Here is a 57,671-nt window from a genome sequence, read left to right on the forward strand (position 1 = left end):
TACTAACGAACATACATTTGATTTCCCCAAAATACGTCAATATAGTTACACACAGAAAATCATTTAGGATTGCTATAAGACACTTACGTATATATAAATTAAATCACCAAGTTAACCAAAATATAAGTTTTTTATTCTAAAGAATGAGGTAATAAATGTTAAACATTAGCCAAAACTAGCCCATGTTCATTATTACATAAATGCACCGTTCAGGAAATTCTATCACTGCGGCATTCCTACAAAAAATAGGTCTTGACTTGGGAAACAATCTCCTGAAAGGCAACTATTGGAATCCCCAAGGTTACTTTGAAGACATTGATTTTGTCGAATTTCAGCGAACAGTTTTGCAAACTTGCTCTCGTTCCGACGAAACAGGTTTTCCCGATTGGGGTTGGACAGAAAGCGAACAGCTAGACCTGCAAAAACTTAACACCAATATAGAGCCTGCGAAGCAATTAGTCCAATCTCGCTCCAACCACTCAGAACTTTGGGGTTGGAAAGATCCGCGCACCAGTTTAATGTTAGATTTCTGGAATCAAATCATCCCGAATGCTGGCTATCTATTTGTTTACCGCTATCCTTGGGATGTCACTGATTCAATCTTGCGGTTGAACATCCCATTTTTCTCACAAAACCCAGAATCTTGCTTAAAGATATGGAAATTTTATAATCGCCACATCTTAGAATTCTATAAACGGCATGACAATCAATGCCTACTCGTAAATTTGAATACCTTGCTAACATCTCCCGGCAAAGTGTTAGAATTATTAAAATCCAAGCTCAATCTGCCTCTGAAATTTCCAGATAACCAAGAACCAGATATCAAAAATACTTTGATGTCAGTTTACAACCCTCAACTGCTGAGCAGCTTGCAGCTCAACCATCCCCTAATTCAAGTTCTCAATCTAACATCGGGCGGATGTTTTGAACTCCTCAATCAGCTAGATTTAGCAGCAGACTTGCCGAGCCCATTTTCCCGATTATCCTTGCCACGAAATGGCGGAACTCTAGAGCGTTTATCCCTGCGACTGCATCAGGAAACTATCAAAGTTCAGCTAAATGTAGACTCGCCTCAATTTCTGACTTGGCTGTCCGGTTGTATCGATCGCTATCATAGCACATCCCATGAATCTGCCTTAACAGATTTGCGTCAAGCCCGCCAGAAATTAGCCGAATTTTGGCTATCTGCACCACCATATAAACTCCAAAGCAGCTATTCTGGCCGTGCGGGAAAAGCCCAGAAAATGCTATTAGCAAGCGGCATGAGAGACGAGCCCCTGACTGATGCCGAACAGCGGGAAGCTGAGGAGTTATCTCTATACGTTGCTAAAGGATTTGAAGCCCCAGAAGCTATCCAATATTTGCTAGCAGCGATGCTGTACCGGCGGGCCGATCAGTTGCCCTTGCAGTATGGCAGAACTGCTGTTCCACAGTGGTTTTTTAACGATTTACTGGAGTTTATGCTGTACTTCCCCAGTTATTTTCCAGAAGTGGGAGAAGTCGAAAAATATGCCGACTATATGCAGCAATTAGTTGATTTAGTTCACAGTCGCGTTTTCAGCAATCCCGACTCCGAGATTTGGCAAAAGGTTGCTTTGCTCTTTGCAGATACCGTTAACTTTGTTCCTCTCTATTTTAGCACAAAAGAATTAAAAACTGTCTATACTAAGCGCTCGGATATCTTAGAATTTATCCTGAAAGCTAGGGGAAATCAGATTGACTTCAGCTTTGACAAACGCCCCGCTAACAGAGGCAAAATTCGCCTCGGCATCCTCAAAGGAAGTTTCGCCCCCATTTCAGAAACTTTTACCACTATCCCGGCTTCTGAGCATTTAGACCGAGAGAAATTTGAGATTATTTTATATGTCCTTAACGCGAGCGATCGCCCTTTGGATGTATACTGTCAAAGTCGCGCCGACCAACTCGTTAAGCTACCGAAGGAATTGCACAGTCAAGTCGAGATAATTCGGGCGGATGACCTGGATATTTTGTTTGTAGGGTCGATCGTCACCAATGCCGCCCAAAACATCATTTTACTAGCTTTGCACCGTCTAGCGCGGTTACAGACCACCTATTTTGCATCTCCCGTCACTACAGGCATCCGCAACATCGATTACTACATTTCCGGCACTTTGACGGAACCTTGGCAAGAAGCGCAAGCACAATATAGCGAACAGTTAGTAATGCTTGACGGCACAGGATTTTGCTTCAATTATAGCATCCAAAAAGAGGAAGCAAGGATTAATCCCGATCGCAAAAGCTTAGGCATTTCCGAGAAATCAGTTGTATTTATCTCCGGCGCCAACACCTTCAAGATTATTCCCGAACTCAGGGAAACTTGGGCCCAGATTATCGCAGCCGTGCCTAATTCAGTCCTGGTTTTATATCCCTTCGGCAATACCTGGTCTGGTGATTACGTCAAACAGCCGTTTATCAATAAAATGTCTGCTATATTTGATAAATACAGTATCGATCGCACTCGTTTAATTTTATTAAATACCCTGGCGAATCGCGAAGATGTGAAAGCAGTGTTACAACTGGCTGATGTCTATCTCGACTCCTATCCCTACGCGGGTGCAAATTCGACGGTTGATCCGTTAGAAGTGGGATTGCCGACTGTGGTGAGAGAGGGCAATAATTTGCGTTCCCGACAAGGGGCGGCAATCCTGCGAGACATCCAGTTGTTTGATTTAATTGCTGACAGCGAAGAGTCTTATATTAAGTTGAGCATTGAACTCGGAACTAATGCCGAATTTAGAAAGCAAAAGCGCTCGCAAATTAAGCAAAAAATGCAGCAGCAACCGAGGTTTCTGGATAGTCGCGCTTATTCGGCAGCTTTGGGTTCGGTATTTGAAAAAATGCTAATAGTGAATCGGCTTTAGAACTCAGCAATTTTTTGATAAAAACAAATAAAGTCCGATTCCCTACCCTACCCTTTGGGGTCTTTTGAAAGTAATCCTATTTTAATAGGATCGAAATGTTTTTTTTATCAGACTTCCTAGTTGGATCGCAGAATGTGGTAAAATTACTCTTGCTCTACTTTCCACATTACAATTAGTAGAATTTATGACGGACTTCAACTCTGACGCTTGTCCCCCCTTGATCAATGCAGTATGGCTCTCAATAATAATAATTTGACAATCGCTGAAGGCTGAAGGCGCCTGTTCAATATATCCGCAGGTAGATTCCTGCTCCTTCATTTTATTATATAAATTATAGATATAATAAAAATCCAAAATTATCATCATAATATTTATTCTAACAGCCCGATAGGGGGTATAAAAAATGAGTCCGAAAAAGAATCCCAAGAAATCTCAACCTAAAGCTGATAGGGATGCTGAAGGAAAGCAACATAACAATCCAAACGAGTTATTTCCAGTGGTCGGAATAGGAGCCTCTGCGGGTGGATTGGAAGCCTTTAAGCAATTACTCAGCCATTTGCCGATCGATACGGGCATGGCGTTTGTAATAATTCAGCATATGTTGCCGACTCAGGAAAGTGTGTTGAGTGAGATTCTGGCTCGATCGACCCAGATGCCCGTGCATGAGGTAACAGAGGGGATGCCCATAGGACCGAATCAGGTCTACGTCATCCCCCCCAATGTCAGCATGATCATCGATCGAGGGGTGCTGAAGCTAACGCCTCGCGGCAGAACAAAGGGGGTATTTATGTCCGTCGATACTTTTCTGGTTTCCCTCGCCGCAGAACGGGGGAACCAAGCCATCGGCGTCGTTTTGTCCGGGGGCGACGGCGATGGTGCCCAAGGATTAAAAGCGATTAAGGCTGCAGGCGGTATTACTTTTGCCCAATGTGAAGGATCGGCACAAGTCAGCAGTATGCCGAACACTGCGGTGGCTACGGGTCAGGTAGACTTTATATTTCCACCGGATAAAATTGCCGAGAAAATAGCAGACCTCAGCCGTCATCCCTACATTGCCGATCGGCCTGCGACAGAATCGACCACCAGCGAAGAAGATACGAGGGAAAATAAAGATGCGATCGCCACAATATACTCTTTGCTGCGCGCCGCTACAGGAGTTGATTTTACTCACTACAAACAAACCACCTTGAAGCGGCGGATGCAGCGGCGGATGTTGCTGTACAAGCTGGAACGGATCGAGGATTATGCCGCATATCTCCAAAACACCCCGACAGAAGTAACGGCGCTTTATCACGATATCTTCATTCATGTCACTAGCTTTTTCCGTGACCCCGAAAGTTTTGAGGGTTTAAGCAGCAAAATTTTTCCCGAAATCGTTAAAGATAAATCGTCGAAAATACCGATCCGAATTTGGGTGGCAGGCTGTTCAACCGGGGAAGAAGCTTACTCGATCGCCATCTGCTTGTTAGAGTTTTTAGCAGATCGAGGTACCGATCTGCCGATTCAGATTTATGCCACAGACATCAGCGAAAATGCGATCGCCCATGCGCGCCGAGGCCTTTATACGCAAGCCCAAGTCGCGGATATTTCACCCCAACGCCTGCATCGGTTCTTTGTGCAAGTCGAAGGCGGATACCAAATCGCTCAGTCGGTGCGCGAAGTCTGCGTCTTTGCTAAACAAAACCTGATCGGCGATCCGCCGTTTTCCCGGATGGATTTGATCACCTGTCGGAACGTGCTGATCTATCTGGGCCCGCCTTTGCAGAAAAAGCTGCTGCCAATTTTCCACTATGGGCTTCGGCCCACGGGCTTTTTGCTGTTAGGCACTTCGGAAACGGTTGGTGACTTTTCAGAATTGTTTACGCTATTAGACAAAAAGAACAAAATTTATACTAAAAAACCGCTGTCGCATTGGCTAAGCATGGATTTAACTGCTAGCAACTATCCTGCGACACTCCTCAACCCACCGCTGGCGACGGAAAGCTTAAACGAAATCGAAATCGAGAAACAGGCCGATCGCATTGTTTTAAATCACTATGCGCCTGTCGGCGTCGTAATTAACACAGCCAGGGAGATTCTGCAATTTCGAGGACAGACGAATGCCTACCTAGAACCGTCTCCCGGTAGGGCTAGCTTGAATTTGCTGAGAATGGCAAAAGAAGGATTGCGCGTCGAACTCCGCAGTGCAATTGAACAGGCCTCCCAGCAGCAGTTGCCGATCGCGCGCGAAGGCTTGCAAATTAGAGAAAAGGATCGCATCCGCCTCGTGAAAATTAATGTGATTCCATTCCCAACAGGCGCTGTACCAAAAAACTATTTTTTAGTTTTGTTTCAAGACGAGCCGCCGATTCCTGTAATGCCTGCCCCTGTAAACGCTCGTAGAGTCAACTCCGATGCTTTAGAGGGTGAAAGTTTGGAGATTGCGAGGCTGGTAGAAGAACTAAAAATTACAAAAGACCACCTGCAATCGATCGTCCAAGAACATCAAGCCGCTAACCAAGATTTGAGAGCCGCCAACGAGGAGATTTTGTCGAACAACGAAGAGTTGCAAAGTACAAATGAGGAACTCGAAACCGCAAAAGAAGAGATTCAGGCAACCAATGAAGAACTGAACACAATTAATGACGAATTGCAGCGGCGCAATGTTGAATCAACTCAGGTGAGTAACGATTTACAGAATCTGCTCAGCACCATCAATATTCCGATTCTGATGGTGGGAGGCGACCTGCAAATCCGCCGGTTTACTCCCGCAATCGAAAGCATCTTCAACTTGATTTCTAGCGATGTCGGACGCTGTTTGAGCGACATCACTCACAAGTTGATAGTGCCGGAGTTAGAGCAAATGATTGTAGAGGTGATCCGCACCCTCAATTTGAAAGTTCAGGAGGTTCAAGATCGAGAGGGTCATTGGTACGATCTGCATATTCGACCCTATCGGACGATCGACCACAAGATTGATGGGGCTGTAGTGATGTTGATGGATATCCACGAGCTTAAAGTCAGCGCCCAGCAGTTGACGGAAGCGAAAAACTACGCCGAAACAATCGTGGAAACCGTGCGGGAACCGTTGCTAGTGTTAGATCTCGATCTGCGGGCGATCACCGCCAACCGTTCTTTCTACGAGACGTTTCAGGTGCTGCCGATCCACACTGAGAACTACTCGCTCTTCGATCTCGGTAACAGACAGTGGAATATTCCCAAGTTGCGATCGCTCTTAGAAGAAATTCTGGAAGGAAAGCCCGAGTTTCAAGATTTTGAGGTCGAGCATGACTTTGAGCATATCGGGCATAAAATAATGCTGCTCAATGGCCGCAAAATGCCTCCCATCGGCGATACACAGATGATTCTGTTGGCGATCGAGGATATTACGGAGCAAAAACAGTTAGAGACAGAACGCAACCTTCGGATTCAAGAACAATCGGCTCGTGCGGCTGCTGAGGATGCCAACCGCATCAAAGATGAGTTTTTGTCCGTCCTCTCTCACGAACTGCGGACGCCGCTCAATGCGATGATTGGCTGGGCACAGTTGCTGCGCGTGAAAAAATTTGACCAGGCTAAAACTGAGGAGGCGCTAAAAACGATCGAGCGCGCTGCCAAAGCACAAAACCAGCTCATCGATGACATATTAGACGTTTCGCGAATTACCACAGGTCAGTTTCGGCTCAATGCTTCTGAAATTGAGCTGAATCCACTGGTTGAAAATGCGATCAAGGTGGTTCGTTTGGCAGCCGAAGCCAAAAATCTTCAAATGGAATCCAGGCTAACTCCTTTAAAACTAAACGTATTGGGCGATCCAAACCGTTTACAACAGGTAGTGTGGAATCTACTTTCAAACGCGATTAAATTCACCCCAGCCGGAGGAAGAATTGAAGTCGCATTAGACTACATTGATGGCATGGCTCAAATCCAAGTTAGCGATACTGGTAAGGGCATTCACCCTAATTTTCTCCCCTATGTGTTCGAGCGCTTCCGTCAGGCCGATAGTAGTTTCTCTCGCAGAGAGGCTGGATTGGGGCTAGGACTCTCGATCGTCCGTCATTTAGTAGAACTCCACGGCGGTACTGTTAGTGCAGAAAGTTCAGGTGAGGGACAAGGAGCAACGTTTACCGTGAGGTTGCCGGTACGAACAGATCTCCCATGATTGTTGAGGGTTGACTGTTGAGGTTTGATTGTGATATCAATTCCGGTAGCATCGGAATAGTAAAATCCAGTCAACAGCGAGGGCCTGAGCGAAGCCGAAGGGTCAACAATTCCCGATGGTACAACCGGAATTGATCTAATTCATCTGCGTTAATCTGTGTTTATCTACCTGTATCTGCGGTGAAAAAAAGAGAATGTATTAACCGCAGATGAGAAGGGATTGACGCTGATTCACGCGCTTGTCGAGAATAGAGATAGGAATAATTCCGATGCTAACAGATTCGATATGAGTCAAAAAAGTGAAAATTGCGCCCTATATTTGTTGGCAGCTTGATTCGACTTTATCAGGACGATGAAGATGGGATTTGATATCATTCCGGCGCAACCGCAATTGATATTATTTCTAATCTTATCTGCTGAGCGGATATCGTTTCCGCTTGCCTCACAATAATAAAATCGAGTCAACAGTCAACAATGATTCCACTGCAACCGGAATCGATATAACTATTTACCCACCTTAACCTGAGCGCCATCCTTAAGAAAACCAGCCCCAGTAACAACCACCCGATCGCCCGCCTTCAAACCCTTTTTAACCACCACCTTAGCAGCAGTCAAATCGCCCACAGCACCCCCGGAAATTTCCCCAAGTTCCACAGGTTGAGCCTGCACCTTGTCCTCGCCGACAAGTTTATAAACAATAGAACTGCCATCAGATTGCGGCACAATAGCTTTAGCAGGCACTTTCAAACCTTGAGCCGTTGCCGTCGAAATGGATGCGCGCAAAAACATTCCCGATCGCAACAACTCGCTTGTCGGCAAATCAATCTTCACCGTAGCTTGCCGATTTTGCGGGTCAACTACCGGCGAAATCTCTCGCACAGTTCCTGACAACTTAATCCGCTTGTCAGAGTCAGAAGTAATTTGCACTGCTGTTCCCGGCTGCACTTGCGAAACCTGAGTTTCCGGTACTTTCAATTGCAGTTCCAACTTGTTGCCGCGAATAATCGAAAAGAGTTTTTGATTTCCCGAAGAAACATCACCAACTCGACCAATTCTTTCAGCTACAATGCCACTATCCGGCGCTCGAACAATTGTTTGTTCTAGTTGAGTTTGTAACTGTTTGACTTGGGCATCATTGCTGCGGACAGTTGCTGCGTTATTTCCGACATTTGCTCTGGCACTGCTGACACTCGCTCCGGCCGTATTCACTTTAGCACGAGCGCTGCTGAGAGCCGCTCTAGCTGTACTGATATTAGCTTCTGCAGTAGCTACTTTAGCAATAGCCGATCGCACTTCTTCCGCTGCTTTATTTTGTTCTTCCAAAGCTGTATTCAAGTCAGCTTTAGCTTTGTTCAAGTCTTGAACAGCAGTCTGCCGCTCTGTCTTGCGTCTTTCTAAATCTTGCCGACTAATTACTCCCTGAGAGGCCAAATCTTGGGTGCGATTTACTTCTCTTTGAGCTTGATCTAATTTAGCCTGAGCAGAGGCAATGCCTGCTTTAGCTTGAGTGACACCGGCTTTAGCTTGTTCCACACCGGCTCTTGCCTGCCCGACACCTGTTTTGGCTTGTGCTGCGTCAGCGATGGCTTTTTCAACGCCAGCTTGGGCTTGAGCAACGCCGGCTTGTGCTTCTTGTTGGGCTGACTGAGCTTGCTGTACCTGAGCTTCGGCTTGTTCTACCGTAGAATTCGCCGATTGTACTCCCGCCAGCGCTTCGGCAATTTGCGATCGTAGCACCGAATCGTCCAAAACTGCCATCGTCTGACCTTTTTCTACCACATCTCCTTCATTCACCAACACCTGCTTGATTTGCAAACCGTTGGCCTGTGGCAGCACCGGCAGTAAGTCATAGGCTGCCACGGTGCCCGTCGCTTCCAGAGTTTCACCCACCTGGGCAGATTCCACAGACGCCACTGTCACCGTCGGAAGCGTCGCCTGCTGGTTTACCGATGATGGAATTGGAGCTGCCGGAGGTGAACTCTGCTTGCCCCCAGTCAAGTTTACTGCTAGCAGCGTTGCAGCCACGCCAACCCCTGCGCCCGCCAACAAGGCCGGCCACCTGATTTCTTTGCGCGGCCCAACTTCAGTTACTTCTGGTTCCCAAACCTGTTCCTCCTCGATTTCTGGAACTTCCAGCGCAACTTCTCGTTCATCTTCCTCGGCGGAGAATTGCCAGCGAGAGTTGTCTGAGACTTCACTTTCAGCTACATCCACTGCTGATTTCCTGTCGCGCCCGCTCTCCACGGGGGGAAGGGGTTGCTTTTCTTCGGCTTCTGAAAAAACTTGATTAGTCACGGTAGTTCCTCTCGCCAGTATGAGCCTTTCCTTTTTTTTATATTGTAAAGAAAGATTACGATATTATTTAGTTCATTTTAGCGGAGGGCATCTGGAGTAGCGCTTCCTCCTTTTGGGTGAGTGTTGCGCCACTTTACCCTACAATGGCAATTTTGATTAAATATTGATCGAAGTTTGTTCGATCGACATTTAATTTGATCGGTCTGTGGGGCATACTGAATATTAGCGTGATTGGCGATCGTGGAGTCGATCGGGCTAGCATTGTCTCTCCCCAAGTCGCTTGGCCGTCACCTATCTATCAATGCTCAGAAAAATCAGTCTAATCTTGAACTGATTATTCCTAATCTATATTCTCATGTGTTTACTGTATAATACGGCACATCTCTTGAAAAACTTGTGCGACTTTATTTAAAAAAATCAAAATGAATAGTCTCTTTTCTCCCCTCCAACAGTTTCTAATTACTTGGCTGCTAGTGCTAGTAACGGGGTGGTTTACCCTAACTGCTGTCAGTTATGTTGGGGAACTGGTGAGCATTTTAGTCACCGCCGGACTCGTGGCATTTTTATTAAATTATGCAGTAAAAAGACTGCAAGTATTTTTGCCCCGGGGAGTAGCTGCAGGGCTGGTTTATTTAACTGCGGGTGTGATAGTAGTAGTAATCGGTTTAACTATTGTGCCGCCCGTGTTGGGCCAAGCGAGCCAGTTGGGGGTGAGGTTCCCGGAATTGCTGGAGTCGGGGCGGCAGCAGTTAGGTGAATTTCAAGCCTGGAGTGCCGAGCGCAATTTACCGTTTGACGTGCAAATATTAGAGCAGCAACTGTCAGCTAGAGTCCAGGGACAAGTCCAGGCGATCGCCGGTACGGGTTTAGGCTTAGTTGTAGGTACTGTTAACTGGTTTGTGGACTTAATTTTTATTGTGGTGATTTCCTTTTATATGCTCCTCGACGGGAAAAGAGTGTGGCAGGGTTTGACCAGCATTTTTTCCCCAGACATTCGCTATGTTTTAACAGAGACTTTGGAGAGAAACCTCCAGCGATTTGTATCGGGACAGTTATTGCTGGGACTATTTATGGCCATCTCGCTGAGTCTGGCTTTTTGGTGGCTGCAAGTGCCGTTTTTTCTGTTGTTTGCCGTGTTTATAGGATTGACGGAAATAATTCCGTTTATTGGAGCCACTTTGGGAATTGGAACTGTTAGTATAATTGTAGCCTTTATTGATTGGTGGCTGGCGCTGCAAGTGTTGGTAGTGGCGATCGGTCTCCAGCAAATCAAGGATAATTTAGTAGCTCCCCGAATCATGGGCAATCTCACAGGATTGAGTCCGGTAATTATTTTTACAGCTTTGCTTTTAGGAGGTAGAGTGGGAGGATTGTTGGGAGTTATCCTGGCAATTCCGCTCACTGGGGTGGTAAAAAGTATAGTAGAAATTGTACTCAATCCCAAATTGCCGCCCCAAACAGGCTCGTTTTTCTACAATCCCTTTAGCGGCGAGGAGTTGGGGAAAATACCAGAAGAGGAAACTAGAATAATCTTGGTCGGAGATGAACAAAAGTAGTCTAATTTTTGTAGTAAGTAATATCAATTCCGGTTGCACCGGAATTATTGTTGACTGTTGACTGTTGACTGTTGACTGTTGACTGGGGGTCGAAAAACTGAATGGTTGAGTGTTAACTGTTGACTAGATTTTATTATTCCGATGCAACCGGAAACGATATAATTCAGTTAGGAAAACTTTTATAAGTCAGAAATTAACTTTTGGCGGCTGAGCCCATTAAGAAAAAACTAAAGTCTCTAGCAAGAACTTTAGTCTTGATTACTAACCCACTGAAAATCTCAAACCTAAAAACTTATGAAATGGTGGCAAAATCTTAGAAAAAATCCTCTAGCTCGGTTGGGAGCCGTGCTACTGTTAATCTTTTATACAGTCGCACTTTTGGCCGAATTTGTGGCACCTTACGACCCCTACGACTCTCAATTAAACGGTTCCTTACTGCCGCCGACTCAAATTTATTTAAGCACCCCAGACGGGCGATTTATCGGGCCCCACGTTTATCCGACTACTCAGGGCCCGGTGGATGCGAATACGGGCGCTCGCGAGGTAATTGTAGACTGGCAAAAACCCTCTGTTCTCGGTTTGTTTGTCAAAGGTTCCCCCTATAAATTTTTAGGAATTTTGCCTTTGGAAAGGCACTTGTTTGGCACTACAGGAGAAGGTCAAATTAATCTTTTAGGCACGGATGAACAAGCTCGCGATCAATTCACTCGCCTAGTACACGGCAGCCGAATTAGCCTCAGCATCGGTTTAGTAGGAATAGCCATTTCTTTTCCCTTGGGATTGTTTATCGGAGGCATATCCGGTTATTTTGGCAGTTGGATTGACAGTATTTTAATGCGCTTCGCCGAAGTATTGATGACGATTCCCGGTCTTTATTTATTAGTAGCGCTAGCAGCAGTATTGCCACCGGGGTTGACAAGTGCTCAGCGATTTATGTTGATTGTGCTGATTACTTCATTTATCAGTTGGGCGGGTTTAGCGCGGGTGATTCGCGGTCAGGTACTGTCAATTAAACAACGAGAATTCGTGCAAGCGGCGCGGGCAATGGGCGCCAATCCAATTTATATTATTGTCCGCCACGTTTTGCCACAAACTGCAACTTATGTAATTATTTCTGCTACTTTGGCTGTTCCGGGTTTTATTGTGGCGGAGTCGGTTTTGAGTTTAATTGGTTTGGGAATTCAACAGCCAGATCCTTCTTGGGGAAATTTGCTATCTCTGTCTACTAATGCTTCAATTTTAGTGTTGCAGCCTTGGTTGGTTTGGCCTCCGGCGATACTGATTATTTTGACTGTTTTGGCGTTTAATTTATTGGGGGATGGGTTGCGGGATGCTCTCGATCCGAGAAGCATTCAAAGGTAATTGGGAGTGAGTAATTTCTAGTTTGCAGGCCGAGCAGGTGTAACAGTTACGCCCCCTAATTGGGCGGATTAACAGGTAAGCAAATGGTAAAAGTAGAACCAACACCCTCCTGACTTTTTACGGAAATATTGCCGCCCATCATGAGGCAAAAACGCTGGCTGATTGCTAGTCCCAAACCGGTGCCACCGTACTTGCGGGTGGTGGAAGCGTCTGCTTGGGTAAAGGGTTGGAAAATGTGCTGCAACTGGTCGGGAGTCATCCCAATTCCTGTATCTGTACAATTAACAACTAAAAATTCTTTACTAGCAATTGAAGATTGAGAACTTGCCGCCGGTTCAGAAGTGTTTTCTTGTTTGGCTTCGCTGCTGTCGCCCGAAATTTTTTCTCGGCTGGCTGTGAGGGTAATTGTACCGTTGTGAGTGAATTTGGCGGCATTGCTCAGCAAATTTAATAAAATCTGCTGCACTTTGGTAATGTCACCGTGCATAGTGCCGATATTCGTAATTTGATGCAGGTTTAGAGTGTTGCCGTTTTTCTCAATTAGCGGCGCGGCGGTGGAGGCGACATCTTCAATCAAGGCGGCGATGTCGAAGGTTTCTAAGTAAAGATCCATGCGGCCGGCTTCGATTTTAGAAATGTCGAGAATGTCGTTAATTAGGGATAGCAAGTGTCTGCCGGAAGTGCGAATTTTGTCTAAATCTGGGGTGAGTTCATCGTAACCCAATTCTGCGGTTTCTTCTTGGAGCATTTCGCTGTAGCCGATGATGGCATTCAGAGGTGTTCGCAGTTCGTGGCTCATGTTTGCCAAAAATGCGCTTTTTGCGGTGGAAGCTGCTTCGGCTGCTTCTAGGGCGAGTTGCAAGGCGGATTCAAAGACTTTTCGATCGCTAATATCCTCGACGCTGCCTTCATAGTAAAGTACCTCGCCGTTGGCGTCGCACACTGCACGGGCGCTTTCGGAAATCCAAATTACGCTGCCGTCAACGCGGTAAACTTGTGACTCAAACCCCGAAACTTCTCCGAATTCTTCCATCACCCGCATAAACTTTTCGCCCTGCTGAGGAGTGACGTAAGCTTGCTGCCTGATGTTGGTGAGATTTGATGTTAGTTCTTCGGGAGTGGCGTAGCCGTAGATGCGGGCTAAAGCTGGATTTACGCTCAAGAAGTGGCCTTCGGGGGTTCTTTGAAAAATGCCTTCGACGGCATTTTCAAAGATGCTGCGATATTTTTGTTCTGCTTGACGCAAAGCGCTTTGTGTACGATCGCGCTCGCTGGCTTCGATCGCCAATGATACCAAATCTGCCAGGGAAGCAGCAAAATTTTGTTCTTCTAATGTCCAGTTGCGAGGAGTTCCCACTTGCTCGATACAGATGACTCCAACTGTTTGTCCTCCCAGCCGCACCGGCGCATCTAAGGTTGATGTAGTACCCACTTGTGAAAAGTAAGATTGGGCAAATTCTCTGGTTCTAACATCTGAGAGAGCGTCATCGGCTGCGATCGTCCGGTGTTCTTCCAAAGCTTGAAAATAAGCTGGATAGTCTGCTGCTGCGAGTTCATTACCTTGGGAATGCTGCGGGTTGCTGCGGTAAAACTGGTCGAGACATTGCAGTTTCGATCGGCTTTCATTGTACAACCATGCTCCGGCTCGTTCTGCATCTAGGGTATGAGCGGCCGCTTCGGTGATTTGCCTCAAAGCTACTTGCAAATCGCCTCGATACAGCGCTTTATTTCTTGCCAGTTCTACCAAAACCGTATTTTGTTTGAGCAATTGTTTTTGCCTTTGGCGTCGCGCCGATTCGGCTCGCTTCTGTTCGGTAATGTCGCGGGCCACCCAAATTACGGATTCTTCTGAAAGCGGTGAAATGCTGGCGGCAAAACAAACTTCGCGGTTGTCAATGGTTAAATCGTACTCGATGCTGACAGTTTGCTGAGTATCTAAAGCTGCTCGGATGTGGTTGATAAAATTGTCGGCTGTAGCTTGCGGAAACACATCTTTGAGTGTTTTGCCAACTAATTCTTCGGCTGGTTTGTAGAGCAGAGAAATATTTGTAGGCGCGATTTTTAAGTAGCGACCAGTGGAGTCCACAACTATAATTAATTCGTTCATGGCTGCAAACAAAGCCCGCAATTCTGCTTCGGCGGCTTCGAGTTCGGCAGTCCGCTCTGCTACTCGCTGTTCTAAACTAGAGTTGGTTTGTTCTAGGGCAATAAAAGACGATCGCAATTGTCGGGCCATTTGGTTGAAAGACTGAGCTAGAAAGCCGAGTTCTTTGACGCCTTGAACTTCGACTTCGCCGTCTAATTCTGCGGAGGTGAAGTCGGATGACTCAGACATTTTTGTTAAAGCTTTGGAAGCTTCCAGCAATCGGGTAATCGGTTTGACAACCCAGCGAGAGGTAAATATTCCGAGTGCGATCGCCACTACGAAGGCAAAAAAGCACAATAAGATAGTTGTGCGAGTGTTGGCGTTAATTTGCTCCATAAAGTCTGCTTCCGGGATTGCGACTACAATCAGCCAATCGAGGCCGCGGCCGTCTTGCAGGGGAGCAACGGTAATAAATTGACGTTTGCCGTCTATCTCGAAGGTAAACTGTCCTTGGCTGTCAATTTTTTCAAAACTACCAAATCGTTGTTGCAAGTATGTGGAAGACGATCGAATTAGCAAATTTTTGCTCTGTGTCGCCAACAGCCGTTTTTGTCCGTCTTTGTCCTTGACAAAGGGCAATTCGTCTGTGGAACTGGCGACTATTTCCCCGCTGCGTTCGAGCGCGAAAACTTGTCCCGACGGGCTAATTTTGATGCTTTTAAGAAAATCGCTGATTTGAGAAAGAGTCAGGTCAATTGCCAGTACCCCCTGCAGGTTTCCTGTTTGGCTGTAGATGGGCATCACCGGCGTAATGCCGAGCACTGGCGATGCTGCGAAGACGTAGATGGGAGACCAAGTGCCTTTTCCTGACAGTTTGGCAGCTTGGTACCACGGTCTAGTACGGGGGTCATAGGGGACGGTTTTGATTAGCTCAGTGCGATTTCCTTGGCTATCTAGGCGATAAATTTGGCGGTTTGGAGCCGTTGATTCGTCTCTGATGTATACTAAGTGTTCTGCTTCTCGCTTGAGCAAGAGGAATCTGCCCTGTTCGTCGCCGTAGTAGATGGTTGTATTTCGATCGCTCAGCTTAGTCTGGTTCCACAAATAGCGCTCTAAGTTGGGGAAGTCTTGCGGATCTAAGTTGCCAGAGGCGATCGCAGCAGTATTCATTTGCAGGAATAAATGAGACACATCCCCAAAACTGCGGAAATTTTCTTTCGTCCTGGCCGCAACTTCCAAGCTTAACCTACTAGCAAGGTCATTGACAGCTTTCTGGCCGTTGCGAAACGAAAGCCATCCAGTCACGCCGACTGCTACGGAGATTTGCACCACCAGCGGTATCAACAAAACTAGGCTTAGTGACATCTTGGGCGAGCTTTTCATCACACAACTGCTCAGACTTTTCAATAACATAAATATTTTGACACCTACCGAGTTTGCCGCTCGTTTGTCGTTTAAAAGATTCTCTACATATAAGTTACAAAATTGTACAGCAATAGTGAAGTGCAGCGACCAGCAGCTCAAAACGGGGCTGAGGTTTCCACGGCTACTATAAAAACTTGTAATATTAATCATGCCACTACTTGCCTGAATGTGGCGATCGCTCTAGGGACTCCCGGTCAAAAAGTCACACTCCATAAAAAAAGCTACTTTAGGCCTGTGATCCATACTCTGACTGTCATCAGTCATTGCCAATTATTCAATTTTTTAATCTAAACTTTTAAATCTAAAGGATCTCACTTTCTCCGGGTAGGCATTGTCTTGCTTACGCCTAGTTAATAAAAATTTGATTTGATTTTTTTATACAGTGCCCGGACAAATGTAAATTCTGTGACAATCGGGTGTTAAAAAATTTGCTATTAATAAGATAAGCCGCCAAAATCCCTTAGCGTAGCGGGGCGTAAGCCATCGAGTACCAAGAGGATAATTGAAGCATCTGGATTCCATCAAAAGCAGCAAATTAAAGCGTTTTTTGCCTTTTTGGACGCTCGATGTATTGGCAAAATAATACTTCTGGAGGATGACATGAACTATACATTTGAAATCCTGGGCGTATCTCCAACTTTAACATTTTTTAACCAGCAGCAGGAATTGCTGCAACAACAGCAGCCGTCCGGTGTAGAATACTTGGCAAACCGAAAGTGTACTCTCGATGCGTTTGTGGCATCCGTAGAGACAGTTTCTCCTAACCGCGGCTGGGATGTCGATCGAGTTGTAGACACCGTGATTAGTTTCTGGATGAACAACTCCGATAGCATCCAGTATTGGAGACACAGGCTGCAGGATGCCGGCAGCGAAAACTTGTTAGTAGCCAGAGTAGGCGATATCAAGTCTTTGCAAGCCGCCTTTGAATCACTGCTTGGCGAATAGGAAAATCGCCAATTGCGAAAAAGTCGATCGACTTTTTCGCAAAAATCAACTCAACAGTCTATTAGCAATGCTCAATTTCCCTGATTCACGACAAGGAAGTCGCAGATATAAAATATCTGTTTCTTCCAGCTTCTATGTTCCATCTGCCTGATGTATTCAACATCTGGCTAATGATTAATGACTTCGCAATTGGCAATTCCCAAATATTATGTCTCGTTCCAAAGCCCTGCAATCTTATATTTTTGTCCGCTTGCTCCTCGCACCGCTAATGTTGTGGACAATCACCACAGCAGTATTTTTATTGTTGCGGGCCACTCCGGGCGACCCCATAGATGCCATTCTCGGCTCACGAGCTCCCGCAGCCGCCAAAGAAGCAATGCGAACCCAACTCGGCCTCGACGCACCCCTGTGGCAGCAATATCTTAAATACATCAAAGACTTGTTGAGCTTCGACTTAGGAACCTCCATCACCACTCGCGGACAAACCGTATGGCAAATAATTGGAGATTATTTCCCCGCTACAGTGGAATTAGCAGTTTGTAGCATGGCCATAGCTTTAATTGTCGGCATCAGTATCGGTTCCCTGGCAGCATCTCGCCCCAACACTATTTTCGATGCTGCAGGCCGTTTGTTTGGCATTATCACTTACTCGCTGCCGGCTTTTTGGGCTGGCATGGTTTTGCAGTTGATTTTCGCAGTGCAGTTGGGATGGTTTCCTTTGGGAACTCGCTTTCCCGTGACATTCCCCGCCCCCGAAGGCTACACAGGACTCTACACGATTGACAGTCTCCTGAGTGCTAACCCTGGTCAGTTTCTCACATCTTTGCATTATTTGGCACTTCCGAGTTTGACCTTGGGCATTCTTTTGAGCGGCATTTTCGAGCGCATTGTCCGAGTGAATCTCAAGCAAACTTTGCAAGCAGATTATGTCGAAGCAGCTAGAGCTAGAGGCATTCCAGAATTCCAGATTTTATGGGCTCACGCTCTGAAAAATGCACTAATTCCGGTGATTACTGTCTTAGGATTGACTTTTGCTGCACTGTTGGGCGGTGCTATTTTAACAGAGGTTACTTTTTCTTGGCCGGGGTTGGCAAATCGCCTTTACGAAGCGATTAGCTTGCGGGATTATCCCACTGTTCAAGGTATTGTGGTGTTTTTTGCGGCAATTGTTGTAATTGCCAGCATTGTAATTGATATTTTGAATGCTTACGTTGACCCGCGAATTCGGTATTAAAGGAAGTTAGTTGTTATATGATATCCGGTCGCTCGACCGGACATCATACAGCGTATCCGCTTCTTCCTTACTGTGCCAAACTCTTGGTTTAAGTAGTTGAAAATCTACCTAGATATGAATTTAAGAAAAAACGGCTAAAATCAACTAAAACAAGACCAGAAACTTTTGCTATATAAGAATTTGTGCCATTATTTTTAGATAAATTAGTACAGTAAGTAAAGAAGAGGCAGTATGATGTACAGTGCGCGCCTTACCACTACAGATGGTGTCAAAATAGAGGCGTTGCTTAATCAGGGTATGAAAAAAATAACTTGAAAACCCCGAAGTTTTGTGGATACTGGTTTCTCTGACTTGCATATTTAGCCCTTCATACCCTAAATCAGCAACGCCAAAATAGATTCCTTGCGTCCAAGACTGTATCCGTTGTACCCCAGAATTCAAAACATCTGTGGCTTGACAACGTAAAACTCGTGTAATATACTGTAATTGATTGTAGTCTATCAATTATTACTGCCATGAAGCTAACTGCTGGTTGCTAACCCATCCCGATCGATTTCCAACGCTCTGTGCTTTAAACACTACGAAAGCCAGAGATTTGAATTGGGTAGCGACCTCTCGATCGTACTGCGATCGAGCGTCCAGCACTACGAGGACGGCTCAGCAAACCCACATGAAGCAGAAATATGCAAAAGAAAGCAATTCTCAACGCAGCTAATTTGACCTGCGAAGTCGCACCCACACGGACTTTGTTCGCAGATATCACTGTTGCGATTCATGAAGGCTCGCGCATTGGCTTAGTCGGTCGCAACGGCAGCGGTAAATCGACCTTGCTCAAGCTACTTGCCGGACAACTAATCCCGCAGATTGGCACAGTCGCGAGGACAGGTAGTGTTTACTATCTGCCTCAAGTCAGTACCCTGAATCTGTCTGCATCGAATGAATTGGTACTGGACTGGATCGCTTCTCATTCGGATGACTGGTGGACGGTGACGACGTTGCTAGAGGAGAAGTTTACCTCGGAAGTCTCGCTATCTCAGCGTCTGGGCACAGTTAGCGGCGGAGAACTGACGAAACTTTGGTTGGCGATCGCTCTATCGAAGCAGCCTGATATTCTGTTGTTAGATGAGCCAACAAATCATTTAGACCTGTTAACCCTGGAACAGTTGCAGACAGCACTGCAAGAATTTTCTGGTGCTTTCGTTATTGTCTCGCACAAGCCGTTTTTTCTCGATCGCACCGTCGATACGATTTGGGAATTAACGCCAGCGGAGTTAAAGGTTTACGGTGGCAACTACTCCTTCTATCGATCGCAAAAAGAAATCGAACATCAAGCCGCATTACGCGCCCACGAAGTAGCGCGAAAAGAACTAAAGCGAGCGAAAACATCAGCGTCTCACGAACAAGAACGAGCCGCTAAATCTCGCCGCCTAGGTCGCAAACGTGCCGATAGCATTCCGAGCGGTGCGTGGAAGCGACAAGCTGAAGTAATGGCAGGAAGTGCTAAGAAAAAACATGAATTCGCCGTACAAAAAGCAACTAATCAAGTTACCGCAACCAAAATCAGAACGACGAAAACAACCCGGCTTAAATTAGAAGAATGCAGTCAAAAAAACAAAAATTTAATCGATATCCAAGGTGCTGATTTGAGATTAGGAGAGCGCCGATTAATCAAAAACATTCAGCTTCATGTATCGTCAGGCTCGCGCATTGCTATTGCTGGAAAGAACGGTTCAGGAAAATCCTGTTTAGCTCAAGCCATTCTAGGAATGGAGCGAACTCCAGCAATTTTAGAAGCAGGTGAAATTGCCATAAAATCTTCCATAAAAGGGGTATATCTCGATCAAAGCTATGAAATGGTCGATCGCTCTCGGACAGTCCTCGAAAATATGCAAATGGCAAACCCAAACTTAGACTATGAATTGCTGCGACAGCAATTAGGAAATTTTCTATTTTTTAATGATGAGGTGAACAAGCCTGCATCTGCCTTAAGTGGCGGTGAGTTAGCGAGATTAGGGCTGGCTGCGATCGGCATTTCTCAAATTGATTGGCTCATTTTAGATGAACCAACAAATAATTTGGATTTGGAAACAGTGAATCAAATTGTTGATGGAGTCAATGAGTTTCAGAGCGCCCTCTGGGTCATTTCCCACGACCTCGACTTTCTCAGCCGCATTGGAATCACACAAGCCTACCAACTCCACAACGGCCAACTTCAGCCGCTGATCCATCAACCGCATGAGTTGGAACGTTATCATCAGGAATTACTTGAGATGCAAATGTCTTAATTCTGAAGCTCAGTGGCGCAGCCTACATCAGCAGGAGTAGCAAAAGCTCCTATTTTGGGAAGAAGACAATTTCTAGTTTCTGGGCAATACTGGATCAAACACAGTTCAACATTTGAGGAAACGCTGATGAGATTATTGCGAACAATCGCCGCTCTATCGGCGGCATTGACCCCACTGATGCCTGAAGCTGCCTTTAGCCGTCCCATGCCGGGAACAGCCGATTTTCCCAGAGCCTCAAACCCCGATGTAAATGTGCCGGTTTGCTTCATCGAAACTCGCGGCGGCACAACTTTTGATTTAGGCAGCTTGTGCGGCACCAACGCTGATCCCCAAAACACTGCTCCGGTTGCGGCGGGCAATCCCGCCAATGCTCCTGCAAATAACCCCAATGGGGCTGCTCCGCCTCCTCCGCCGAACCCCAACGCCATCACCAGAGATGCTGCAGGCACGCCGATAACTACTCCAACAGGCACGGCCAATCCCAACAATCAGAATAATCAGAATCCGGGAACAGCGCCCAATACCAATCAGAATAATCAGAATCCGGGAACAGCGCCCAATACCAATCCCAACAATGTCAATCCGGGAACTTCGCCCGCAGGTACTCCCAATAATGCCAATCCGGGAAGTTCACCGAGTACCAATCCCAATAATCTCAATCCGGGAAGTGCGCCCTATATCACTCCCAATAATCCCAATCTGGGAACTTCACCGAATACCAATCAGAATAATCTCAATCCGGGAACTTCACCGAGTACCGGCCCCAATAACAGTGCGTCTCCCACGGGTGGAACTGCTGGCGACAGCAACAGCGATTTAGTTCCCAATCGCAATCTCAATCTTCCCAGAGTACCGCCGAGTTCCTTTGGCCCTGGAGGTGTTGCACCGACTAGAGATGCGATTGATGGCCCCCGCCAGTAATCGGGGAAGTGTCAGAACTTTCATCACAGAAACCGGGTTTCTTTGAAACCGTCTCTTTTTTAGGGATTGTTCACCCGCGAGAAAGCCGGAATATTTATTTGCCTGCATAATATTGATGTCAGGTGCGATCGGCATATTTTGTAGCAGAGTAGCCAAATAAAAGTTAAGCTAAGAACTTGTAGACGCTATTAGCCAAGCACTCTTTCAAAACTGGACAACCAGGTTGAAGCAGTGAGAAATAGCTAGCTTTAATCCGTAACAGGATTAGTTATCAGCACAGGTTAAAATTATTCCCAGCCGGGTGCTCGCCAGCTCCAAGTTCTCAAGCTAAACCATTCAACAGGCATATTTTTGTTAAGCCAGTGTGGTTTGGAAAGTATCGGCTGATAACATTAGCTAGATAAAATTAACCCGATTATTCGGAGGCTCTTCATGAGCAAAATATTTGTTTTAATAAATTGGAACAAAATTGCTCTAGACCCGATCCTCTGCGTTGGCGTAGCCCCCGTAGGGGCGGGCTTCGCTAACGCACTTGAGGAGGACATCTAGTGTCAAACTTAGTTCAACGCTTAGAAATAACCGCTCATCCGCAACTGGAAAAATCCCTCGGCTATCGAGGAGATAGTCGCTGGGTAGCTTGGCGCTGGGAACCCGACATCGACCAACTTATTTCCAGCGACGGCAAAACAGTCGGCACTGGCAATAATATGGCTTGGCTGGTGTTTTTGCAGCACGATTTAGTCGATCCTGCGCTACAAGAGTACAACCTCGGGGAGGGCGATCGCTACTGGCTGCTTTTAGACACGGAAACTAGAAATCTCTACGTCGGCGAAGGGAAAACAGTTCAAAGTCTGCTCGAACAGCCGGAAAGTTTAGGTTTATTGGCCTGTCTCGATGGCGGGAATGCCGATCGACAAACTGGTGAAACTTGGCAGCAAACCCTATCTCAACTAACAGCCAAACCAGTTGTTCGCCACCTCACAAATGCCCTTCCTTTCGGTATCGCGGCCGCTTTAATAGGTGCTTTAGGCATCGGAACCGGATTGTGGGTAGTGCCAACTGTGCAGCAGAAACTAGCCGAAAAAGCTGCTTTTATTTCCCCAATTAGTTCTGGCGCCAACTGCGGGCTGGGCGGTTCCGACGATTTTTCAGCTTATATCGGTTCCTCAAGCGGAAACAAAGAACTTCATTTAATAGGCGTTTACGAAGCCAATGCGGATCACAAGAAGCGAGATTTATCAAAAAGTGCGATCGAAGTCAAGGTGGAACGCCGAAACAAGCCAATAATTCTGGCACTTTCAGCCTACGAACCGGTGCAATGGAACATTACCGCAGAACCGGGCGCAGTTATCGAAAAAATCATCGTTAACGGATACCACAACCAAACTGTTTCAGGAGTTTCGGGAATTCCAATTGAAGAGCACAGCTACGAAGAAACCGGAGATTCTCTCGGCGACTTTATCTACAAGTGGGATGCTACCGCTGGAAGTACCAATACTTCTTCCCTCGTGACTAAATTGGAACAGGGAAACCGCACCAGTTTAACTTCCTTTCAAGGATGCTACAGAGGTAAGAACTTTAGTATTAATTGAGAGTAGCGACAGAGGCGACAAATTATACGATTTTCGATTTTCGATAGGGAATAACTGATTAGATATGGGTTTGGAACTTGTTACAGTTCCATGCTTTTTTTTACTGGTGTTAAAACCTATCCCCCTAAAATCACAAAACCCGCGCCGGCGGGTTTTTTATTGAGAGTTCAACTTATTGGCACCTCTATGGTATGATATGCGGTGGCGCGATCGCCAATTCCCCATTCTAACAATACTAATATATTTGCTATGAAATACTGGTACGAAACGCTCGCAGTAGCACAGCGAATTTTAATTGAATTGGGGAGGCGGCGGCGCAGCTTAGTCTTGTGGAGTATTTTTCCAGTTTCTATCTTGCTAATTAACGGTTTAATTTTAAAAGAACGCGCTAATCTCAGCACAGCCAAAGCCTTTGAAGTTGCTGCACCTGCAAGCTTAGTAGGAGCGGCTTTATTTTTTAGCTGTCTCGGCGGTAGCGTAGCAACAGTAGTAGCCGAGCGAGAACAGCATACCCTCAAACGCTTGTTTATTTCCCCGCTGAGCGGCACTTCCTACTTTTTAGGAATTTTCCTGGCTCACAGTTGCATCGGCATCGGTCAGGTAATTTTAGTATACACGATCGCCTCTTTTTTAGGAGCACAATTCCAAGGCTCTCTTCTGCTAGGATGTGCGATTATTCTGCTCAGTATTGTATCTTATGTAGGTGTAGGCTTTATTCTCGGCACCCAGTTTGCGAGGCGCACTGAAGATGTCAACTCCCTAGTAGCAGCTTTCGGCGTCCCCTTGTTGATTTTAGGAGGCGCATTTTTGCCGACTTCGCTGTTTCCCCAAAGTCTGCTGGAACTCGCCCAGTACAATCCAATTTATCACATGAACGAAGCGCTGATGGGCGTGTGGGCTGACGGCAAAGATTTGGCTGATATTGCAGAACACTTTTGGTATTTATTCATATTTTCTATTGCCATGATTGCAGGTGGATGGCTTTCTTACCGCAGGATGCTGAGAGTAGAAAGAAGACTTTAAAACTATCTCATTATGTCGTAATTATTCATCTCTCTCTTCTCTTCCTCTGCGCCCTCTGCGCTCTCTGCGGTTTAATCGTTCAGAAACAACCGTAAATATATAAAATAATACGGAGAATTAAAGCAGTGCTGCAAATAGAAAAGCTAAATAAGTCCTATGGCGAGCGCTCAGTGCTTAAAGATTTAACACTGCACATCCAATCTGGAGAAATTTACGGTTTGCTCGGGCCAAACGGGGCGGGCAAAACTACAACTATCAATATTTTATGTAATTTGTTAAATGCCGACAGCGGTCAAGTTTCTATTAATGGCGAACCTGTTTCTGAAGCTACTAAATTATTAATAGGTGTAGCGCCCCAAGAAAATTTGCTTTACAAAAGCCTTAGCTGCGAAGAAAACCTCAACTTTTTTGCTCAAATTTACGGCTTAGAGCGCAAACAGCGCCGCTATCAAGTAAGACACTGTTTGAAAGCAGTAAATTTGACAGATAGAGCTACAAGCCCAGTAGAAACTTTGAGCGGAGGAATGCAGCGCCGTTTGAATATTGCGGTGGCTTTGGTACACCAGCCTAAATTAGTAATTTTAGATGAGCCGACAACAGGTTTAGATATTGAGGCCCGCTATGAAATTTGGGAGTTAATTCAGCGATTGCAATCGGAAGGAATTACAATTCTGCTGACAACTCATTTGTTGGATGAAGCTGAGCGTCTTTGTCAGAAAATCGGGATTCTGAAAAATGGCAGTATTGTAGCTGAAGGTAGTTTAGAAGAGTTGCAAAAACTGATTCCGGCTCAAGAAATTATCGTGGTAAAAACCGACGAAGAAGCTGAAGTCATCGCCCGCGCTAAAAAATACAGTTTCATTCCCCGCCGCTACGGTAGCGATTTAGCTTTTTGGCTGCCGGAACGTTTAGAATTAAAAGAGATTATTTGGCTGTTCGACGGGATTTCTATTGATTCAATCGCTCGGTATCCGGTGCGATTAGAACATATTTATGTCGAAGTGACTAAACAAACTGTATCTTAATCTGCGTCCATCAGCGTACATCCGCCACCATCTGCGCTTCAAAAACCAAAGAAACCGGGTTTTTTGCCATTTTTGCCAACTGTAACGAAGTATCTCGCAAAAACCCGGTTTCTGGCCACCCGTGCGTCGAAGACTAAACTAAATTCATCGGCGTCCATCAGCCTATATCCGCCACCATCTGCGGTTAAAAATTCCAGAGTAATTAACAATGGCGATGTCTAGATTGTAAAAATATCGTCCACCTTAATGCTGTCTGGCAAACAGGGCAAATAAAATTATGTTAAAAAATATACCCTTATACCCACAGCCTCTGAGGGATGTCTAAGTTATGTCCTCATGCCAAAGATCCGACTTTTCCGACTTTACGATCCGACTTTTCCGACTTTACACAGGCAGAAGCCCGAAGCAATGATAGAGATAGAGAAAGCCAACCCACGATGTCTAGATTGTAAAGATATCGTAAACCTGGATGTTGTGTTGCGAAATGTTAAATAAAAATATGCTAGAAAAGATATGTCTTTAGTATGATACATTTTGATTGCATCTAAGTTATATAAACCCATTCCCACGCGAGGTCAGTGAAAGCCCACTTCATATCAGGACTACCCCGATCAGGCTCTACTTTACTGGCTGCACTACTACGACAAAATCCCCGCTTTCACGCTGCTATGACTAGCCCCGTCGGGGGTTTAGTTGAGCGAATGTTGGAAGCCATGAGCGAAGATAATGAGTTTTCCGTATTTATTTCCCCCGAACAAAAACGGGCACTCATTATGAGCATCTTTTGGGCCTATTACCACCCGCAAGCTGAAAAAGAAGTGATCTTCGACACCAATCGCCTGTGGTGCAGCAAATTGCCATTAATTGTGGAACTATTTCCCGAAGCTAAAGTTATCTGCTGTGTCAGAAACATCGCTTGGATTATGGACAGCATTGAGCTGCTGATTCGGCGCAATGCCTTTGATGTTTCCAGGTTATTTAATAATCCAGCGGAACGGGCTACAGTATACAGCCGCACGGAGGCATTAAGCCAAGGTTCGCGTTTAGTTGGTTATGCTTATAACGCTCTCAAAGAAGCATTTTATAGCGAACAGAGTGCATCTATTTTACTCGTAGATTACGACCTATTAACCATAAAGCCGGCTAAAACAATGTCGCTGATTTATCAATTTCTTGGAGAAGAGCCTTTTGAGCATGATTTCGAGAATGTTCAATATCAAGAGCCAGAATTTGATAATAAGCTGAAAACACAAGGGTTACATCAAGTGCGTGTTCAAGTCGAGTTTAAACCGAGAAAAACAATTTTACCCCCCGACTTGTTTGAGCGATTTGATGGCTTATCTTTTTGGACAGATTCAACAAATAGTCGTGCTAGTGCGATTGTAGCGAAAGCTCAATAAACCGTAAAACCTTAGCAACGGCGGACTTAGCAACGGAGGACACGGCAATGCCGTGTCCCTACCCCAAAATAATCCTTAGTCCTCGTTCGGATGTAACCATCGCCCGATTAATTGTAGGGACACGGCAATGCCGTTTCCTGACTGTGGGTAATATCAATTCCAATGCCAGCGGATTTGAGATTAAGCTTTGAGGCGGGGGTTTCAACCCCTGCCGGACTTAAATGTAAACGACAGACAACAGGATTGCAGCAATTATGAACTTATCAACCGCGAACAAGCAAATTATTTTCGTTGACTCTTCTGTACAGAATTATCAAAAATTGATAGAGGGCGCAGATGCTAACGCCAAAATAGTCATTTTAGATGACAAGCGTAGTGGCATTGAACAAATTACCCAAGCACTGGCTAGTGAAAGTGGCATTGAAGCTGTTCATGTAGTTTCTCACGGCAACCAAGGCAGTTTAAAACTCGGTGCAGACGTACTCAATGGGAATGACCTAGAAACTTTCACTACTCAGATAAAACAGTGGGGAAATGCCCTGACCGAGAAGGGAGATATCTTACTTTATGGATGCAATGCAGCCGCCGGAGAAATTGGCAATAATTTTGTCAAGCGATTGAGTGAAATCACAGGTGCAGATGTCGCAGCCTCTAACGACTTGACGGGAAATGCAGCTAAAGGTGGCGACTGGGATTTAGAAATAGCAACCGGCCAGATAGAAGCCGCCGTGCCCTTTAATCAAGAGGCGATGGAAGATTATGACTATACACTGGCTAACTTTGATGTCACAGTGGCAACCGATGATGGCACCGGCACTGTAGAAGGCACATTGAGCAAAGCAATTTTTGATGCGAATGCCACAGCAGGGGATGACACGATTACCCTCCAAACAAATGTCACGTTTACAAAAACTCCGAATCAGCTAATCGACAGCAATATTGCTTTTATTGGTGGCGGTTTCACCGTCAGCGGAGATGCCAATAGCAATAGCAGCAATGATACGGGTGACGTTCGCCCCTTCTTTGTGAAGTCTGGAACCGTCAGTTTCACCAACATGACGATTAGCGGGGGTCGCGCCCAGGGCGGAAATGGTAGTGGTGGAGGTGCAGGCATGGGGGGTGGCTTGTTTGTTTATGACGGCACAGTCAGCCTGAATTCTGTCACCTTTTCTAATAACTCTGCCATTGGCGGAAATGCTGGGGTTAGTAACACGGGTGGCAGTGCTAATTTTGTGCCTCTCAATCCGGCTAATAATGGTGCCAACCAGACTGGCACCAGTGGCACCAGTGGCACCAGTGGCACCGGTGGCAACGGCGGCTTCGGCGGCAACGGCGGCAACGGCACCGGCGGCAACGGCACCGGCGGCAACGGCGGCAACGGCTTCGGAGGCAACGGCGGCTTCGGCGGCAACGGCGGCGGCGGCCGTGGCGGCAACGGCACCGGTGGCCGCGGCGGCAACGGCATCGGCGGCTACGGCGGCTTCGGCGGCGGCGGCGGCTTCGGCATCGGCGGCGGCGGCAGCAGCTTCGGCTTAGGCGGCGGCGGTCGTGGCGGCTTCGGCGGCGGCGGCGGCGGCGGCAGCAGCTTCGGCTTCGGCGGCGGCGGCGGCGGCGGCTTCGGCGGCGGCAACGGCGGCAACGGCAGTGGCGCGGGCATGGGGGGTGCAGTATTCATCCGTCAAGGTACTCTTATCCTTGACAGCACCACATTTACTGGCAACACTGCTACAGGCGGCACGGCTGGCAACCCTGGTCAAGGCAAAGGTGGGGCAATATTTGCCATGCAGTCCCTCACCAATAGCAATGGCAACAACCAGGGGATGCCAACTGCGCTACCCACTGTCACCTCATCAGCAGCCACCTTCACCGGCAACACCGCTGCCAACCAAGCTGGCACTCCCACTGGTAACACCCCCACCAGTGGTGTCGGCACCAACCAGGATAATAACGACGTTTACGGGACTATTGCCGGCCCACCCACACCAGATATCGCTGTCACCACTCCCGCCGTCACTCCTACTACCCTACTAGCAGGCACAACCAACAAAAAACTCTACGAAATTGACTTAGCCGTTTCCACCTTTAACGCGCAACTCACAGGCGTTACCCTCACTCCCAGCGGCACTTACACCCCCGCAGACATCGCTGGCTTCAAACTCATTTACTCCACCGACAACGTTTTAGATGCGGGAGATACCACCCTCGGCACCCAAACCCCAGTTGCCTCCGGCAGTGTCCTGAACTTTACCGGGCTCACCCAAACCATCAACACCGGCACCACAGGCTACTTATTCCTAACTTCTGACATTGCCACAGGTGCCACCGAAGGCAAAACCATCAATATCGGCGCACCTACCCTCGCTAACTTCACCTTCGCCTCCGGTAATGTCACGGGCACTCCTACCGCAGGCGTCATCCAAACCCTCGACGGCATCCCTACCATTACCAGCGTCACCGTACCCGCCAATAATACTTACGGCATTGGCGGAAACCTCGACTTCACGGCAACATTTAGCGAACCGGTCACCATCACCCCCGGTACTGGTAGCGCCAACCTCCCCATCACTCTCGATACTGGAGGTACTGTCAATGCCACCCTCACGGGCACCGGTGCGTCATCCGCTACCCAAACTTTCCGTTACACCGTAGCATCAGGCAACCTTGACAGCAATGGCATCACTGTAGGTGCTAACTTAGCACTCACAGGCGACGCGACGATTCAAGATGCTACTAATAACAATGCCACCCTGACTTTAAATGGAGTCAGTGCAACAACAGATGTATTAGTTGATGGTGTTGTCCCCACTGTTACTATCAATCAAGCAACAACACAAACCGACCCAACCGCAACTTCACCTATCAACTTTACCGTCACCTTTAGCGAACCCATCACAGGTTTCGATGCCAGCGATATTGACTTAACTGCAAGTACAGCAACAGGAACATTAACACCAACTATCACAGGTAGCGGCCCCGTTTACAACGTCGAAGTCAACGGCATGACAGGGGGAGGTAATGTTATTGCTAGCATCAAAGCTAACGGCGTTACCGATACAGCAGGCAATAACAATACTGCCAGTACAAGTACAGACAATACCGTTGTTTATAACAACACCTTCCCCACAGTTACATCCATCAACCGCGTTGCCACATCTCCCACTGCTGCGGCTACTGCTACCTACGAGATTAAATTCTCTGAAGATGTTACAGGCGTTGATGCTTCTGACTTTACTTTAGTCCCCACTGGTGTAACTGGTGCAGCTATTGGTACTTTAACTGCTGTTGATGCTAAGACTTACCAACTGCAAGTTAACACAGGTACGGACAGCGGTTCAATCGGGTTAAATTTAGTGGATGATGACAGCATCAAAAATAGCTTGGGAGTGCCATTAGGCGGTGCAACTGCTGGCAATGGTAACTTAACGGGACAAGTTTATGAGATTGACAAGACTCCGCCAACTGCTAGTTTAAATGCTGTTGCTGAGATTACGACAGCCGGAGGAACAAGTCAAACATTGACAGTTACTTTCAGTGATAATAATGCTGTCGATGTTTCAAGTTTGGATAGTTCTGATGTTTTGATAAATTGGTCGGGCGGTGCTATTCCTGCTACTTTTGTCAGTGTCGATACTAATAGTAATGGTACACCTCGGACAGCAACTTATTCGTTTACTCCTCCCGGCGGAAGTTGGGATGATACTGACAATGGAACTTACAGTATTAACTTGCAAGCAAGTCAGGTTAAAGATGGACTTGGCAATCTTGCTGTTGCTGGTAGTTTAGGGACTTTTAACGTTAATGTTGCGGCCCCCGCACCGGCCCCTGCACCCGCACCGGCCCCTGCACCCGCGCCCGCACCTGCACCCACACCGGCACCGGCACCCGCGCCCGCACCGGCACCCGCGCCCGCACCGGCACCGGCACCGGCACCGGCACCCGCACCTCCACCGGCCCCCGCACCTGCACCGGCCCCCGCACCGGCACCGGCCCCCGCACCTGCACCGGCCCCTGCGCCATCGGGAACACCTGCACCGGCCCCTGCGCCATCGGGAACACCGACTCCATCGGAAACTCCCACTCCATCGGGAACACCAACTCCATCGGGAACGCCCACTCCAACGGGCACTCCCACGCCATCGGGAACGCCCACTCCAACGGACACTCCCACGCCATCGGAAACACCCACTCCATCGGGAACACCCACGCCATCGGGAACACCATCGGTAACGCCAACACCAACTCCATCGGGAACGCCCACTCCAACGGGCACTCCCACGCCATCGGGAACACCAACTCCATCGGAAACTCCCACGCCATCGGGAACGCCAACTCCATCGGGCACTCCCACGCCATCGGGAACACCAACTCCATCGGGAACGCCCACTCCAACGGGCACTCCCACGCCATCGGAAACACCCACTCCATCGGGCACTCCCACGTCATCGGGAACGCCAACTCCATCGGGAACTCCCACGCCATCGGAAACACCAACTCCATCGGGAACTCCCACGCCATCGGGAACACCAACTCCATCGGGCACTCCCACGCCATCGGAAACACCCACTCCATCGGAAACTCCCACGCCATCGGGAACGCCAACTCCATCGGGCACTCCCACGCCATCGGAAACTCCCACGCCATCGGGAACGCCAACTCCATCGGGAACACCAACTCCATCGGAAACACCCACTCCATCGGGAACTCCCACGCCATCGGGAACGCCAACTCCATCGGGAACTCCCACGCCATCGGGAACGCCAACTCCATCGGGAACACCAACTCCATCGGGAACGCCATCGGTAACGCCAACACCCACCAACTTCTACGACTATGCCTCCTCTCCCAACAGCGTTACCCAAAACTTCAGCAACCTCACTCAACCCATCACTATCATTGGCAGTCCCTTTAACGACAACTTCACAGGTACGGGCAACCCAGACAATCTCAGCGGTGGCGGTGGTGATGACATCCTTGATGGTGGCGCTGGCAATGACACCCTCAATGGCGGAGTTGGCAACAACACCCTCACCGGAGGAGTTGGCAATGACACCTTCATCTTTAGTCCCGGAACTGGTACTTTCGGTGGACAAAACCAGATTTTAGACTTCACCCCTGGAGAAGATAAATTACAACTTGATGTCGCCTTCGGTTTCACCTCACCGGAACAAGTGCTCGCAGCATTACAATCTACCCCGAACGGTTTAGTCTTAAACTTAGGGAATGGTCAAACTATCTCTATCAAAGCCAATTCTCTCTCACCCAGCGACATCATTCTCTTTAGTAATTCCACAGCAACACCGACACCAACGGGAACACCTACGCCATCGGTAACACCGACACCAACAGGAACACCTACGCCATCGGGAACACCGACACCAACGGGAACACCGACACCATCGGTAACACCGACACCAACGGGAACACCGACACCAACGGGAACACCGACACCAACGGGAACACCGACACCAATAACTAATAACATCCCCAATGACGACTGCATCTGCGATGACATTGCCTATCCCAATTTAAACCAACCTAACTCGGTTGAAAACACCATACTTGGTGTATCGGGAATTCAAATAGGCACTGCCCAAAACGATGAATTTCTCGGCACTAACAACGGCAATATATTCGATGGCAAATCCGGGAATGACAACTTATATGGTGGAGCCAGCAACGACATCTTTAATGGCAACCAAGGCAACGACTTCATCACTGGAGGCAAAGGTGACGACATCCTCTATGGAGATGAAGGAAACGACATCGTGCTTGGCGAATTGGGCAACGATTTAATCTTCGGAGGCAAAGGCAATGACTTGTTACATGGCCGCGAAGGTAATGACATTATTCTTGGTGATAAAGATGATGATTTCATCGATGGTGGTAAGGATAATGACGTTTTATATGGAGGCAAAGGTGACGACATAATTCTTGGTAGTCAAGGTGATGACTACCTATTTGGACAGTTAGGTTCCGATACTATCTGCGGCGGTGTAGGTAATGACTTAATTAGCGGTAACAAACAAGCCGATATCCTGGGAGGATGTGAAGGAAATGATACTCTTTATGGAGGGGAAGATAATGATACTCTCCTCGGGGGAAAAGGTGATGATATCCTTTACGGAGACTTGGGGAATGATAGTTTGATTGGCGGTAGCGGCAATGATATCTTTGCCTTAAAAGCGGGTATTGGATTTGATATAATCGCTGATTTTACCGTCGGTCAAGATTTGATTGAATTAAGCGGTGGTTTGAGTTTTGGTCAGTTAGCCATAACTCAAAATACTCAGGGAACTCTCATCAAAAATGTTTTGACAGGAGAGGAGTTAGGTCTCATGATTGGAGTGAGTGCCAATTCGATTACATCCGCTAATTTCCGGTTGATTTAGGGAAAGTAAGGAAAAGTACGATCGCCCATTCGATCCAAAAGGGCGATCGCACTGGAGAACCCCGGCTTCTTTAAGCAGTCGGGATTCTCGCCTTCAGTACCAACCTTTTTCTACACAGTCTTAGCCCATTCGATCCAAGTTTCCATCGGGCGGAAACCCACTGATTTGTAAAGCTTTGTCGCCCCCGTCAAACTGTCAGCATCTACGCTGAGTTTAGCTGTGTTTGCACCCGCTGCTTTCAACTTATGCAAGCCAGCTAATAGCATTGCTTTTCCTAAACCCATTTTCCGAAAATCGCGCCGCGTACCCAACAATTCAATCCAACCATCTTTAGTACCGCTGCGGGCGTTTTTTTGGGGTTTGATTTGACAGTCGCAGAAAGCTGCAAATTTACGTGAAGCGAAGCTATCCCGTAGGGAATCGCCCGCAACAGCAATCAAGTCTAATTCCGGCTGATAATTCGGATCTTGCATCCAGTAACGCACGGTTTCTGCTGTTAAATCGTGGTGATTCCAGTGATCGATAAATGACTGGTTGAACATCTCTACCCAGGGTTGGATGTCTTGTTCTCCCGATACGTGTGTCAGTGCAAAATCTGCGGGGAATTCCGGCGCGGGAATCGGTTCGGCGAGGGATCTGGCCATTGTCCAAAAATAGCGATCGACCTCAAAGCCCTGTTTTTCTAACAGCCGCATCTCATCGGTTTGGTCCTCCCGGCTGTAGGTACGCAATTTTGCCGGCAAAGTCCGTTCTTTCGCGACTTCGCGCAGCCGATTTTCGCCCCATTTAATGATATCTTTTTCCAAACCTGCGCCGCGCACCTTTGGATGCACGTAAAACCAGAGACAAGCGTCTATTTCCTCTGGCGAATCTGGCATATCTAGGAGTGCTAAACCGATTAGTTTGTAATTACCATCTTCCCACAATTGCACGTCGCGGGCTTTGTCGAGTTTGGGGGCATCAAGTATTAGCTTGAGTTCAGTTGCTGAGACTTCTTCGCCGAGTCTATCCACTGCTTCGCAAGCATCGATCAAATTGGCGATCGCGCACCAGTCAGTTTCGCCCTTGTAGGAGCGTGTTGTCAAGATATTCATAGAAAACTTGCAATCCGTAATTTCGGACTGTTCCTCTTAATTGGTATTGGCAAACAAGTACAGTAATTCCGACATTTTGCACAAATGTCAGTAACAGGCTTTTCGGCCTGTTCCACAAGAAATAAATACTCTTGTGGGGCGGGCACCCGTGCCCGCACCTAAACTGTTTTTAGTATTTGAGAATGGTGTCGATAAAACTCAGAAACCTGTTTATATCACCCAGGCTTTCAGGTTTTATCTCATAGCGCAATCATAAAAATTGGTTTGCCTTTTTGGGCTAGTTTTGTATGTGAGTCTCAGACGGGAGGAGCGCCCAATGTTCGCAAGCAGCCTCCTCAAAGTTATCAAGGCTGGTGCTTGACTAACTGTTGTTTAAATAAATTTGATGAAGCTAAGTAAAGAAGTTGTCACCCCCACTGGGTAGTTGGTTTTTACTTTTGCTCTGTCTTACAATAAATCCTGTTTCAGGGATTTGTTGCTCCTCCTGTTAACTCGCCCGCTTTGGGGGAGGGGAGAAGTTGAACCTATTAAAAAGTTGCCTAGTTCAACTATAACCGCTACGTTTCTTTTTTGCAAGTTTGATGTAAGAGAAGTTCTGTTACTATTAACGGAAGCCTGTAGTCGGCAGAAGCACCGCGCTTTTAACCGGCCGTAACTGTAGTTTTTATAACGTTTTTTCCGGGCTTTAGGATTTAATTTTATCCAAACGTTAAACTAACGTTAAACTGTTTTTTACAGATTAATATGAGGTAAATATGCTCGACAACCTCGATTTAGATATTTCCCTGGATAAAGAAACCTATGATGCCAAGATAGAAATTTTAATGCAGCAGTTGCGATCGCTCCAACTGGCCTGCAGGGAAAAAAAATTGCCCGCAATCATCGTCCTCGAAGGCTGGGCAGCCGCCGGCAAAGGTGCTTTAGTCAAAAAAATGGTGGGGTACATGGACCCGCGCGGGTTTGCCGTCCACCCGATTTGGCCGCCGTCAGATGCAGAAATGGGCTATCCTTTCCTATGGCGGTTTTGGCAGAAACTCCCCGCCCGCGGCAAAATTGGTTTTTTCTACCACAGTTGGTACACTCATGTTTTAGAAGATCGGTTGTTTGATCGAGTCTCCGACGCCCAAGTACCCACAGTCATCAGGCAAATCAACGCCTTTGAGCGGCAGATGGTAGATGACGGCGCAGCAATTGCCAAATTTTGGATTCACCTCAGCAAAAAAGAACTCAAGCATCGGCTCAAAAAACTAGAAGACGACACCTTACAAGCTTGGCGAGTGCGGCCCGAAGATTGGAAACAAGCCAAAAAATACCAAGAATACACAAATTTTGCCGAAGAAATGGTAGCCCAAACCGGCACGGGCCGCGCCCCTTGGACGCTAGTAGAAGGCGATTGTCAGCGGTGGGCGAGAGTCAAAGTTTTAACCCAAATGGCAGCGACAATTACAGAAGCATTGGACAGACTGCCGATGCAATCAGCACCCGTGAAATTGCCACCTCAAGAAAGCTTGCAACCCACCGAACCCGACTTGCTGGCCCAAGTAGATTTAACTCAATCGCTGTCGCCCGACGAGTACAAACAGCAACTTCGCGAGGAACAAACCCGTTTTGGGAAACTGCAACAAAGCATCTACGAAGAGGAAATCCCCGTGTTAGTGATGTTTGAAGGTTGGGACGCCGCCGGTAAAGGAGGAGCAATCAAACGCTTGACGGACATATTAGACCCCCGCAGTTACACCGTTAATGCCTTTGGGGCCCCGACAGACGAAGAAAAAGCGCATCACTACCTCTGGCGGTTCTGGCGACGGCTGCCAACGGCTGGTAAAATCAGCATTTGCGATCGTAGTTGGTATGGTAGAGTGCTGGTCGAGCGAGTCGAAGGATTTGCCACCGAGCCCGAATGGCGCCGAGCTTATCAGGAAATCAACGAATTTGAGGAGCAACTCACCAGTTTCGGTTGTGTCTTAGTTAAATTCTGGCTGCACATCAGTCCTGACGAGCAACTAAAGCGGTTTACAGAGCGGCAAAACAATCCCTTTAAACAATACAAACTCACTCCTGAAGATTGGCGAAATCGCCAAAAGTGGAATTATTATGAAGTGGCGGTGAATCAAATGGTTCAGCGCACCAGCACGCCGGCTGCTCCCTGGACGCTAATTGCGGCCGATAACAAGTATTATGCTCGTGTTAAAGTAATTCAAACGGTAACGCAGGCAATTCGGAATCAACTGAAGCGTCGATAAATTGGGATTGGTGAATCGGTAACAGGTAATGGGAAAAAAAAGCAGGCGACAGAAAGCAGACTTAAATTGCCAATTTCACCTGCGGCGTGCTCGATTCATTACCAATTATCAATCAACCATTACCAGTTATCAATTACCAATTAACTGTCAGCAATCTGTGACTGGAAGTAGCGGGCTTCACCCTGCAGCCAATAGTTGATAGCTGACCGGAAGCGAGCATTAGGATAAATGCGATGGGACTGCGTTATTCGCGAAAGTTAAAAACCCACCGATGCCCGTATTTCCTACCGCAGTTAAATTAGCGCTCGTTTCCAAAACTTCTGTACTAATTTATGAAGACACAGAATATTGCAAGATGCCAGAACTGTTAGCTCGCATTCTATTTCTATTCCTCCTGTTCTCACTGATCAAATCGTGGTGGGATCAATCAGGGGGCAAAGACAATCCTTTATTAGATAGGCTGCGCGTTTTGCTGCTGATCAGCCTTTTGATTCTAGCTTTTTTTGCACCAGACACCCCGGTCGGAGCAGCGATTTTCGGGCTCATAGCCTTCTTCTTTAAGCCACTGGGTTTTTCCATCACGCTGCTGGTGATTGCATCGGCGCTGATCACGAACGGGGGCATCCGCAACCCGGCGCCGAGAATGATTCTGGCAGCACTGCTAGTTTTGATCCTTTCGAGTATGCCAGTTGTCGCTTATTGGTTCGCCGAACAAGCAGAACGGGACGCCGCTGCAGCCGTCCACACAGCTTGCTGCGATGAAACTGCCGCGGCGATAGTTCTCCTGGGCAAGGGAACCACTCAGCCCCACATCCCCAACCGAGTAGCGATTCAACTGACAGATACAGGCAATCGCCTGCCCTATGCTGCCGTTTTGTACCGCCAAAAAGTGGCACCGATGGTCATCGTTACCGCTGGCCCGAGACCAGAGTTGGAGGGTTATGTTGGCGAAGCTAAGGATATCGAGACTTTGCTGGCAAACAACATGGGCGTGCCGCGCAGCAGTATCGTGCTCGACGATAACGGCAGCAACATACGCACCAGCGCCCAAGAAGTGAGAAAGATACTCGACAGCCGTGGCGCACCGCGCAAAGTAATCCTGGTAACATCTGCGATTCAGATGCGCCGTGCCAGCCTCGCTTTTGCGAATATGGGAATCCAGGTGATTCCTAGGGCTACCGACTTCTACACTTTTCAACCCACATCGGGAGGGAGATCCAGTAGACTCCGCTTAGACGCGGGAGATTTTCTCCCCAGTGCAGAAGCTTTGGTAACTACGACGCGAGTATTCGATGAATATTTCGGGTCTTTCTATTACTATTTGCGCGGCTGGCAGGCTCCCAGAGCCTAAAGTGGCAAGTTGCTGGTGTTTTTCTTAGGCAACAGCGACTGCTCCCCAGATTGGTTTAAAATCTGATGAGAAGAAGACCTTTGTGGGGAGCTGTATTTTTTTCTCATTCCGGCGGGGTCGCCGACAATCAAGTTTGCCATGAATGCAAACAATACCCAAAAGATAACTGGCTCCCACTCGGATTTTTTGGGCGGTGCTTCTGGGGTTGTGACAGATTCGACGTTGACTTTGATATCTAGTTTGCCTTCAATTTCTTTGCCTTTGAGAACTCCCTCCTTGCACACACCCTTAAAAATCATGGGAGCGGGCTTTGGTGCTTCTGCTTTCGCTTCATCTGCCATTTTTTTATCCTGGTTTTGGTGAATCCGGTTGGATAGTACATTCTTAAAGGTTCGGGGGTTTTCCGGACAGGATTTGGCGAACTCTGAAAGAATTAAGTTAAATATGCACCCCGCCCCTTGCTGGGGCTTAAATATTAAGCATCTGAAGGCATTTCCAGCTAGTGCTGGTTTGTTTTAGATAGCAGCCTTGCCTTGAAGCTGCTACTTATATATCCGGGTGAAAGGAATGTTTTTATGCAAAGTACAGGTTTTTTTATGAAAAATTTGTCAATAACTTTATTGGGTCCCGGCGGGCCGAAACGTCAATAGCCTGAAGTTCGAGCTTGGTTGAGATCCCCGAAGAAACCCCGTTTCTTGCCGCAGCGTTCCCAAGTGACGAAATTCTGTTAATAAACCGGGTTTATGGCACAATATCGTGCTAGGAATGCCAATCTAAAATTTAAAATAATCGAGAGTGCAAATATCCACCAGCAAACTATCGTCCTTGCAACCGGAACAACTGGCAGCTTGGGCAAAAGAGGCAATAAATCGCAGTAAATCCGGTCAAATTCCCGCGTACATCCCTCTCCTTGCACAAGCAGACAGACAAAGGTTTGCTGTGCAAATTAGGGCAATTGACGGTCAAATTTTGAGCTGGGGTAGCATGGCTCAAACATTTCCGCTGATGAGTGTAGTTAAGCCCTTTGTGCTGCTTTATTTGCTGTGCGAATTGGGCGAAAAAAGACTATTTGACTGCGTTGGCTGCGAGCCTTCGGAACTGCCTTTCAATTCCTTAACTCAACTCGAAATAGACCAAGGGAAGCCGAGAAATCCGATGATTAATAGCGGGGCGATCGCCCTAGCGTCTGTGATTCCCGGTCAAAATGCTGTGTCGCGCTGTCAAAACTTGCTCGATTGGTTAAATCAACAGGCAAACAGTCAGTTATTTGTTGACGAGTTAATGCTCGATTCAGTGAAGACAAATCCGAATCAAAATAATTGGAATCTCGCCTTAAAAATGGTAGAATCGGGTTATCTTCAAAACTTGGAAATTGCTTTAGAAACCTACAATTGCGTCTGCTGTTTGTCGGGAACGGTGGAAGATTTAGCTAAGCTGGGGATGGTTTTGGTAAATAGTGGCGATCGAGCAATGGGAGAAAACTGCCGTACTGTCAAAGCGCTGATGGCAACTTGCGGTTTATATGAAGCATCCGCCCGCTTTGCGCTGCGGGTGGGACTGCCGGCTAAGTCGGGAGTTAGCGGGGCAATGCTTTCGGTAATTCCGGGTCAAGGTGCGATCGCATCTTACAGTCCGCCCCTGGATAAAGATGGAAATTCTATCGGTGGCTTATTTCTGTTAGAAAAAATAGCTAAAACTCTGCGGCTGAGCGTCTTTGATTAGATTAGGAATTACGCACCGGGGGTCAGGGTTTCGACTTCGCTCAACCACCGAGGTTTTTTGCGAGAATATTTCGTGAATGCTGGCATAAACTGCCAAAAACCCGGTTTCTTTGGTTTTGATACGTCAGTCCTGAATCAATGCCCAATGCCCAATGCCCAATGCCCAATGCCCAATGCCCAATGCCCAATAACTAATGCTTTTCGCCCAAAATAGCATAAACCACAGTCTCTTCTTTTTTGCCACGCAATTGAATCGAGCCTACTTTTTGGCCTTCGTAGCGATCGCGCACATAAGCAAAAGTCCTCGCCGTCACCAATAAATTGAAAGGACTGTCAGAAACAATTTCCTTATTCATCGCCTCCAATCTAGCAGCAACGTTAACAGCATCGCCAATCACAGAATAATTCAAGCGCCGGGAACCGCCCACGCTGCCAGCAACTAACTGTCCGGTATGCAAACCGATGCCAAACTTAATTAAAGGTTTGCGTTCAATTCTAAGCTGCTGGTTAAGTTGGTGCAGCCGTTCGTGCATCGCAATACAAGCCGCAACTGCATTCACAGCATCTTGTTGAATTTGCCGATATTCGGTATGGCAAAAAGGCACCCCAAAAACTGCCATAATTGCATCACCGATGTATTTATCTACAACGCCACCGTGATCCATAATACAGTTAGTCATCGCTTCCAAATAATTGTTCAACCAGGTGAGCAAATCCCGCGGCGGCATTTTTTCTGAAATTGAAGTAAAACTACGAATATCCATAAACAGCACCGTTGCTGTAAGTTCTTGAGGTTCAAGTTCTCCCTGTTCAAATATCTCCGCTTTGCGTTGCCAAATAAGCTGAGCAGTCTCTGGATCGACGTGCTTTTCAAATAACCTCATCAACTGCTGCTTTTCGTGCTGTTCCCGCAGTTGCAAAGCAGTGCCAGAGAAAATGAGGGTGCCGATGGGTGCGGCAATGGGAACCCACCAAAAAAAGAAGCCAAATAGCAAAGCAGCAGCCACAATCCAAATTATAGGCAAACCCAGAGCGATCGCAATTCTCTCTTTAACGCCTCGGTGGCCCAGAACCAAAGCGGTAAGCGGGCCAATCCCCAACAATAACAAAATTTCTACCAGTACCGGCAGCCGCTGCAGCAAGCGTTGATTGAGCACATTGTCAACCAATGCTGCATATAAATAAACCCCAGCCGTAGTCTTGTTGAGAGGTGAAGATATGGGGTCGAAACCCGTAGCAACTATGCCCACTAAAACTAACTTATTGGTCAAAGCGTCTGCGGGAATTCTACCTTCTACGACATCAACAAAAGCATAGGTAGATAGATTTTCTGTTTTCCCCGGCCAGTTAATCCAAACTTTTTTTTCCTGCTTATTTTTTGAAGGTGGAAGCAATACTGGATCTTGGGGATTAGCAGCATTGTACCTGTGAGTCATTGCTAAACCGAAATTAGGAATCCCGTTGAGAAAGATTTTTGACTCGCGGGTAATACCGTCGCTATCGGCTTCTTGGCTGATGTGGCCGACACCTGCGGCGGCTGCTTTTAAAGAGGCTACGGGTTCTTCTTTGGGGGTTCTAGGGAGTACAACTTTGCCGTTGGCGGCGATTGCAGCGGCTAAAATATCATCTTTCGGACTTGGATCGAGGAAAAGAATGTCAAAACCAACTGCTGTAGGGGGAGATTTTTTCAGTGCTTCTAGCAGTTCGGCGTAGCGGTTGCGGGGCCAAGGAAATTGACCGTATTCTTGCAGGGAATGCGGTTCGATCGCAATTACCACAATTCTCTCATCCCATCCAGGATTGGGCAAAATTCCCGATTCTCGAATTTGAAAGAGAGTTTTGTATCCCAAATATTCAAGGGGTTTCCACATTCCAAATTGCAGCATGGTGACAGACATTATACCTACTGCTGCTCCTGTGAGCCAGGGAGGGTTTGTGGCTATATATTGCCGCAGGCCGAGCAGTTGATTTTGTTTGAGATGATCGATCCATTCTTTGAACTTCATGCAATTAATTTGACGCAATCATTGACATTTGAGTCCGACCTTCGAGAGGAGTTATATCAATCCTCCATGAGTAGTAATTTTTTTTACCCCACCCCAACCCTCCCCTTATCAAGGGGAGGGAGTAATAAATTCATAAATGATGCGAGGATTGCTATATATCCATTCCGGTTGCACTCCTGTTGATTGTTAACTGTTGACTATTGGCTGTTGACTCTTGACTCGGTATCTAAAAAGTGAATGGTTGAGTGTTAACTGTTGACTCGATTTGATTATTTCGATGCAACCGGAACCCCTAGTATAGTCATGAAGTTTTACAATACCGTAATGGCGAAAGGTTAACGCCAAGTTTCTTTAGTTTGACGAATCTGTGGGGCATCTAAATTATATTTGTAGGCGGGCGGGACACCTCACAATAATTGCATTAAACTTGACTTTAAGATTTAGACGTGGCTGGGCTTACGAAGTTTCACCGCGAAATGCTTCGCCCCTACAGGAAATAATCAACTCCAATAAGACTTACGATTTAACTCACGTCCTCAGAGCTCGGCCCGGCAATTTGCTCTGAGAGAGGTTGTTTAGGGAACGGCGAGGCTGTAGTGCCGTTCGGTGACTGACGGGCCTCGCACTACGATTTGGAGGCGGCGGCTGGGAGGTAAAATTCCTTGGATTTTGAAGTTGCCATTTCGATCGATCTTAATAGCTTCGTTGTGGACATAAACTGTGTCGATCGGGTTAATTTGACCGCTGAGGCGATAGATATTGCCGCTGAGTCTCCCCAAACTGCGGACTGTGAGTTTAGCTAGGCGAGGGCTGGCTGAGGGGGTCACGGGCGAGGTTTGAGGGAAAATAGTCGTGGCGTTGCCGCCGTTAACAACTACTTCCGAGTCGGTGTTGCCGGATACTACGACTGCACCTTCAATTGTTTCGACTGCGGTTTTACCCCCGCCGACGCTGACGCCAAAGGAGGTGCCGCGAACTCCAGCAACGCCTTCTGGGGTTTCAACTCTGACTGGGGCGGTTTTGGCAGAACTTTTTTGTTGGGCAATTTGACTGGATTTGCCGAGTCCGCTGAAGGTATTGAGGGCGGCTATTTGGTTTGGCGGGATAATTGTTGAGGTGTTGGCTGCGGGAGTTGTCGCAGCAGTTTTGCCGATCGACAATCTGACTCGCCCCCTGCTGACAAAAATCGCTGTGTCTTTTTCGCCGCCTGTACTGCTTGACAAATTGGATATTCTGACTGCTGTTTTTTCGGCAACTTCCACGGTGCCGATGTTGTTGTCGATGCCTAAACGGGCTGTGGAATCGGGGCCGGTGATGATTTCGTCTCCGGGGGCGAGTAGCCGATCGCCCACAACCGCTGGCCGCCCTTTAAAGCTGACTGTACCGCGAATTTCTTCTATTTCGAGCGATCGCCCGGCCCCTGTTCCCTGAGCCTTTATCGTCTCTGCTGGGGATGGATTCGCCGCCACAGTTGCCGGATTTGTTGGAGAGTTTGAGCCGGTTGGCAGTGCTGGCGGTCGGACTGAGATAATTTTAGTAGCGTTCGACGGCTGTGTGGGGGATGGAGAGAGCGGACTGGCGATCGTCGCACGACCAAGCGGCAGACAGGCGAACACAGCTAAGGACAAACTTAGGAGCGGAATTTGGGTCGAGCGCCCACAGGTAAAAATTTTATTCATAATTTCAATTTTGTCATATTGAAGTTTCTAGACTTCCTTTCCTGTATCAGACACCCTAAATCCGGCAATCGTTCCACTTTTTATGCCCTAACACAGCAGCACAAATAAACTTTCTCAGCCTGAAATCTTACCATTAAATCTTTTTTTTATTGTCAGATTGTAGTAAACCGTTACAACATGACCGTTTCCTACAATCTGACATTCGGAAAATTTTGCAAGCTAGACTCCAAGTGCTTTACAGCATTAATCTTAGCCGATGTCAACGTTAGAAATACAAGATTTATATATAGCAAACCTAAAATTAATTACTGCTTCTGAATGTCTTTTGGCTTCTGCCGGAAGGATGACTAATTGGAAATAAATCCTGTAGTGGTGGCAATTAATAAAAAGATTGTTTTTGCGAAGGGATAAAAAGTAATTATCTCCGTGGTGCGCGAGACTCTGGAAGTTGAGCTTGCCGCTGTGGAAGCTGATGAGGCAAACCCAAGCGAATCCGGGTAGACGATCGACTAACTCCGACTAGAATACCGTCTTTTAGGGAAAGTTGGTGGAAATTTCGATGGAAAATCATAGTGAGCGATCGCCTGCGGGTGTTGCTGTTCCGAAGTAGACGCCAAACTGTAAAATAAACGGTTGTATATAGGTTATATAGAGCAGGAGAACAATTTCAGTGGCAATAGAAGTAGGTCAGAGAGTGAAGGTGCGCCGTCTCAGAGATCGGATACCTGCAAATATAGTGGGCAAGATAAAGGAGAATCCAGTAGGCACTGTTGACGGATTCAAAATGGTTGACGGTAGCGGAGTAGGCGTGGTTGTCAAGTTTGACGGTTTTGCGACTTGGTTTTTTGAAGATGAGCTAGAACCCGTTTAACAGATGTAGAAGGAAGAAGGAAGTTCGGCAACGGATTCTGTAACGGATGTAACGGATGTCAGTCCGATGGAAGAAGGAAGAGGAAAAATTTTCCCAATTCTTCCCCTCTCCCACTCTCCCACTCGCCGACTCTCCTCTTCCTCCACTCTCCACCCTCCCCCACTCTGGCTGAAGGTTGCGCTTAAATGTTAAAGAGTAAGCTTTGGCAGTGAGAACAGAAAATGGCTTTGATTTTGACATTTTTGGGCAAAGGCGGCACTGGCCGCAGTACGATCGCGATCGCAACAGCTAAAAAATACGCGGCTCAAGGCAAGCGAGTTCTGCTGCTCGGCCAAGATCCGGGCCCTGCATTGGGTATTCTGCTAGGGGTTCCTCTGACTCTCAGCCCCCAGGAAATCGCCCCCAACCTCAAAGCAGTTCAGGTGCAAAGCGCGCCGCTGGTAGAACGCAGGTGGGACGAAATTAAACAACTAGAAGCTCAATATGTCCGCACTCCCTTTTTCAAGCAGATTTACGGTCAAGAGTTAGGAGTATTACCGGGAATGGACAGCGCGCTGGCGTTGAACGAACTTCGGGAATACGACGACAGCAAACAATACGATGTAATTGTGTATGACGGCAATGGCGGCATGGATACGCTGCGGATGCTGGGAATGCCGGAAATTCTGAGTTGGTACATCCGCAGGTTCCGCCAAGCTTTGGTAGATTCGGATTTAGGTAAAGCTTTGTCGCCTTTTATTCAACCGGTTGTCAGTACCGTGTTGACTGTGGATATGTCGGGAGACAATGCTTTTCAATCTACTAAGCAAGTCGATAATCTGTTGGATAAGGGTAAGGAAGCGCTGGCAGATCCGAACCGCACGGCGGCTTTTTTGGTGACGACTGGGGATGCAAGTGCGATCGCAACTGCCCGCTATCTTTGGGGAAGCTCTCAACAAGTTGGCTTGACTGTGGGCGGTGTCATTGTCAATCAAGCAGCGGTTACAGAAGCTATTACTGCCGATTTTGATCCTTTGACGGCTGTTTCGGTTCCGGCGCACAGTGACAATAATTGGCAGCCGCTAATTGATGCTTTGCCAGATTTTTCTGAGGCCGCAAAAGCTCCTAAACCGATTAACATAAACATTGCACAGCGTCAAGTTAGTTTGTTTTTGCCTGGGTTTGACAAGAAAGAAATTAAATTGATTCAATCGGGGCCGGAAGTGACGATCGAAGCGGGCGATCAGCGGCGCAATATTTTGCTGCCTCCGGCGCTGACTGGGAAGTCTGTTACTGGTGCTAAGTTCCTGAATGGTTACTTGATTATTTCTTTTTAGGGTAAGGAAGAAGGCACGACACGGATTTTGACACGGATACACTGATGAATTATCGAGTTCTCTAATATCATGTCTCGTTGATTCGCGATCGTATAATTTGTGCGATCGTAGTGGCGGGTTTTACCAACCATAATCGCCTGAAACAAACAATCTCAAAAACCTGTCCCCACCCAACGGTAAATCGCAAAGTACATTCAGATTTGCCGTGGGGCGAGGGCGGGTTTATTATTTATCCTTTGCATTATTGTCAAGGTGGTTGGTGAAACCCGCCACTACAGCTTAATTTTTACCGTTGCTGTTTCCATTGCCGCCAGTCGTTAGCAAAACCCGCTTAGCTAAAGGTTCCGGCACTTCTTGCAATCGATCGAACTCCCAATTAAAAAATCCGACTCCCATTGTCTGCGATCGCAATTCTACGATCAAATTCTGCATTTCTGCGATCGGCAAATAAGCAGAAACTGCATCCCATCCCTTCCAGCCTTTTTTACCTTCGTAGCCGAGAATTTGGCCGCGGTGTCCGCTGACCAACTGCAACACCTTTGATGTACACTCGTTCGGAGCGCAAATTTCAACTTTGGCGATCGGCTCCAGCAATGCCGGTTCGCACTTCGCCATTCCCTCCTGCATCGCCAAACGCGCCGCTTGCTTGAAAGCTTGTTCGGAACTGTCCACAGAATGGTAGGAACCGTTCGTCAGCGTCACCGCTACGTCTACCACGGGGAAACCCAGCGGGCCGCGATCCAAATACTCGCGCACTCCCACTTCCACGCCGGGAATGTACTGTTTTGGGACGACGCCACCGACTATTTTGTCGCTAAAGGTGAAGCCTTCTCCTCGTGGCTGCGGTTGAATGTCGAGGTACACGTCGCCAAACTGTCCGTGTCCGCCGCTTTGGTGTTTGTAGCGCCCGTGGATGGAAGATGCAGGTTTGCGGATGGTTTCTTTGTACGGCACTTGCGGTAAGTGAGTTACCATCGGCAAATTATACTTGCGGCGCAACCTGTCTAAGGCTACTTTCAGGTGGATTTCGCCTTGACCCCAAAGTATAATTTCGTGAGTGTCGCCGTGCTGTTCCCAGACTAAAGATGGGTCTTCTTCTAGCAATTTAGCTAAAGCGGAGCTCAGCTTAACTTCATCGTTGCGCTTTTCTGGGACGATCGCCAGTGCGTAGACAGGGGGGATGATTTCGGCTTTTGGCAATAATTCGTCCGAACCCAGCACATCGCCTGTTTTCAAGCCTTCTAGCCTTCCCAAAGCCACAATTTCCCCCGCGCTGACGGATTGCAAACTTTGCGTTTGCTGGCCGGTTAAGCGGTACAAACCGTTAACTCGAACGCCGTTCAAATTTGCTCCGTCTGCCAGCGTTCCCCGCCACATTCTCACTAACGATAGCTTGCCTCCTTGTGGTGTGTAATAGGTTTTGAGGATTTGAGCCAGAACTTTGTTTTCACTTTGTATAATGCCGCGGCGATCGGCTGTAGTTTCGGGTGTCGGCGCTTCCCTCAGCAAAGCTTCCAGCAGAGGCCGCACGCCGAAATCTTGTTCGGCGATGCCGATGAATACTGGCACAATTAAATCTGCGCCTAATTCCATCTTTAAATCGCGGGTAATTTCTTCAACGTCGGGATTGATTTCTTCTAGCAATTCTTCGAGTAAATGGTCGTCAAAATTCGCCAATTCTTCGAGCATTTGCTGCCGCGCTGCGCTTTCTTGTGCTTTGAGGTGTTCTGGAAGCGGGACGGGATCTGCGGCGGCGCCCGGATGGTAGTGGTAAGCTTGTTCGGTTACTAAGTCGATAAAACCGATGATTTGTTCGTTTTTGCCGATCGGATATTGGTGAGGTACGATCGGTCTAGTGGAAACGGATTTGAGCGCCTCGAGCACCTCGGTGAAGTTGCTGCCGCAAGTGGTTTCGTCTGTGCAAGCTCGATCGATCTTGTTGATGAAAACTAAGTGGGGAATTTCCCAATCGTCGAGGAATTTAAACAGGGGTGCGAGGGTTAAAGTGCGATCGGCAACTGGTTCGCAAACAATTATCGCCGCATCCACACCAATCAGCGCATTGTAAGTTTCTTGGGCAAATTCTACCGAGCCCGGACAGTCGAGAAATGTGAAGCGGACGCCTTGATATTCAGCGGTGGCGGCGTTTACTTCTACGCTCATTTGGCGATCGCGCGCTTCCGGCGAACTATCACCTATTGTATTGCTATCCTTGGCATTTCCTTTGCGAGTAATTGCCCCTGTCACCGACAGCAAACTTTCGAGCAGTGCGGTTTTACCGCTTAAATAAGGGCCAACAATTGCAACGTTCCGCGTGGCCCCAATGACTTTTTCGTTCATATCTTTGCCTCCAAGACAAAGTGAAGGGGAAGGGGAAGGAGAAGATGATAATTCAGGAAAAAAACTTGTGTTTGCCGGTTTCTCCCATTTCTTCCCTTGTGAATGTGAAAACTTTTATTTTGCGCTGTTCTTAGTTTAAACTTAAACTGCGACACTAATTCATTAATTAGTGTTAATTATTAAGTATTTTTGTAAATCACTTTGAGTCGCCGATAGCCAGAAACCTGGTTTTTTCGAGTCTTAATGCGTCCTAAACAGTACCGAATCTGTAGGGGCGGGTTCGCCAACAATTCACGATAAAAACGAATAATATAATAAACCCGCCCTCCCCCACAAACAATAAAAATGTACCAAAAATTTATCGATCAAAGGTTCATATAAACAATCGCGGAAGGCGGGTTTATGAAATTGTCTGTCAGTTTCATAAATGGTTGGTGAACCCGCCCCTACAAATTCGCTTGGGAAAAAGGAGGTAGAACCTCTGGATATGCGTTACCAGGCTCTGCCTGGTAACGAGTAATCTAATTAATTTCTCAGGAGGCGCAAACCGCTTAAGGTTACTATTACTGTAGAGCCTTCGTGACCGATGACGCCTAAAGGCATGGTGATATTTCCGAAAAAATTAGCCGCCAACAACAGCACAATACAACTCAGTGCAAAAACAATATTTTGTTTGACAACATTTTGAGCGCGGCGGCCTAAACTAATTGCTTTAGTTAGTTGCTCTAACTTATCTGCCATTAATACGATATCAGCAGTTTCTAATGCAACATCGCTGCCGGAAACACCCATTGCAATGCCCACGGAAGCTTGAGCGAGGGCGGGCGCGTCGTTGATGCCGTCTCCGACCATTGCTACAGTTTGATACTGGGTTTGCAGTTGTTTAATTGCCTGCACTTTGTCTTCTGGCAAAAGTTCGGCGTACACTTCTTTGATGCCTAATTGACGGGCGATGTGTTGAGCTGTTTGCTGGTTGTCGCCGGTTAGCATAATTATATGTTCTACGCCTAATTTTTGCAAGCGTTTTACCGTTGCTGCTGCTTCGAGGCGGATGGTATCTGCTACTGCAATGATTCCCAAAAGCTGCTCCCCCTTTGCTACCCAAACAACTGTTTTACCTTCGGCTTGCAACTGCTGGCTGATTTGAGTCAATTCGGAAGTTGCTTCGACAAAATCGGCTTTACCAATGGCAATAATTTGATTGTTGACTTTGCCGACAATTCCTTGACCTATTTTTGCTTGTACGTCGGTAGCGGTTGACAATTGTAACTGTTGCTGCTGGGCGGCGCTGACTATTGAAGAGGCGATCGCGTGTTCAGAATGAGCTTCCAAAGCTGCTGCCAATTGCAGAACTTCTGTTTCAGTATATCCGGCTGCTGGTACAATTTGGATAACTTCAGGTTTTCCCGTGGTGAGAGTTCCAGTTTTGTCAAAGGCGATCGCCCTGACTTTACCCATCATCTCTAATTGCGCGCCACTTTTAAACAAAATTCCCTGTCTCGCCCCATTAGCAATTCCCGAAAGCAGCGCCGGCATAATCGAAGCCATCAGCGCGCAGGGGGATGCGACTACTAGGAAAATCAGCGCCCGATAGATTGTCTCTTCCCAATTCCAGCCCAAAACAAAGGGCGGCAAAGTTGCCAGCAGCAAGCCTACACCGACAATTAATTTGGCATAACCGCGCTCGAATTTTTCCACAAACATTTGAGAAGGCGGCGCTGCGGTTTGCGCTTCTTGAACCAGCCGAATCACTCGCTGAATCAAGCTGCTTTCTGGAGTTTTATGCACTTCGAGTTTCAGCGCGCCGACACCGTTAATTGTACCTGCATAGACTTCATCGCCCCTGGTTTTTTCCACGGGCATCGATTCGCCGGTAATCGAGGCTTGATCGATCGCACTGTAACCTTCAATAATTATCGCATCTGTGGGGATGATTTCTCCGGGCTTGACTAAAATGCAATCGCCAATTTCCAATTTGTCGATCGCAACGAACCGTTCCCCACCGTACATTACCACCCTAGCAGTATCCGCAGTCAAACTCATCAAACTGCGGATGCTGCGTTCAGTCCGCTGCATAGCATAACCTTCCAGCGCGCCGCTAATTGCAAAGATTAAAATCAACACCGCACCGTCAACAATTAAATGATATTCTTGCCGCCACAGCCCCAAACCGGCCGCGCCCAAAGCAGCGACAATCATTAACAAATCTACATCTAATTCGCGTTCTTGAAAAAGCGTAGTTAAGCCTTCGCGGGTACTGGAATAGCCACCGATAACATAAGCCGCGGGTAAGATTAACACGGCTACGCCCAGCCAGCCGAATTGCAGGGCTAGCGAACCCAAGATTACTAGAATTCCGCACAGGGCGGCAGTCACAGCATCTGGATGTTCTTCGGCGAGGCGCCAGAGGCGAGAAATGGGGAGGGAATTGGCAGTCATTGGGGAAATTTGATTTGGTAGAATGACTCCTGTAGCCTAAACCTTGACATTAATGTCAATGTCAAGAGTGAAACCAAACAAAATTACAAAACTCAATAACCATCCATACCCATCTGCGTCCATCCGCGTTTATCCGCCCATATCTGCGGTTAAAAAATCCAATGCAAGAATACCTGACAATCAAACAACTTACAGAAGCGGTAAAAGGCACAATTACCCCTCGGATGGTGCGGCATTATCACGCTTTGGGGCTGCTATCTCCGGCGGTACGATCGACCTCCAACTATAGACTGTACACCCGCAGCGATGTGCAAAGACTGCAAAGAATAGTGGCACTCAAGCAGCAAGGCTTTCAACTGTCTCACATCCGCAAACTATTAGAAACAGACGCGGATGCTTCCCCTGACGCGCTGATGGCGACTCTGCAACGGCAATATCTGTCGGTTATTCAGCAAATTGTTCGCCTCCGAGAAACGGCTTCGGCGCTGGAAGGATTGCTGGGACGGGATATTTCCTGTCAAGCGGTGCAAGCGGACGCATTGGCGCAATTAAGGCTGTTGCAGGCGGAAACTGAGGGGGGGTTGGATGAGTTGGAACAATTTTGGGAGGGTTGGGATGCGGGGGCGCACACTCACCCGGAGGATTTTGGGGAGTCGTTGCAGCAGTTATTGCCGGATTTGCCCGATCGCTCGGAAATTGAGGTAGACTTGCTTTCAAAACTGGTGTTAGCCTGCGGTGATTGTTCGCTGCTGCCGTTTGTGAAGTTGAGCGCAACGGCGATTAAATCGGCGCGGGAAGCTTTGAAAAATCAGTGTCAAATTGTGGCTGATGTGCCGCCTGTTTTTGCGGCTTTGGATGGGACTAGATTGGCGCATTTGGGAACAAGTATTGCAACTTTAATTGATGACCCGCACATCAATGCTGCGGCGGAAGCGGAACAGGAATTCTGGCAGCAGGGTGAGTGGTTTGAAAAGTTGTTGAAACTCGAAAAGGGATGTATATTGGTGATAGGATATGCGCCGTCTGTACTGATGGCGGTTTGCGAGGCGATCGAGTGTGGGCAACTGCAACCGGCTTTGGTAATTGGAATGCCGATCGGTTTTAGTCATTCTCCGGTGGCGAAACGGCGGTTAGTGCGATCGGGCGTTGCTTATATTACGACTGTGGGAACTTTTGGCGGCGGGTTGTTGGCGGCGGTTGCTTTGAATGCTTTGGTTGAGTCTTTGATTGAAAAGCCGAATTGTCACTGTCATCTTAAGTGAAGATGAAATTTAGGTTTATGGTGGCTTAATTTGTATTTTGCTCTTTTATACGTTTCAATCTCTGATAGGGAGTTAGGTTAATTGCGGCCATTATATCCTAGCTCCGATAACATTAATTAAAACTTTGTTTCAATCCCTGATAGGGAGTTAGGTTAATTGCGGCCAAGCTGCCCAGTAAATCCCCGGGATAAGCCGGGGACTATTCCTAATTTCCCGATGGGTGCGTCGGGTTACTCCTCAATCCTCTCTAAAAAGCCAATAATTCAGAATCTCTTAGGAGGTGGGGTGGCTATCGGGAGGAATGAATTTCTTTAAATCCTCGCGTGAGGTCGCATCGTCAGAAATCCGCTCCTTTAGCTGCTCTAAAAGGTTGTGCTGCTCTAAAAGTTCGTGATATTCGATTCTCAACGTTCTTTCCAAAGCTTTGAGGGGCGTGGTTTGCGCGCCCTGCTTTTCTTCAGATTTGTCCACTGCCCAGTTGAGTGCAAGCATCAAGAGTTGAATCTCTTGTAAATCTAGGCTTAAAGAGAATTCGGTTACTTGGGTATCGGCAGTTAGTTTCATCGGTCTCCCTCCAAAATTTCTAGAATTATCTCAGCTTCTGTCACAGTCATCCTATAATTTTTGACAAGTCTCCTGAGTTCGTTACACAAGTCGGCCACTTCGATTTTTGGTTTCAATCCCTGATAGGGAGTTAGGTTAATTGCGGCTATCGCTTGCTAAGATTTGAGCATTTTGCATCCACGTTTCAATCCCTGATAGGGAGTTAGGTTAATTGCGGCCCAGTCTTTGTAAGTTTGCCAAAGTACGCTTTCGTTTCAATCCCTGATAGGGAGTTAGGTTAATTGCGGCTAAAGAAGCACCTCAAAGAGGCAACCTTATTATGTTTCAATCCCTGATAGGGAGTTAGGTTAATTGCGGCAGAGAGTCATAAGTGTTTTCAAGGCGGCGACGCCAGTTTCAATCCCTGATAGGGAGTTAGGTTAATTGCGGCTTAAAGCCTCCCAGCAAGTACACCAATCAACATCTTGTTTCAATCCCTGATAGGGAGTTAGGTTAATTGCGGCGCTATGGAAGGCGTGATTGCCCTCAAATTATTAGGTTTCAATCCCTGATAGGGAGTTAGGTTAATTGCGGCATCAGGTTTGGGTTTTTTGTAAATTTCCTCTAGAGTTTCAATCCCTGATAGGGAGTTAGGTTAATTGCGGCGGAATAGAAGCTAAAGGAGTTTGATTTGGGATAAAGTTTCAATCCCTGATAGGGAGTTAGGTTAATTGCGGCAAAGTTAAGTTACAGCCAATAACAGTCGATCGCGTTTCAATCCCTGATAGGGAGTTAGGTTAATTGCGGCTTTATTTCTGATGAAGCCTCAATCAACAGACTTTGTTTCAATCCCTGATAGGGAGTTAGGTTAATTGCGGCTCTGCCCACTTTTTACCTCCTATTAAAGTACAAAGTTTCAATCCCTGATAGGGAGTTAGGTTAATTGCGGCATTCAGAACAATCTAACGATAAACAATCAAAATGCGTTTCAATCCCTGATAGGGAGTTAGGTTAATTGCGGCGATCGTCTTCGTACCGATTAGCCAACCTAATGTAGTTTCAATCCCTGATAGGGAGTTAGGTTAATTGCGGCCAGCCAGCACCGCAGCGGGCAAACCAGCCACCGGGCACCGGTTTCAATCCCTGATAGGGAGTTAGGTTAATTGCGGCTGGATCATTCTTCTAAAGAAGAAATCAAGGCGCTGTTTCAATCCCTGATAGGGAGTTAGGTTAATTGCGGCCCCTGATACGGTATCTTGCAGCAGCATAAACTACTGGTTTCAATCCCTGATAGGGAGTTAGGTTAATTGCGGCTGGCACTCAATTATATAAAATAGGTATAAAATAATTAAGTTTCAATCCCTGATAGGGAGTTAGGTTAATTGCGGCTCAATTGTCGCTCGTACACCTCCACGGGATTGGTTTCAATCCCTGATAGGGAGTTAGGTTAATTGCGGCTAGTTGGATAATTACGGGGGAAGGCTGCGTTACGGGTTTCAATCCCTGATAGGGAGTTAGGTTAATTGCGGCTACATCCCGATTTTCGAGCATTTGGTGGGTTGCCATGTTTCAATCCCTGATAGGGAGTTAGGTTAATTGCGGCTGTATACCTACACTGCTGCACAGCTAGAACACAAGTTTCAATCCCTGATAGGGAGTTAGGTTAATTGCGGCATAAAATAGTTGAAAATGCCAAATTTAAGTTGCAGTTTCAATCCCTGATAGGGAGTTAGGTTAATTGCGGCAGCCGCGTTTGTCGTAACCCTTGACCGCGATAATGTGTTTCAATCCCTGATAGGGAGTTAGGTTAATTGCGGCTTGGGAGGAAATTACCGGAGATAGCCCCGACCTTGTTTCAATCCCTGATAGGGAGTTAGGTTAATTGCGGCTAGACTTTGAAGAAGCCATCCAAAATCAATCACCATTCGTTTCAATCCCTGATAGGGAGTTAGGTTAATTGCGGCACCTGTTGTCGGGTCAGGAAATATTGGATCAAAGCAGTTTCAATCCCTGATAGGGAGTTAGGTTAATTGCGGCGCGAGTGGCTAATGAGCAAAAACTTCTTCAAAGTTTCAATCCCTGATAGGGAGTTAGGTTAATTGCGGCGCGACGTTTTGCAAGCCAGGTGTAAAGAGTATGGGGCGGTTTCAATCCCTGATAGGGAGTTAGGTTAATTGCGGCTTTAGGTAACCTCCAGGGCAACTGTAAGACAATTGCTAGTTTCAATCCCTGATAGGGAGTTAGGTTAATTGCGGCCACCTGATTTATTGTTTTCATTGAGTGGCACTGTTTCGTTTCAATCCCTGATAGGGAGTTAGGTTAATTGCGGCGCTAACCTCAGCGCGAGAGTACCTGCATCTTGTTTCAATCCCTGATAGGGAGTTAGGTTAATTGCGGCTCGAATCTTCCAATTGCCGTTAAGTAGCCGCCCAATTTCGTTTCAATCCCTGATAGGGAGTTAGGTTAATTGCGGCTCAGTGCAGTGTTCACCGGAATAGGGGCAACTGTGTTTCAATCCCTGATAGGGAGTTAGGTTAATTGCGGCGACTCTGCATTGTCGTTAAAACTTGACACGGCAACTTTTGTTTCAATCCCTGATAGGGAGTTAGGTTAATTGCGGCTTTATTGATTTAATAAAATATTGTATTATGAGTTTCAATCCCTGATAGGGAGTTAGGTTAATTGCGGCTGCCCGTTCCAGAAGCTTTGCTGTATTTGGTTTTCAAGGTTCAGTTGCGTCTAGCTAAAACAAAACTACCATTTCAGCCTTCGACTTGTCAATACCCAACTTTTCACACAGCCCTCAAACCCTTATCCTGCATAGATTGCAGCGATTGCGTCTGCCATCTTATTGCTTGAACTGCCTCTAACCCTTACAGGATCTACATTATAGCCCCAAAATTTAACACCTCGATTTTTACACCTACGCATAGACGCATTTTCCACCCAAAAACAGACATCAACCCGATCACCACTTCCCCAAAGCCCCCCAAACAGTACCCGAAACCACCCCCCAAATCGCCCCCAAACCAGCCCCGACGATCGCCCCCGCCACAGGCCCCAACTCCATCGGCACCCCAGCGCTAACAGCCGGAAACATCGCAGACACCCCCGCCCCCAACACAGCACCCGCAAAAGTCCCCAAAAAACTGCCCCAAATCGCCCCCAAACTCCCACCACTTACACCCGAAGGCTGAAACGAAATCGGCAACTTCGGCGCAAACCCGCAAAAACCCAACAAACTCCCAGAAACCACACCCCCAATAGAACCCACACCAGCCGCCACGATCGCCACACCCAGCAGCAAACCCGCAAACTCATTGACCGGCCGCATCTGGACACCGTATTGCTGCCAAACCACCAACCCCGCCCCCAACAAAACACCAGCCAGAGTCCCCAAAAACGACCCCCAGACCGCCCCCAAATACCCTCCCCGCCGGCCCCACACCCTCCCCACCGGCAGCGCCAGAGGAGGCTGAAAAGTTGCCCAAACACAGCCCCAGACAGCACCAACCGCCGCCCCAGCCAAAATCCTCTCCCCGATCCCCGGAGTGCTATTAATCGCCCCAAACACCGCACCGCCGATCGCCGCCAACAAAAAAGCCCCCCAAGACGCCCCCACCAAAACTCCGCCCCACTTTCGCCAAATCTGATTCGGCGGCAAAGTAAAAACCCCCCACATCACCCCAAAAAAACAGCCCCAAATCGTACCAACAAACATCGCCCCCAAAATAGCACTGCCGCCCTCAGCTATTACCGAATAAATTCCCCCGATCGCAGCCAAACACAAACTACCCCAAACACCTCCCCAAGCAGCATCCTGAAAAATGCGCTCAAACTTGCCCGCGGGAAGCTGAGGCGCAGGAGTCCGACTCCGAGAAGACATCGGCATCGGTAGCAACGGCACTGCGTACTGGCCGAGGGGGCGCGACAGCCCCGTGGAGGGCTGTTGTCGGCGCATTGCGGGCTGGGCCACGACAGGCGGTGGTTGGGGCTTTTTACGCTTGATTTTCGCGGGCTGCAAGTGCAATCCGTTGCTGACTGCTTGCCGCGAAGGAAACGGGTCGCGCCCTTTCAGGAGTTTTGCCCGATCGCACCAAGGGCAGCGACTGAGATGATTTCCGTATTTATGCTGACTATTTCTGCTGCAAGTAACTAAAGCATCTTCCGCTTCCCGAATCGCATTCACCCAAGTTTTCGCATCCGGGCGCGCTGCAGGATTGCCGTGCCCTTCCTCAAAACAGCGGATAAACATCTGCCGCAGTCGCGGATGCAGCATCTCAAAAGGAGGCGCAGCCGGCATCGGGCGGTAGGGAATCCGCTTCGTACCTGTAGGGAAATGGCCCGATCGAATTCTCGCTTCCAAAGACGGCGGTTCATCGCTACCGAGATAAACTCCCGAAAACGGATGCGTACCTTCCATCAGCAATTGAAAAATTAATACCGCTAAACCGAACAAATCGTGCTCTGGAGATCGATCGATATCGCGGAAAGTCTGCCCTTGCAACTCCGGCGGCGTAAACTCAGGTTTCCCCACGGGACACCGATAAACATAACCCGTATAAGGATCGCGGACTTGAAACGAATCCGTGTCTACCAACGTTACCAACGCCGTATCCGTCACGAGAATGTTCGACTCGTTTACGTCGCCGATGACGTAACCCCTGACGTGGAGGGCATTTACAGCCGAGGCGAGATTTCTGGCGGTACGGTGGAGGTAAAGATAGCTAAATAGCGGTTTTTGTTCGCGCCTGGTTTTGGGAGTGTAGAAAGTGTGTACCGGCATCACTTTGTTGACGCGCGGCATCACAAAACCGACAATTTTTTCTCGCCCGCCGACAGTATGCAGCAAATCGATCGGCCAAGCAATGGAAGCGTGCCCGGGTTCCGCGATCGGCGCATCCGGCGGCATACTGAACATGACTGTGAGTTTATCGCCGTCTTCGTCTGTCGGTTTGTGGTAGATTTTTGCTACAAGGGACGAGTCTTGGGCGATCGGGTAGATGCGACCTTCACCCCCACTGGCGATCGCGGTTTTGGTGTCGATCGCAATCAGTTGTCCGCTAAATTGGCGCTGCAACTGCATAGAATTCCGTTATGGGATACAGGATTTGGAAGCCAGGACTCAATAAATTTGACTTGCCCATTAAATCTTACCTTTGTTCTGACTTAGGCACCGGTGAGGAGAGACGGGGTTTTTCACCAAAAAGCGTGTTTCTGTTAGTGGGATGGGCATCCCGCCCGTCCGCGCTATCAAAATTAAATATGAACCAGCTTCAAATCCACCGACAATAACAACATTTTATCCTCAATTTTTTGTCTGACGGCCGGTGTCACCTGACAATTATCGCTGTTGAGGCATTCCACCAGCAAGTTGTGGGCATAGTAATACTGTTTCAGCAAAGTTTTCTGTTGGGGGTGAAAGTGTCGATTGTAGCCGATCGCAGTTTTGAATTTTGCCAACCAACAGCCACCGCACTCTTGGCGCCACTTTTTCCAGTTTGGCAAATCAGGCATCTCAGTCTGAAATTGTACCAGCAGTTGTTTAAGTTCGGGTTCAATATCCAACGCCAAGAGGCGAACCAAAATACCCGCCACATCATTATCAAAAGCCAATTTCAGAGACTCGTTAACATCGGCAAATTCTACATTTTTGCCAGCCTTTGCCAAACAACTCCGTAACTTACAAACTTTCGATCTATCAAACTTCAGACTCGGATCGAGGACGCGAGTAAAAGCCAAATCGAGTACGCAAACTAAGGCCACATAAAAAGCGCGAATTTCGACTGGTTTTAAATTCCTTTGCACTAACTGAGACTTGTGATTTGCCCAGATTAGCAACTGCTGCAAAGTTTCATCTTTAGCCACCATGCTGTCAAGTTTTTGTTGCATCAGCAGCAAAAGTTCGTCAGCAGGTTGCAAAATGCTGACAACTCTCACAAATTCATTTTTCCACTTTTTGTCAGTAATTCGGCTGACCAATTCTGGCAGCGATTCCGGGTTCGCACTGTCAATCACATATTCGGGTTGAGTGTCGCTTTCCTCTAGCAGTTCGTCAACTGCGCTTTTAATAAAGTTATCCACCAACCAGTCGCGGGTACGCGAGAAATTGCTCTCCAACTCTAGGTAATGACTGCCTAATTTTGCCTTAAAGTCTTTGGGAAAAATCTTTTTAGCCACTAACATATTTTTCCAGCGAGTTAGCTGGCTGGCGTTGCGTTCGGGAAAGCGGTTGTACAAATAGTC

30 protein-coding genes and 1 CRISPR repeat array (1 of these 31 running past the window's edge) are annotated in these 57,671 nt (G+C 47.5%); of the genes, 19 read left to right on the plus strand and 11 right to left on the minus strand.

Features of this window, described 5'->3' with window-relative positions:
- Positions 1-200: 200 nt before the first annotated feature.
- The gene (locus QUB77_RS13240) at positions 201-2,882 is read left to right on the plus strand and encodes an O-linked N-acetylglucosamine transferase family protein (protein WP_333173434.1); all 2,682 of its coding nucleotides are present in this window, start codon (positions 201-203) and stop codon (positions 2,880-2,882) included.
- A 403-nt stretch (positions 2,883-3,285) separates the two neighbouring features.
- Entirely contained in the window at positions 3,286-7,023 is a 3,738-nt protein-coding gene (locus QUB77_RS13245) for a chemotaxis protein CheB (RefSeq protein ID WP_333173436.1), read from the plus strand.
- A gap of 503 nt (positions 7,024-7,526) precedes the next feature.
- On the opposite strand, the gene QUB77_RS13250 is transcribed toward QUB77_RS13245, so the two are convergent.
- Complete coding sequence (locus QUB77_RS13250; protein ID WP_333173439.1) at positions 7,527-9,317, minus strand: efflux RND transporter periplasmic adaptor subunit; 1,791 nt, start codon at positions 9,315-9,317, stop codon at positions 7,527-7,529.
- 422 nt (positions 9,318-9,739) lie between these two features.
- On the opposite strand from QUB77_RS13250, the gene QUB77_RS13255 reads away from it, so the two are divergent.
- The gene (locus QUB77_RS13255) at positions 9,740-10,873 is read left to right on the plus strand and encodes an AI-2E family transporter (RefSeq protein WP_333173442.1); all 1,134 of its coding nucleotides are present in this window, start codon (positions 9,740-9,742) and stop codon (positions 10,871-10,873) included.
- Between the two features lie 294 nt (positions 10,874-11,167).
- Complete coding sequence (locus tag QUB77_RS13260; protein WP_333173445.1) at positions 11,168-12,235, plus strand: ABC transporter permease; 1,068 nt, start codon at positions 11,168-11,170, stop codon at positions 12,233-12,235.
- Positions 12,236-12,290: 55 nt separating this feature from the next.
- On the opposite strand, the gene QUB77_RS13265 is transcribed toward QUB77_RS13260, so the two are convergent.
- Positions 12,291-15,704, minus strand: a complete 3,414-nt coding sequence (locus QUB77_RS13265) for a PAS domain S-box protein (protein ID WP_333173447.1) — start codon at positions 15,702-15,704, stop codon at positions 12,291-12,293.
- Positions 15,705-16,346: 642 nt separating this feature from the next.
- On the opposite strand from QUB77_RS13265, the gene QUB77_RS13270 reads away from it, so the two are divergent.
- The 9 genes from QUB77_RS13270 (at position 16,347) to QUB77_RS13310 (ending at position 32,560) form a co-directional block, all read left to right on the plus strand.
- Positions 16,347-16,691: a hypothetical protein gene (locus QUB77_RS13270; RefSeq protein ID WP_242721486.1), complete on the plus strand. Its 345-nt coding sequence runs from the start codon at positions 16,347-16,349 to the stop codon at positions 16,689-16,691.
- A gap of 208 nt (positions 16,692-16,899) precedes the next feature.
- Positions 16,900-17,925: an ABC transporter permease gene (locus QUB77_RS13275; RefSeq protein ID WP_333173450.1), complete on the plus strand. Its 1,026-nt coding sequence runs from the start codon at positions 16,900-16,902 to the stop codon at positions 17,923-17,925.
- A 683-nt stretch (positions 17,926-18,608) separates the two neighbouring features.
- On the plus strand, positions 18,609-20,210 hold the full coding sequence (gene abc-f / locus QUB77_RS13280; protein ID WP_333173452.1) for a ribosomal protection-like ABC-F family protein: 1,602 nt from the start codon (positions 18,609-18,611) through the stop codon (positions 20,208-20,210).
- A gap of 12 nt (positions 20,211-20,222) precedes the next feature.
- Positions 20,223-21,131 (plus strand): hypothetical protein, encoded by a 909-nt coding sequence (locus QUB77_RS13285; RefSeq protein ID WP_333173455.1) that lies wholly within the window; start codon positions 20,223-20,225, stop codon positions 21,129-21,131.
- A 548-nt stretch (positions 21,132-21,679) separates the two neighbouring features.
- On the plus strand, positions 21,680-22,723 hold the full coding sequence (locus QUB77_RS13290; RefSeq protein WP_333173458.1) for a hypothetical protein: 1,044 nt from the start codon (positions 21,680-21,682) through the stop codon (positions 22,721-22,723).
- A gap of 249 nt (positions 22,724-22,972) precedes the next feature.
- Positions 22,973-23,746, plus strand: coding sequence for an ABC transporter permease (locus QUB77_RS13295; protein ID WP_333173461.1), 774 nt, complete (start codon positions 22,973-22,975; stop codon positions 23,744-23,746).
- Between the two features lie 125 nt (positions 23,747-23,871).
- On the plus strand, positions 23,872-24,771 hold the full coding sequence (locus QUB77_RS13300; RefSeq protein WP_333173463.1) for an ABC transporter ATP-binding protein: 900 nt from the start codon (positions 23,872-23,874) through the stop codon (positions 24,769-24,771).
- A 578-nt stretch (positions 24,772-25,349) separates the two neighbouring features.
- Complete coding sequence (locus tag QUB77_RS13305; RefSeq protein WP_333173466.1) at positions 25,350-26,171, plus strand: sulfotransferase; 822 nt, start codon at positions 25,350-25,352, stop codon at positions 26,169-26,171.
- Positions 26,172-26,425: 254 nt separating this feature from the next.
- A complete protein-coding gene (locus QUB77_RS13310) occupies positions 26,426-32,560 on the plus strand; it encodes a DUF4347 domain-containing protein (RefSeq protein ID WP_333173467.1) in 6,135 nt (2,044 codons plus the stop codon).
- Positions 32,561-32,670: 110 nt separating this feature from the next.
- Here QUB77_RS13310 and QUB77_RS13315 read toward each other — a convergent pair whose 3' ends face one another.
- On the minus strand, positions 32,671-33,654 hold the full coding sequence (locus QUB77_RS13315) for a GNAT family N-acetyltransferase (protein ID WP_333173469.1): 984 nt from the start codon (positions 33,652-33,654) through the stop codon (positions 32,671-32,673).
- A gap of 755 nt (positions 33,655-34,409) precedes the next feature.
- Here QUB77_RS13315 and pap point away from each other — a divergent pair.
- Both pap and QUB77_RS13325 read left to right on the plus strand, forming a co-directional pair.
- Positions 34,410-35,897 (plus strand): polyphosphate:AMP phosphotransferase, encoded by a 1,488-nt coding sequence (pap, locus tag QUB77_RS13320; protein ID WP_333173471.1) that lies wholly within the window; start codon positions 34,410-34,412, stop codon positions 35,895-35,897.
- A gap of 271 nt (positions 35,898-36,168) precedes the next feature.
- Positions 36,169-37,248, plus strand: a complete 1,080-nt coding sequence (locus QUB77_RS13325; protein ID WP_333173474.1) for a YdcF family protein — start codon at positions 36,169-36,171, stop codon at positions 37,246-37,248.
- On the opposite strand, the gene QUB77_RS13330 is transcribed toward QUB77_RS13325, so the two are convergent.
- Entirely contained in the window at positions 37,245-37,589 is a 345-nt protein-coding gene (locus tag QUB77_RS13330) for a hypothetical protein (RefSeq protein ID WP_333173477.1), read from the minus strand. The two genes, QUB77_RS13325 and QUB77_RS13330, sit on opposite strands and share 4 nt — an antisense overlap.
- Before the next feature lie 454 nt (positions 37,590-38,043).
- Between QUB77_RS13330 and glsA the strand changes: the two genes are divergently transcribed.
- Positions 38,044-38,970, plus strand: coding sequence for a glutaminase A (gene glsA / locus QUB77_RS13335; protein WP_333173480.1), 927 nt, complete (start codon positions 38,044-38,046; stop codon positions 38,968-38,970).
- Positions 38,971-39,160: 190 nt separating this feature from the next.
- Here the strand turns inward: glsA and QUB77_RS13340 are convergent, their stop codons facing one another.
- Together QUB77_RS13340 and QUB77_RS13345 are read right to left on the minus strand one after the other, a co-directional pair.
- The gene (locus QUB77_RS13340) at positions 39,161-40,975 is read right to left on the minus strand and encodes an adenylate/guanylate cyclase domain-containing protein (protein WP_333173482.1); all 1,815 of its coding nucleotides are present in this window, start codon (positions 40,973-40,975) and stop codon (positions 39,161-39,163) included.
- A gap of 575 nt (positions 40,976-41,550) precedes the next feature.
- Positions 41,551-42,654 (minus strand): FecR domain-containing protein, encoded by a 1,104-nt coding sequence (locus QUB77_RS13345; protein WP_333173485.1) that lies wholly within the window; start codon positions 42,652-42,654, stop codon positions 41,551-41,553.
- A gap of 670 nt (positions 42,655-43,324) precedes the next feature.
- On the opposite strand from QUB77_RS13345, the gene petP reads away from it, so the two are divergent.
- Both petP and QUB77_RS13355 read left to right on the plus strand, forming a co-directional pair.
- A complete protein-coding gene (gene petP / locus QUB77_RS13350) occupies positions 43,325-43,525 on the plus strand; it encodes a cytochrome b6f subunit PetP (protein ID WP_333070922.1) in 201 nt (66 codons plus the stop codon).
- Positions 43,526-43,746: 221 nt separating this feature from the next.
- Positions 43,747-44,841 (plus strand): Get3/ArsA fold putative tail anchor-mediating ATPase NosAFP, encoded by a 1,095-nt coding sequence (locus tag QUB77_RS13355; protein ID WP_333173489.1) that lies wholly within the window; start codon positions 43,747-43,749, stop codon positions 44,839-44,841.
- A 279-nt stretch (positions 44,842-45,120) separates the two neighbouring features.
- Here QUB77_RS13355 and QUB77_RS13360 read toward each other — a convergent pair whose 3' ends face one another.
- Together QUB77_RS13360 and QUB77_RS13365 are read right to left on the minus strand one after the other, a co-directional pair.
- Complete coding sequence (locus QUB77_RS13360) at positions 45,121-47,181, minus strand: elongation factor G (protein ID WP_333173491.1); 2,061 nt, start codon at positions 47,179-47,181, stop codon at positions 45,121-45,123.
- A 525-nt stretch (positions 47,182-47,706) separates the two neighbouring features.
- Positions 47,707-49,620, minus strand: a complete 1,914-nt coding sequence (locus QUB77_RS13365; RefSeq protein ID WP_333173493.1) for a heavy metal translocating P-type ATPase — start codon at positions 49,618-49,620, stop codon at positions 47,707-47,709.
- A gap of 161 nt (positions 49,621-49,781) precedes the next feature.
- On the opposite strand from QUB77_RS13365, the gene QUB77_RS13370 reads away from it, so the two are divergent.
- Complete coding sequence (locus QUB77_RS13370; RefSeq protein WP_333173496.1) at positions 49,782-50,882, plus strand: precorrin-8X methylmutase; 1,101 nt, start codon at positions 49,782-49,784, stop codon at positions 50,880-50,882.
- A gap of 273 nt (positions 50,883-51,155) precedes the next feature.
- On the opposite strand, the gene QUB77_RS13375 is transcribed toward QUB77_RS13370, so the two are convergent.
- The 3 genes from QUB77_RS13375 to QUB77_RS13385 all read right to left on the minus strand — a co-directional run.
- Complete coding sequence (locus tag QUB77_RS13375) at positions 51,156-51,446, minus strand: hypothetical protein (RefSeq protein ID WP_333173500.1); 291 nt, start codon at positions 51,444-51,446, stop codon at positions 51,156-51,158.
- A 109-nt stretch (positions 51,447-51,555) separates the two neighbouring features.
- Positions 51,556-54,114: a CRISPR direct-repeat array (repeat unit 37 nt; unit sequence GTTTCAATCCCTGATAGGGAGTTAGGTTAATTGCGGC).
- A 279-nt stretch (positions 54,115-54,393) separates the two neighbouring features.
- Complete coding sequence (locus QUB77_RS13380; protein ID WP_333173503.1) at positions 54,394-56,511, minus strand: DNA-binding protein; 2,118 nt, start codon at positions 56,509-56,511, stop codon at positions 54,394-54,396.
- Positions 56,512-56,684: 173 nt separating this feature from the next.
- Positions 56,685-57,671, minus strand: the 3' portion of a protein-coding gene (locus tag QUB77_RS13385) for a ribonuclease III domain-containing protein (RefSeq protein ID WP_333173507.1). It continues 777 nt past the right edge of the window; the window shows 987 of its 1,764 coding nt (coding positions 778-1,764); its start codon lies beyond the right edge, outside the window; the stop codon is at positions 56,685-56,687.

Source organism: Microcoleus sp. AT9b-C3, from assembly GCF_036705485.1.
Classification (GTDB): domain Bacteria; phylum Cyanobacteriota; class Cyanobacteriia; order Cyanobacteriales; family Microcoleaceae; genus Microcoleus.

Bases quoted from the DNA above. Each gene is read 5' to 3' on its own strand.
- QUB77_RS13310 (WP_333173467.1), top strand. From the start codon at position 26,426: ATGAACTTATCAACCGCGAACAAGCAAATTATTTTCGTTGACTCTTCT.
- QUB77_RS13340 (WP_333173482.1), bottom strand. From the start codon at position 40,975: ATGAAGTTCAAAGAATGGATCGATCATCTCAAACAAAATCAACTGCTC.
- QUB77_RS13365 (WP_333173493.1), bottom strand. From the start codon at position 49,620: ATGACTGCCAATTCCCTCCCCATTTCTCGCCTCTGGCGCCTCGCCGAA.
- QUB77_RS13260 (WP_333173445.1), top strand. From the start codon at position 11,168: ATGAAATGGTGGCAAAATCTTAGAAAAAATCCTCTAGCTCGGTTGGGA.
- QUB77_RS13360 (WP_333173491.1), bottom strand. From the start codon at position 47,181: ATGAACGAAAAAGTCATTGGGGCCACGCGGAACGTTGCAATTGTTGGC.
- QUB77_RS13370 (WP_333173496.1), top strand. From the start codon at position 49,782: ATGCAAGAATACCTGACAATCAAACAACTTACAGAAGCGGTAAAAGGC.
- QUB77_RS13265 (WP_333173447.1), bottom strand. From the start codon at position 15,704: ATGAAAAGCTCGCCCAAGATGTCACTAAGCCTAGTTTTGTTGATACCG.
- QUB77_RS13375 (WP_333173500.1), bottom strand. From the start codon at position 51,446: ATGAAACTAACTGCCGATACCCAAGTAACCGAATTCTCTTTAAGCCTA.
- QUB77_RS13255 (WP_333173442.1), top strand. From the start codon at position 9,740: ATGAATAGTCTCTTTTCTCCCCTCCAACAGTTTCTAATTACTTGGCTG.
- abc-f (WP_333173452.1), top strand. From the start codon at position 18,609: ATGCAAAAGAAAGCAATTCTCAACGCAGCTAATTTGACCTGCGAAGTC.
- QUB77_RS13355 (WP_333173489.1), top strand. From the start codon at position 43,747: ATGGCTTTGATTTTGACATTTTTGGGCAAAGGCGGCACTGGCCGCAGT.
- QUB77_RS13295 (WP_333173461.1), top strand. From the start codon at position 22,973: ATGAAATACTGGTACGAAACGCTCGCAGTAGCACAGCGAATTTTAATT.
- QUB77_RS13345 (WP_333173485.1), bottom strand. From the start codon at position 42,654: ATGAATAAAATTTTTACCTGTGGGCGCTCGACCCAAATTCCGCTCCTA.
- pap (WP_333173471.1), top strand. From the start codon at position 34,410: ATGCTCGACAACCTCGATTTAGATATTTCCCTGGATAAAGAAACCTAT.
- QUB77_RS13275 (WP_333173450.1), top strand. From the start codon at position 16,900: ATGTCTCGTTCCAAAGCCCTGCAATCTTATATTTTTGTCCGCTTGCTC.
- QUB77_RS13240 (WP_333173434.1), top strand. From the start codon at position 201: ATGCACCGTTCAGGAAATTCTATCACTGCGGCATTCCTACAAAAAATA.
- QUB77_RS13325 (WP_333173474.1), top strand. From the start codon at position 36,169: ATGCCCGTATTTCCTACCGCAGTTAAATTAGCGCTCGTTTCCAAAACT.
- QUB77_RS13245 (WP_333173436.1), top strand. From the start codon at position 3,286: ATGAGTCCGAAAAAGAATCCCAAGAAATCTCAACCTAAAGCTGATAGG.
- QUB77_RS13380 (WP_333173503.1), bottom strand. From the start codon at position 56,511: ATGCAGTTGCAGCGCCAATTTAGCGGACAACTGATTGCGATCGACACC.
- QUB77_RS13330 (WP_333173477.1), bottom strand. From the start codon at position 37,589: ATGGCAGATGAAGCGAAAGCAGAAGCACCAAAGCCCGCTCCCATGATT.
- QUB77_RS13270 (WP_242721486.1), top strand. From the start codon at position 16,347: ATGAACTATACATTTGAAATCCTGGGCGTATCTCCAACTTTAACATTT.
- QUB77_RS13315 (WP_333173469.1), bottom strand. From the start codon at position 33,654: ATGAATATCTTGACAACACGCTCCTACAAGGGCGAAACTGACTGGTGC.